At 64.9% G+C, this 54,433-nt stretch carries 61 protein-coding genes, 3 tRNA genes and 1 pseudogene (2 of these 65 cut by a window edge); 27 read left to right on the forward strand and 38 right to left on the reverse strand.

Annotated elements, in window-relative coordinates; translation table 11 throughout:
* Positions 1-845, reverse strand: partial view of a LysR family transcriptional regulator gene (locus BM118_RS33565; RefSeq protein WP_092191340.1) — the 5' portion only. 19 nt of this gene lie to the left of the window's left edge; the window shows 845 of its 864 coding nt (coding positions 1-845); it begins with the start codon at positions 843-845; its stop codon lies off the left edge, out of view.
* 145 nt (positions 846-990) lie between these two features.
* On the opposite strand from BM118_RS33565, the gene BM118_RS33570 reads away from it, so the two are divergent.
* The 3 genes from BM118_RS33570 to BM118_RS33580 are packed head-to-tail and all read left to right on the forward strand — an operon-like array spanning position 991 to position 2,734.
* The gene (locus BM118_RS33570) at positions 991-1,860 is read left to right on the forward strand and encodes an SDR family NAD(P)-dependent oxidoreductase (protein WP_092191344.1); all 870 of its coding nucleotides are present in this window, start codon (positions 991-993) and stop codon (positions 1,858-1,860) included.
* A gap of 40 nt (positions 1,861-1,900) precedes the next feature.
* The gene (locus BM118_RS33575) at positions 1,901-2,359 is read left to right on the forward strand and encodes a nuclear transport factor 2 family protein (RefSeq protein WP_092191346.1); all 459 of its coding nucleotides are present in this window, start codon (positions 1,901-1,903) and stop codon (positions 2,357-2,359) included.
* A 15-nt stretch (positions 2,360-2,374) separates the two neighbouring features.
* Complete coding sequence (locus BM118_RS33580) at positions 2,375-2,734, forward strand: nuclear transport factor 2 family protein (RefSeq protein WP_210189074.1); 360 nt, start codon at positions 2,375-2,377, stop codon at positions 2,732-2,734.
* Between the two features lie 432 nt (positions 2,735-3,166).
* Here BM118_RS33580 and BM118_RS41890 read toward each other — a convergent pair whose 3' ends face one another.
* From BM118_RS41890 to BM118_RS33590, 4 genes are read right to left on the reverse strand one after another with little or no spacing between them, the layout of a single operon-like run.
* Complete coding sequence (locus BM118_RS41890; RefSeq protein WP_177234921.1) at positions 3,167-3,334, reverse strand: hypothetical protein; 168 nt, start codon at positions 3,332-3,334, stop codon at positions 3,167-3,169.
* A gap of 16 nt (positions 3,335-3,350) precedes the next feature.
* Positions 3,351-3,704, reverse strand: coding sequence for a hypothetical protein (locus tag BM118_RS33585; protein WP_177234922.1), 354 nt, complete (start codon positions 3,702-3,704; stop codon positions 3,351-3,353).
* Positions 3,701-4,006 (reverse strand): hypothetical protein, encoded by a 306-nt coding sequence (locus BM118_RS40875; protein WP_143099564.1) that lies wholly within the window; start codon positions 4,004-4,006, stop codon positions 3,701-3,703. Before BM118_RS40875 ends, BM118_RS33585 begins: the two co-directional genes overlap by 4 nt.
* The gene (locus BM118_RS33590; protein WP_143099565.1) at positions 3,993-4,499 is read right to left on the reverse strand and encodes a hypothetical protein; all 507 of its coding nucleotides are present in this window, start codon (positions 4,497-4,499) and stop codon (positions 3,993-3,995) included. Before BM118_RS33590 ends, BM118_RS40875 begins: the two co-directional genes overlap by 14 nt.
* 115 nt (positions 4,500-4,614) lie before the next feature.
* On the opposite strand from BM118_RS33590, the gene BM118_RS33595 reads away from it, so the two are divergent.
* Complete coding sequence (locus BM118_RS33595) at positions 4,615-5,316, forward strand: hypothetical protein (RefSeq protein ID WP_092191350.1); 702 nt, start codon at positions 4,615-4,617, stop codon at positions 5,314-5,316.
* 19 nt (positions 5,317-5,335) lie between these two features.
* A complete protein-coding gene (locus BM118_RS40880; RefSeq protein WP_143099566.1) occupies positions 5,336-5,527 on the forward strand; it encodes a hypothetical protein in 192 nt (63 codons plus the stop codon).
* Positions 5,528-6,264: 737 nt separating this feature from the next.
* Here the strand turns inward: BM118_RS40880 and BM118_RS33600 are convergent.
* Both BM118_RS33600 and BM118_RS33605 read right to left on the reverse strand, forming a co-directional pair.
* Positions 6,265-6,338 (reverse strand) — tRNA-Gly (locus tag BM118_RS33600).
* Between the two features lie 320 nt (positions 6,339-6,658).
* Complete coding sequence (locus BM118_RS33605; protein ID WP_092191352.1) at positions 6,659-9,070, reverse strand: ATP-binding protein; 2,412 nt, start codon at positions 9,068-9,070, stop codon at positions 6,659-6,661.
* 334 nt (positions 9,071-9,404) lie between these two features.
* On the opposite strand from BM118_RS33605, the gene BM118_RS33610 reads away from it, so the two are divergent.
* Complete coding sequence (locus tag BM118_RS33610; RefSeq protein ID WP_177234923.1) at positions 9,405-10,118, forward strand: substrate-binding periplasmic protein; 714 nt, start codon at positions 9,405-9,407, stop codon at positions 10,116-10,118.
* A gap of 9 nt (positions 10,119-10,127) precedes the next feature.
* Here BM118_RS33610 and BM118_RS33615 read toward each other — a convergent pair whose 3' ends face one another.
* Positions 10,128-10,331, reverse strand: a complete 204-nt coding sequence (locus tag BM118_RS33615) for a hypothetical protein (RefSeq protein WP_092191356.1) — start codon at positions 10,329-10,331, stop codon at positions 10,128-10,130.
* Positions 10,332-10,370: 39 nt separating this feature from the next.
* Entirely contained in the window at positions 10,371-10,556 is a 186-nt protein-coding gene (locus BM118_RS33620) for a hypothetical protein (protein WP_092191358.1), read from the reverse strand.
* Positions 10,557-10,756: 200 nt separating this feature from the next.
* Between BM118_RS33620 and BM118_RS33625 the strand changes: the two genes are divergently transcribed.
* Positions 10,757-11,137, forward strand: a complete 381-nt coding sequence (locus tag BM118_RS33625; RefSeq protein ID WP_092191609.1) for a YciI family protein — start codon at positions 10,757-10,759, stop codon at positions 11,135-11,137.
* Between the two features lie 9 nt (positions 11,138-11,146).
* Here the strand turns inward: BM118_RS33625 and BM118_RS33630 are convergent, their stop codons facing one another.
* Entirely contained in the window at positions 11,147-11,737 is a 591-nt protein-coding gene (locus BM118_RS33630; protein WP_092191360.1) for a TMEM175 family protein, read from the reverse strand.
* A gap of 128 nt (positions 11,738-11,865) precedes the next feature.
* Between BM118_RS33630 and BM118_RS33635 the strand changes: the two genes are divergently transcribed.
* Positions 11,866-13,923, forward strand: coding sequence for an ATP-dependent helicase (locus tag BM118_RS33635; RefSeq protein WP_092191362.1), 2,058 nt, complete (start codon positions 11,866-11,868; stop codon positions 13,921-13,923).
* Between the two features lie 62 nt (positions 13,924-13,985).
* Here BM118_RS33635 and BM118_RS33640 read toward each other — a convergent pair whose 3' ends face one another.
* From BM118_RS33640 to BM118_RS33650, 3 genes are read right to left on the reverse strand one after another with little or no spacing between them, the layout of a single operon-like run.
* On the reverse strand, positions 13,986-15,233 hold the full coding sequence (locus tag BM118_RS33640) for a metal-dependent hydrolase family protein (RefSeq protein WP_092191364.1): 1,248 nt from the start codon (positions 15,231-15,233) through the stop codon (positions 13,986-13,988).
* Positions 15,234-15,245: 12 nt separating this feature from the next.
* Positions 15,246-15,749 carry a GAF domain-containing protein gene (locus BM118_RS33645; protein WP_092191365.1) on the reverse strand — a complete coding sequence of 168 codons (504 nt, stop codon included), beginning with the start codon at positions 15,747-15,749 and terminating at the stop codon, positions 15,246-15,248.
* A complete protein-coding gene (locus BM118_RS33650; RefSeq protein ID WP_092191367.1) occupies positions 15,746-17,104 on the reverse strand; it encodes an MFS transporter in 1,359 nt (452 codons plus the stop codon). Before BM118_RS33650 ends, BM118_RS33645 begins: the two co-directional genes overlap by 4 nt.
* Before the next feature lie 174 nt (positions 17,105-17,278).
* On the opposite strand from BM118_RS33650, the gene BM118_RS33655 reads away from it, so the two are divergent.
* Together BM118_RS33655 and BM118_RS33660 are read left to right on the forward strand one after the other, a co-directional pair.
* Positions 17,279-18,145, forward strand: a complete 867-nt coding sequence (locus BM118_RS33655) for a LysR family transcriptional regulator (RefSeq protein WP_349529720.1) — start codon at positions 17,279-17,281, stop codon at positions 18,143-18,145.
* Between the two features lie 141 nt (positions 18,146-18,286).
* A complete protein-coding gene (locus BM118_RS33660) occupies positions 18,287-19,318 on the forward strand; it encodes an LLM class flavin-dependent oxidoreductase (RefSeq protein WP_092191371.1) in 1,032 nt (343 codons plus the stop codon).
* A 13-nt stretch (positions 19,319-19,331) separates the two neighbouring features.
* On the opposite strand, the gene BM118_RS33665 is transcribed toward BM118_RS33660, so the two are convergent.
* Positions 19,332-19,574, reverse strand: coding sequence for a GIY-YIG nuclease family protein (locus BM118_RS33665; RefSeq protein WP_092191611.1), 243 nt, complete (start codon positions 19,572-19,574; stop codon positions 19,332-19,334).
* 94 nt (positions 19,575-19,668) lie between these two features.
* Positions 19,669-19,754: transfer RNA gene (locus tag BM118_RS33670), tRNA-Tyr, on the reverse strand.
* 207 nt (positions 19,755-19,961) lie between these two features.
* Here BM118_RS33670 and rlmB point away from each other — a divergent pair.
* The gene (gene rlmB / locus BM118_RS33675) at positions 19,962-20,792 is read left to right on the forward strand and encodes a 23S rRNA (guanosine(2251)-2'-O)-methyltransferase RlmB (RefSeq protein ID WP_177234924.1); all 831 of its coding nucleotides are present in this window, start codon (positions 19,962-19,964) and stop codon (positions 20,790-20,792) included.
* 63 nt (positions 20,793-20,855) lie between these two features.
* On the opposite strand, the gene BM118_RS33680 is transcribed toward rlmB, so the two are convergent.
* Positions 20,856-21,365 (reverse strand): hypothetical protein, encoded by a 510-nt coding sequence (locus tag BM118_RS33680; RefSeq protein ID WP_092191375.1) that lies wholly within the window; start codon positions 21,363-21,365, stop codon positions 20,856-20,858.
* Between the two features lie 45 nt (positions 21,366-21,410).
* On the reverse strand, positions 21,411-21,896 hold the full coding sequence (locus BM118_RS33685) for a hypothetical protein (RefSeq protein WP_092191377.1): 486 nt from the start codon (positions 21,894-21,896) through the stop codon (positions 21,411-21,413).
* 306 nt (positions 21,897-22,202) lie between these two features.
* Here BM118_RS33685 and BM118_RS33690 point away from each other — a divergent pair, with 306 nt between their 5' ends.
* Both BM118_RS33690 and BM118_RS33695 read left to right on the forward strand, forming a co-directional pair.
* Complete coding sequence (locus tag BM118_RS33690; RefSeq protein WP_092191379.1) at positions 22,203-22,655, forward strand: hypothetical protein; 453 nt, start codon at positions 22,203-22,205, stop codon at positions 22,653-22,655.
* Between the two features lie 172 nt (positions 22,656-22,827).
* Positions 22,828-22,902, forward strand: a tRNA-Thr gene (locus BM118_RS33695).
* A 19-nt stretch (positions 22,903-22,921) separates the two neighbouring features.
* Here the strand turns inward: BM118_RS33695 and BM118_RS33700 are convergent.
* From BM118_RS33700 to BM118_RS33715, 4 genes and pseudogenes are all read right to left on the reverse strand, one after another.
* Positions 22,922-23,335 (reverse strand): GFA family protein, encoded by a 414-nt coding sequence (locus tag BM118_RS33700; protein ID WP_092191380.1) that lies wholly within the window; start codon positions 23,333-23,335, stop codon positions 22,922-22,924.
* Positions 23,336-23,697: 362 nt separating this feature from the next.
* Positions 23,698-25,536: an outer membrane protein assembly factor BamB family protein gene (locus BM118_RS33705; protein WP_177234925.1), complete on the reverse strand. Its 1,839-nt coding sequence runs from the start codon at positions 25,534-25,536 to the stop codon at positions 23,698-23,700.
* Between the two features lie 102 nt (positions 25,537-25,638).
* Positions 25,639-26,352 carry a class I SAM-dependent methyltransferase gene (locus BM118_RS33710; protein WP_092191384.1) on the reverse strand — a complete coding sequence of 238 codons (714 nt, stop codon included), beginning with the start codon at positions 26,350-26,352 and terminating at the stop codon, positions 25,639-25,641.
* Positions 26,353-26,613: 261 nt separating this feature from the next.
* A pseudogene (locus BM118_RS33715) lies at positions 26,614-26,910 on the reverse strand (methyl-accepting chemotaxis protein); the annotation flags it as partial.
* Between the two features lie 304 nt (positions 26,911-27,214).
* Between BM118_RS33715 and BM118_RS33725 the strand changes: the two are divergent.
* Together BM118_RS33725 and BM118_RS33730 are read left to right on the forward strand one after the other, a co-directional pair.
* Positions 27,215-27,604: a hypothetical protein gene (locus tag BM118_RS33725; protein ID WP_092191388.1), complete on the forward strand. Its 390-nt coding sequence runs from the start codon at positions 27,215-27,217 to the stop codon at positions 27,602-27,604.
* Between the two features lie 308 nt (positions 27,605-27,912).
* Positions 27,913-28,167: a hypothetical protein gene (locus BM118_RS33730; RefSeq protein WP_092191390.1), complete on the forward strand. Its 255-nt coding sequence runs from the start codon at positions 27,913-27,915 to the stop codon at positions 28,165-28,167.
* 26 nt (positions 28,168-28,193) lie between these two features.
* On the opposite strand, the gene BM118_RS42695 is transcribed toward BM118_RS33730, so the two are convergent.
* The 4 genes from BM118_RS42695 to BM118_RS41895 form a co-directional block, all read right to left on the reverse strand.
* On the reverse strand, positions 28,194-28,436 hold the full coding sequence (locus BM118_RS42695; RefSeq protein ID WP_092191392.1) for a DUF6719 family protein: 243 nt from the start codon (positions 28,434-28,436) through the stop codon (positions 28,194-28,196).
* Between the two features lie 223 nt (positions 28,437-28,659).
* A complete protein-coding gene (locus BM118_RS33740) occupies positions 28,660-29,367 on the reverse strand; it encodes an outer membrane protein (protein WP_177234926.1) in 708 nt (235 codons plus the stop codon).
* Positions 29,368-29,655: 288 nt separating this feature from the next.
* Positions 29,656-30,090 (reverse strand): hypothetical protein, encoded by a 435-nt coding sequence (locus tag BM118_RS33745; protein WP_177234927.1) that lies wholly within the window; start codon positions 30,088-30,090, stop codon positions 29,656-29,658.
* Positions 30,091-30,287: 197 nt separating this feature from the next.
* Positions 30,288-30,656, reverse strand: a complete 369-nt coding sequence (locus BM118_RS41895; protein ID WP_177234928.1) for a His-rich protein BRANT — start codon at positions 30,654-30,656, stop codon at positions 30,288-30,290.
* A 252-nt stretch (positions 30,657-30,908) separates the two neighbouring features.
* Between BM118_RS41895 and BM118_RS33755 the strand changes: the two genes are divergently transcribed.
* Together BM118_RS33755 and BM118_RS33760 are read left to right on the forward strand one after the other, a co-directional pair.
* Positions 30,909-31,451 (forward strand): tetratricopeptide repeat protein, encoded by a 543-nt coding sequence (locus tag BM118_RS33755; protein WP_092191398.1) that lies wholly within the window; start codon positions 30,909-30,911, stop codon positions 31,449-31,451.
* 106 nt (positions 31,452-31,557) lie between these two features.
* A complete protein-coding gene (locus tag BM118_RS33760; RefSeq protein ID WP_092191400.1) occupies positions 31,558-32,943 on the forward strand; it encodes a serine hydrolase domain-containing protein in 1,386 nt (461 codons plus the stop codon).
* Here the strand turns inward: BM118_RS33760 and BM118_RS33765 are convergent.
* Entirely contained in the window at positions 32,933-34,501 is a 1,569-nt protein-coding gene (locus BM118_RS33765) for a S10 family peptidase (RefSeq protein ID WP_092191402.1), read from the reverse strand. The two genes, BM118_RS33760 and BM118_RS33765, sit on opposite strands and share 11 nt — an antisense overlap.
* A 248-nt stretch (positions 34,502-34,749) precedes the next feature.
* Between BM118_RS33765 and BM118_RS33770 the strand changes: the two genes are divergently transcribed.
* The 3 genes from BM118_RS33770 to BM118_RS33780 all read left to right on the forward strand — a co-directional run bounded on the left by BM118_RS33770 (position 34,750) and on the right by BM118_RS33780 (position 36,790).
* Positions 34,750-35,529: an NAD kinase gene (locus BM118_RS33770; RefSeq protein ID WP_092191404.1), complete on the forward strand. Its 780-nt coding sequence runs from the start codon at positions 34,750-34,752 to the stop codon at positions 35,527-35,529.
* A 109-nt stretch (positions 35,530-35,638) separates the two neighbouring features.
* Positions 35,639-36,184 (forward strand): response regulator, encoded by a 546-nt coding sequence (locus BM118_RS33775; RefSeq protein ID WP_008549760.1) that lies wholly within the window; start codon positions 35,639-35,641, stop codon positions 36,182-36,184.
* Between the two features lie 27 nt (positions 36,185-36,211).
* Complete coding sequence (locus tag BM118_RS33780; protein ID WP_027549070.1) at positions 36,212-36,790, forward strand: Hpt domain-containing protein; 579 nt, start codon at positions 36,212-36,214, stop codon at positions 36,788-36,790.
* A gap of 135 nt (positions 36,791-36,925) precedes the next feature.
* On the opposite strand, the gene BM118_RS33785 is transcribed toward BM118_RS33780, so the two are convergent.
* The 4 genes from BM118_RS33785 to folE all read right to left on the reverse strand — a co-directional run bounded on the left by BM118_RS33785 (position 36,926) and on the right by folE (position 40,761).
* The gene (locus tag BM118_RS33785) at positions 36,926-38,101 is read right to left on the reverse strand and encodes a DUF2336 domain-containing protein (RefSeq protein WP_092191406.1); all 1,176 of its coding nucleotides are present in this window, start codon (positions 38,099-38,101) and stop codon (positions 36,926-36,928) included.
* A 199-nt stretch (positions 38,102-38,300) separates the two neighbouring features.
* Positions 38,301-39,377, reverse strand: coding sequence for a lytic transglycosylase domain-containing protein (locus tag BM118_RS33790; RefSeq protein WP_177234929.1), 1,077 nt, complete (start codon positions 39,375-39,377; stop codon positions 38,301-38,303).
* Positions 39,378-39,561: 184 nt separating this feature from the next.
* Positions 39,562-39,984, reverse strand: a complete 423-nt coding sequence (hisI, locus tag BM118_RS33795) for a phosphoribosyl-AMP cyclohydrolase (RefSeq protein ID WP_092191410.1) — start codon at positions 39,982-39,984, stop codon at positions 39,562-39,564.
* Between the two features lie 84 nt (positions 39,985-40,068).
* Positions 40,069-40,761: a GTP cyclohydrolase I FolE gene (gene folE, locus BM118_RS33800; RefSeq protein ID WP_092191412.1), complete on the reverse strand. Its 693-nt coding sequence runs from the start codon at positions 40,759-40,761 to the stop codon at positions 40,069-40,071.
* A 241-nt stretch (positions 40,762-41,002) separates the two neighbouring features.
* On the opposite strand from folE, the gene BM118_RS33805 reads away from it, so the two are divergent.
* Positions 41,003-41,458, forward strand: coding sequence for an iron-sulfur cluster assembly scaffold protein (locus BM118_RS33805; protein WP_027549065.1), 456 nt, complete (start codon positions 41,003-41,005; stop codon positions 41,456-41,458).
* Positions 41,459-41,575: 117 nt separating this feature from the next.
* Here the strand turns inward: BM118_RS33805 and BM118_RS33810 are convergent, their stop codons facing one another.
* On the reverse strand, positions 41,576-42,469 hold the full coding sequence (locus BM118_RS33810; protein ID WP_177234930.1) for a COG3904 family protein: 894 nt from the start codon (positions 42,467-42,469) through the stop codon (positions 41,576-41,578).
* A 248-nt stretch (positions 42,470-42,717) separates the two neighbouring features.
* Here BM118_RS33810 and yidD point away from each other — a divergent pair, with 248 nt between their 5' ends.
* The gene (yidD, locus tag BM118_RS33815) at positions 42,718-43,056 is read left to right on the forward strand and encodes a membrane protein insertion efficiency factor YidD (RefSeq protein WP_092191414.1); all 339 of its coding nucleotides are present in this window, start codon (positions 42,718-42,720) and stop codon (positions 43,054-43,056) included.
* A 91-nt stretch (positions 43,057-43,147) separates the two neighbouring features.
* Positions 43,148-43,363, forward strand: coding sequence for a hypothetical protein (locus BM118_RS33820; RefSeq protein ID WP_177234931.1), 216 nt, complete (start codon positions 43,148-43,150; stop codon positions 43,361-43,363).
* A gap of 1 nt (position 43,364) precedes the next feature.
* Here the strand turns inward: BM118_RS33820 and BM118_RS33825 are convergent, their stop codons facing one another.
* From BM118_RS33825 to BM118_RS33835, 3 genes are read right to left on the reverse strand one after another with little or no spacing between them, the layout of a single operon-like run.
* Positions 43,365-44,321, reverse strand: a complete 957-nt coding sequence (locus BM118_RS33825) for a PDR/VanB family oxidoreductase (protein ID WP_092191418.1) — start codon at positions 44,319-44,321, stop codon at positions 43,365-43,367.
* Positions 44,318-44,839 (reverse strand): MOSC domain-containing protein, encoded by a 522-nt coding sequence (locus BM118_RS33830; protein ID WP_092191420.1) that lies wholly within the window; start codon positions 44,837-44,839, stop codon positions 44,318-44,320. The genes BM118_RS33825 and BM118_RS33830 overlap by 4 nt, the downstream gene beginning before the upstream one ends.
* Before the next feature lie 55 nt (positions 44,840-44,894).
* Complete coding sequence (locus BM118_RS33835; RefSeq protein WP_092191422.1) at positions 44,895-46,208, reverse strand: MFS transporter; 1,314 nt, start codon at positions 46,206-46,208, stop codon at positions 44,895-44,897.
* A gap of 356 nt (positions 46,209-46,564) precedes the next feature.
* Between BM118_RS33835 and BM118_RS33840 the strand changes: the two genes are divergently transcribed.
* Complete coding sequence (locus BM118_RS33840) at positions 46,565-47,128, forward strand: helix-turn-helix domain-containing protein (protein WP_027549058.1); 564 nt, start codon at positions 46,565-46,567, stop codon at positions 47,126-47,128.
* 21 nt (positions 47,129-47,149) lie between these two features.
* Here BM118_RS33840 and BM118_RS33845 read toward each other — a convergent pair whose 3' ends face one another.
* Both BM118_RS33845 and BM118_RS33850 read right to left on the reverse strand, forming a co-directional pair.
* Positions 47,150-48,358 carry a hypothetical protein gene (locus BM118_RS33845; RefSeq protein ID WP_092191424.1) on the reverse strand — a complete coding sequence of 403 codons (1,209 nt, stop codon included), beginning with the start codon at positions 48,356-48,358 and terminating at the stop codon, positions 47,150-47,152.
* 2 nt (positions 48,359-48,360) lie between these two features.
* Positions 48,361-49,728, reverse strand: a complete 1,368-nt coding sequence (locus BM118_RS33850; protein WP_092191426.1) for an APC family permease — start codon at positions 49,726-49,728, stop codon at positions 48,361-48,363.
* A 318-nt stretch (positions 49,729-50,046) separates the two neighbouring features.
* Here BM118_RS33850 and BM118_RS33855 point away from each other — a divergent pair, with 318 nt between their 5' ends.
* A complete protein-coding gene (locus tag BM118_RS33855) occupies positions 50,047-51,375 on the forward strand; it encodes an alpha/beta hydrolase (protein ID WP_177234932.1) in 1,329 nt (442 codons plus the stop codon).
* A 171-nt stretch (positions 51,376-51,546) separates the two neighbouring features.
* Positions 51,547-51,873 (forward strand): GrlR family regulatory protein, encoded by a 327-nt coding sequence (locus BM118_RS33860; protein WP_177234933.1) that lies wholly within the window; start codon positions 51,547-51,549, stop codon positions 51,871-51,873.
* A gap of 39 nt (positions 51,874-51,912) precedes the next feature.
* On the opposite strand, the gene BM118_RS33865 is transcribed toward BM118_RS33860, so the two are convergent.
* Together BM118_RS33865 and BM118_RS33870 are read right to left on the reverse strand one after the other, a co-directional pair.
* Complete coding sequence (locus BM118_RS33865; RefSeq protein ID WP_092191432.1) at positions 51,913-52,302, reverse strand: hypothetical protein; 390 nt, start codon at positions 52,300-52,302, stop codon at positions 51,913-51,915.
* An 89-nt stretch (positions 52,303-52,391) separates the two neighbouring features.
* Positions 52,392-53,564, reverse strand: a complete 1,173-nt coding sequence (locus BM118_RS33870) for an MFS transporter (protein ID WP_092191434.1) — start codon at positions 53,562-53,564, stop codon at positions 52,392-52,394.
* Between the two features lie 186 nt (positions 53,565-53,750).
* Here BM118_RS33870 and thrS point away from each other — a divergent pair, with 186 nt between their 5' ends.
* Positions 53,751-54,433 carry the start of a threonine--tRNA ligase gene (gene thrS, locus BM118_RS33875; RefSeq protein ID WP_177234934.1) on the forward strand. It continues 1,360 nt past the right edge of the window, so 683 of the gene's 2,043 nt are visible here — the first part of the coding sequence; its start codon is at positions 53,751-53,753; its stop codon lies off the right edge, out of view.

Raw genomic sequence — 54,433 nt, forward strand, 5'->3', positions numbered from 1 at the left:
AACAGTTCGGTGAGGACTCGGACTTTTCGCGCGGGGTGCTGTCCGGGCGGCCGGACGACGAAAAGTCCAGCCGTCGGGGGAGGATAGCGCGTCATCACCGGAGTAAGGGCGCCAGAAGCCAAATAGTCCTCGACGAGGCAATGCGGAAGCCAGGCGATGCCGAGCCCCGCTACGGCGGCGACGGCGAGAGCGGTGCCGTTATCCGCCTTGAACCGTCCCTGCGGATGAACGGAAATTGTTCTCTCACCATCGATGAATTGCCAGGTTTCCGTACCCTGCATGAGCGCCTGATGCGTGAGCAACTCGTCCGGCGTCTCTGGCGTTCCATGCTCCCTGATGTAATCCGGGCTTGCGACGAGGGCACCATGGATTGGCCCAACACGCCGCGCCATCAAGCTTGAATCGCTGAGATAGCCAACGCGTACGGCACAGTCGAAGCCCTCTCCGACAAGGTCCACGAAGCGATCACTGTAGCTCGCATGGACATGGAGCAGCGGATGACGCCGCGCCAGATCCGCGAAGACCGGCGCCAACAGCGTCGGGCCGAAGGTCAGTGGCGCAGCAACACGCAGGCGCCCCCGCAGATCGCCGGCAGGCAGGATCGTCTCTCGCGCGACATCGATTTCGGCGCAGACCCGGGCGGCGTGGTCACGGAACGTGACGCCCGCCTCCGTCAACCCAGCGCCGCGAGTTGTCCGTGCAAGAAGCTGGACGCCCAGTTCAGCTTCCAGCCGGAACAGCCGCCGGCTGATGATCGATTTCGAGACGCCGAGCCGGCGCGCGGCCGGCGATACGCCGCCGGCATCGGCCACTTCGACAAAGGTCCGCAGGTCTTCGATATCCATTGTCGGCGTTCCACTTTCCGCGACACAGCTGGGCAGATCGCAAGGCTAGCGCATCGAAAATCGGAACGACTCCATGAACCCTGTCAGAGCGGCAAACGCCTCTGGCATCCAAAGCACCCACCGCCTACTGGAACGGAGACGTCAAATGCCGAGCCCTTCTGAACACTCGCGTCGCTCCGCCGCAGTCACCGGCGCCGGCGGCGGCCTCGGCCGCGATATCGCGCTCGGACTGGCCGCCAAAGGCTATGTCGTTTTCGGCACGGCCATGTCCGCCGCGGAGGTCCAGGATCTGAAGGACACCTCCGGCCGGCGCGTTAGCCTGACCGTCTGCGACATGACCAGAGAGCAGGCCGTGAAGGCCTGGGCGGGCGGCGTGTCCGACGCGCTCGGCGATTCCGGACTTGATCTGCTGATCAACAATGCGGGCATCCTGACCCCGGGCCCGATTGAAGTTCTGCCGCTCGACGCCATCCGGCGTGAGTTCGACGTCAATGTGTTCGGGGCTCTGACCGTCATGAACGCTTTCCTGCCGTCGCTGAGGAAGGCGCGCGGCCGCATCGTCCAGGTCAGTACCTGGACGGCGAGCGTTCCGCTTCCCTTCAACGGGCCATCAGGCGCGTCGAAGGCGGCCATGGAGGTGTTCGCGGCCGTTTACCGCGCCGAGCTAAAGTCCTTTGGGGTCGACGTCGTCGTGGCGGCTGCGGGCAACATGAGAACCGGCGGCCCCGCCAAAACGGCAGCGGCCCTCGCACGTGTCACCGACCAAATGACGGCCGAACAACGAGGACTGTACGGACAATCCTTCGACACGTTCGCAACCACGCTCAACGTCATGCAAAGCAGCGGGCTCGACTCCGCCTTGGCGGCTGCGCGCGTGATCGAGCTGGCCGAGCAGGTGCCCGCACCAAGCCGCGCGCCGGTCGGCACGGACGCCGATGCGATGCTCCGAGCCGCTCGCGAAAAATCCGACGATGAACTGGATGCGTTCCGCCTCCAGCTTGTCGGCCTCAGCTAGGGCCATCCCACGCATCTGCGTTTCGCAAGAGGAGTTACCGATGATCGAGCTTTTTGATTCCGAGGACAGCCGCGCCTTTCGCAACAAGGCCAACATTCTTGACTTCTATGATCTGGTTATCAACCAGAAGAAGTCGGAGGAGTTCGTCGCCAAGTTCATCAGCCCCGCCTACGTCCAACACAACCCGCTCATTGCGGACGGCCCGGACGCGCTGGGGAAGTTCTTCGGCCAGATCACCCGGGAACGCGCCCAAGCGCGGGTCGTCGTCCACAAGATCGTCGCGGTCGGCGACTATGTGTGGGCTCACGTGAATTTTCTGAATCTGTTCAATGACGATCCGAATGATACGGGGATCGCCGGCGTCGACATCTACAAGATGGATGCCGATGGAAGAGCCGTCGAGCATTGGGACACCTTGCAGCTCGTCGGGGACCCGAAAAACTCTGCTCCGTGGCTCGCGCCGAACGTGCCACGCGCCAACCCTAACGGCATGTTCTGAACAGAGGGATCTGCCATGAGCGACACCCTGATGGAAAGGAACCTGCTCGAAGTATTCGGGCAGCTGGATTCCGCGCGCCGGGCGGACGCGATCGCCGAGATCTACGCTGCGGACTGTACCTTCTTTGAAGCGGGAGAACGGATCGTTGGCCAGGAGGCTCTAAACGCGAGAATCGAGCGCATTCTCCAGGAAGCTCCCGGATTTGTGTTCCGCGCGACGGGACCTGCCGAGATGAATCACGATCTCGGCCGCCTGCAGTGGCGCCTGGGACCGGCCGGCGCTCCTCCCGTCGTCACAGGTATGGACGTCGCGATCGTCGAGCACGGGAGAATTCGGGCGCTGTACACCTTTCTCGACAAGCCTCTGGGCGATTAAGCCGCGTCAGGCGCTAGTGTCTTCACCGCGGCGACATCGCGATTCGCGGGACCGAAACGCCGGCAAGAATGGAAAAGCACTCAGCCCGATTGCCGACATGACTTCAACAGTTGTCGGAACGAGATCGAGAATTCGTGCCAAGTCACTGAAATTGTTTGGAGCGGGTGAAGGGAATCGAACCCTCGTATTCAGCTTGGAAGTCGATTCCAAATCCCTCCCGCGACTTCACTGACATTCACCAACATTCACCAAACACTGTAAAACAAGCACCTTCCCGCATTCCCGACTTCACGCCAAATACCTCGAAATACTCCCAGGTCACGCCCTATTGCGCCCTATGAGCGCCCTGAAAAATGGAACTTTGGGCGGCGCCGGCCAACAAAAAAAGCGCCGTGTCAACCAGCGCCTCTCAATATATCAGCTGTTTCGATTCTACTCAGCCCCAGCCCCAGACTGGAGCTTGGCCAGGTCCCGCTCCGCCCTCGCCCGGTCCTGGTCGTCCTCAGCCTCCTTCACCCGCTCCTTGAAAATCAGGACCAGCTTGTCGTGCAGCGGCATCTTGTTGCCGTCGTCGGTAGTGGATTTGAGGAAGAGGATCATGCCGAGGATTGTCGCATCACGACGGCATGGTCTTTCCGATCTCAGCGGCGGCACGGACGATGGCGCGGCGCGTGGCGGCAAGCGGGTCGGCCTTATCAAGCGCCTCATCGCCGCAATTTGAAAAAACTCCGTGCGGCCGATCCTGCGACTCGGCTACGGCTCGTTCGCCGTAGCGCACGCCAGCCGTCGGCGTGCTCACCCTAAAGCGGAGCGTGACCGCTAGCCTCAGCGCATCACCATCGTCGCTCAACGGGTTCCACACCCTGCCGCCTTCCGTTTCGATACCGGCATCATCAATGTTCCAAAAGTATTGGCCATTCACACCAACCGTCTTCGCCGCCAGTTCTAGCAGTTCGCGGTCGGTGATCATGCTTGCCTCCCGGAAATACAGCAGTAGCCTTCGCCGTTGCGCACCATCCGTGGCGGCTTATCGTACATTACGCAGTCGGAGCGTTCGGGTTCGGTCGGATCGCGCACAACAACCCAGCGCCACATGGCACACTTGTCAGCAATGCAGGTGCAGGACGCCGGAACGCGGTTGCGGCCCAGTGCGTCGGTGTTGCAGCCTCCAACCAAAACGGTATCGCCCAGGCCGTCAGGGTTGAAGGTCTCACGCCGCGCAATGCGCACCATCGGGCACCATAGGTCTTTTGCTTGCTCAGGAGTGTGCATGGGGTGCCTCCGGATTCAGATGTCGGTCGATCATCTGGTAGATGCGGTCCATCTCGCTGCGAAACTGATCACGATGTTGGAGATAGTTCGCACCGGTGCGCTCGCTGGCCGGCTTGCCGATGAGTATGTTGGCGCAGGCGTGGTACCGCTCGCCGTCGCGGCTCGTGACGGCGACCACAATGATGCGGCCGCGGCGGATGGGATGGCCGTAGACGATGTCGCGCATCTCGCGCAGGCTACGCACCTCAGCATCCAGTCGCACCACATCCTGATGGCGGTCGTGCAGCATGGCGATCAGCTCCAGCACCACGGCCGGGTTGGCGGCGGCAATGAAGGCGGCAACCTCCTCACCGCACCCGGAAGCAACTTGGTCCTCGCTGCCTTCCGCGAGACGGACCACTTTGCCGTAGGCCGCCCATTGTCCGTCATTTGGACAGCCATCAAATTTTGCCGCCAGCGCCGCAACTTCTAGAGTGTTAATATCGATTTCCATACACCTCCCTTGTGAGTGTTTCGTTGTTCAGTTGATTTCAGGTTGTATTGTAGCTCATATTTGAGCAAGCGTGCGTCGCGTCGATGCAACTGACTGCCAAGTGGGAGAGTTAGGAATGGCTCGGGGCTTTGGATCGAGCGAAGCTGGCGGCTACAATGAGATCACGAAGGAATATAAGGCAGCCCCCTCGATTGAGAATTACGTGAGGCTTCGACGCGAGGATCCAGAGGCCGAGATCGAAGTCAGTGTGGTCGGCGGCTTCGAGTCGATGTTCTATATGCGCGAGGAGCTTGCGCGGTACGACATCGATCCCGATCTCCTCGGTGGTATCCTCGACGCCGATCAGGTCGCGATCAGCGAAATGGCCCTTAGGCTGATGGAGAAGATCACCGAAGCACGGGAGATTGCCGCCGATGGCGAAACTCATCTAATGCGGCGTGGGCTGGCGATCCCAGAAAAACTAATCGATTGGGTAATCTGCTGCTCGCTCGATGCGCTTAGCTGGAATGACGACCTGATGATCCCACGTGATCTCATCGTGCTTATCCGGGAGCGACTAGGCGGCTCCAACTTGCATTACGAGAAAGAGGGCGCAATCCGGCAGAACAAACAAAACGCTGGCCTAATAGCTGGACAGTTGATGGCGCAAGGAGTGGTACCGACGTTCAAAATTGTTGGTGAAGCTCTCGGTGTGGCGCCAAGTACTGTCAAGCGTTGGTTTGAGCCAGGCGAGTTTGAGAAGGACCGGGATAGGTGGGCCAGCCTTTGTGACAAAGATGGCAAACTGCGTCCGCTACTAGGCAAGCCTAGAGAGTGAGCGTTGCGCGCGATTGTACGTGCGCAACGGCGATGTACCGGGCATCGTCTATGCGAACCCACCATTTCGCAGTCGAGCCATGGCAAACAAACCCAAACTAAAAGTCCGGATACCGTTCCTTTTGGAAGCAGCGGCCGAAGGCCATCTTGCCATTGTTCTGCTGTTTGCACTCGCGCTGACAACCATCACTCTGATCGGGGCTTGGCGCTAGCCCAAACGTCACACACACCGTGCCGCTCGCCCCCAAAGAAAAAGCGCGAGAAGTTTCCCTCTCGCGCCTTCCGTTAAGTCAGAAGCAGAACAAGCAAGACAATCAGACGACTGATTGCATGCAGATCTGCGGTCACCTCGATACGAACCTTAAACATGACGTTTCCATGTTTGGGATCCGTGGCCACAGACGGTTAAGTCGGTAGCATGATCATGCAGTGAGTATTCCTGGGCCTGATGCCTCCGGCCGGAAGACGGCCCGCGCAGTTACCTGATCGCTGAATCTTTGCTGCTGTTTGCTGATGTTCGAGTTTTGCTGCTGTTTGCTGTTCTGCGAATTGATCTGTTTTGCTGTCTGACTGTTTTGCTGATGCTGCTGATTTTGCGTGTTTGCTGATCTGTCTGTGCGCTGTGCGATTTTTGCTAAGTGCCAACTGCGTGCCCCGAAGGGCTACCTCAACCTAAGGATGGCCGCGAATTTTGCAAGGGTGCACGAGCCACGTAGTCTGCATACCTAACGCACCAAAGATCACCGAACTTCACGGAAACGCTTTGAAAATAGGCCGATTCGGAATTTTGCAATCGCAGCTGCAGGCAAAATATTGTTTTTGCAGTCGATTTAGAGTGCGCCCTATCAGCGCCCTGAAAATGTCGTGGGCAGTCTGATTACGGACTCTTGACGACAGATTCACCCAATGCAACACATTGAATCGTAAGTGATTTTTTAGATGGGGAAATTGGAGCGGGTGAAGGGAATCGAACCCTCGTATTCAGCTTGGAAGGCTGCTGCTCTACCATTGAGCTACACCCGCATCTTGCGATCACCTAACACGGCCGAGCGGCGGTCTCAACTGCCCCGGATCGGTCTTTCCCGCCTCGCGAGCGGGCTTGTTCCCGGCCTCCGGCCCCGCCCCCTTAACGGCGAGGGGATTTCGCCCTATATTTGAGTCTCCCGAAACCAACGAAAGGAGGTGATCCAGTGTCTTATCTCAAGCGCTGTCACCTCGCTGGGATCGCCCGCTAAGCTCTGAACAAGGCTTGGCATCGGGGCGCTCTCAGCCCTGGACCAGCGAGCAAGAAATCGGGCGCGACGGGGTCTCCCCGCCGCGCCTTTTTCGTGGGCGGATGCCGCTCAGGCGGCCGACTCGCCCGCAAGCACCTCGCGAATCTTCTGCGACAGCTCCGACTTCCGGTATGGCTTCTGAAGCAGCGCCACGCCGGGATCGAGATGCCCTTCATGGACAATGGTGTCGTCGGTATAGCCGGAGGTGTAGAGCACCCTCGCCCCCGGCCGGCGGAGCCGGACGGCTTCGGCCAGTTCCCGACCGTTCATGCCGCCGGGCATGATGATGTCCGTGAACAGCAGATCGAAACCGGCGCCCTGGTCGACCAGCGCGAGGGCGGCTGCGCCGTCGCCTGCCACGAGCGTGCGATAGCCGAGGCTGCCGAGCTGGGCGATGACATAGCCCTGCACCAGCGGATCGTCCTCGACCACGAGTATCGTCTCGTGCCCGCGCGCCGCCGCGGGCGCCTGAGCCGGTGCCGTCCTGGTTGGCGCCTCGCCCTTCGATCGCGGCAGGAACAGTCGCATCACCGTGCCTTGTCCCTCCTCGCTCTCGATCGCGACGGTGCCGCCGGTCTGGCGGGCAAAGCCGTAGACCATGCTCAGCCCGAGCCCGGTGCCGCGGCCGACCCCCTTGGTGGTGAAGAACGGCTCGAACACGCGCTCGCGGATGTCTGCCGGGATGCCGTGACCGGTATCGGCGACCGCAATCATCACAAAGGCGCCGCGCATGACGTCGCCGTCGCCGGCACTACGCACGCCGTCTAGCTCCCGGTTCGCGGTCTCGAGCGTGAGCCTACCGCCGTCCGGCATCGCATCACGCGCATTGACGGCGAGATTGACGATCGCGGAGGAAAGCTGCGACGGATCCGCCATCGCGGACCAGGCGTCGTCCGCGAGCCGGGTCACGATCTCGATGTGCTCGCCAAGGATCGGCTTCAGCAGCTTCGCCGTCTCGACCACGAGGGCGTTGACGTCGATCTCGCGCGGCTCCAGCGGCTGGCGGCGCGCGAAGGTCAGCAGCTGCGAGGTGATCTCGGCGCCGCGCGCGGCCGCATCGTCGATCAGCTGCGCGATCGCGGCGAACTGGGGCCTGTCCGCAAGCCCTTCGTGGATGATCTCGATGGTGCCGGTGATGACGGTGAGCACGTTGTTGAAGTCGTGCGCGACGCCGCCGGTGAGCTGGCCGATCGCGTCCATCTTCTGGGATTGGCGAAGCCGCTCCTCGGTCTCGTGCTGGTCGGTGAGATCGGTGGCGGAGCCGCGATAACCCATGAAGCGTCCATCGGCCGCGAAGACCGGCTGGCCGTTGACGCTGAAATGGCGCACGCGTCCGGTCATGTCGCGGCCGCGATACTCGAACTTCCGGAACGGCTCGTGGCGGTCCAGCACCGCCATGTGCGCGCGCCATTTCTCCGGCTCGGCGTCGTGGCCGAACGCGGCATCGGTGCGGCGCTTGCCGATCAGCGCCTTATGGTCCATGCCGAAGGCCCCGGCCCGCTCGGATATGTAGGTGAACCGATGATCCGGCCCGGTCTCCCAGAACCAGTCGGACGCGGTCTCGGCATAGTCGCGGAAGCGCTGCTCGCTCGCGCGCGCGTCGTCTTCGGCGCGCTGACGGATCGTCAGGTCGCGCTCGAGATTCGCATTGGCCTCGCGCAACTCGCCATAGGCCCGCTCGAGATTGGCACACATGGCGTTGAAGGCGTCGATCACCTTGTCCAGTTCGTCCGCATTGTAGGGCGGCCGGCGCTCCAGGTGCAAAGGCGGCGGCGGCCGTGTCAGGCTGTACTTGCTGACGAAGTCGGCGATGGCGACCAGGTGCCGCGTCACCAGGAGATGGAACATGTAGATGATGAACAGCGAGACGAGGAACGTCTTCGCCGCCTGGCTTGCCAGGATGATCAGCGCCCGGTTCAGCAATTGCCGATAGACCTCGCTGAGCGTCGCCTCGACATGGAGCACGCCGATCGTGCGCGCGGCCCCCTGCACGGAATAGTTCAGCGGGTAGTCGCGCGTCACGATCGAACGGGTGTTCGGCTCGCCGACCGCGACACGGATCGGATTGGGACGATCGGCGATCTCGCGCACCTCGGCGGCGCGGATGTCGGGCAGCCGCAGGATGCCGTCGAGCTGGAGCTTGATCTGGTTCTGGTCGAGATTCCACAGGCTCTCGCCGAGGCTGCCGGTGATGCTGCGGCCGATCTCGTCGAGCCGCGTCTCGATGACGCCGACTTCGCGGTCGTAGTCGAGATAGAGCTGAAGCGCGGTCAGCATCAGCGTGACGATCGAGGAGAACAGCAGCACGGCGGCCAGCAGGCGCGGCCCGACGCCGCTGCGCGACCAGTTGAAGATCCGCGACAGCAACGCTCCGATCATCGCCGGCGCAAGCGCAGCGCCGATCCCGCTCAAATCCTGCTTCGCGGCCGCCGGGGCAACGGCGCGGCTGCGCTTGGAATCCTCGTCGCCTGCGTTGCCCATGCACCACGTCCCCGGAATGGCGGCATCCTGCTCCGGCCGGTCGCGGCCGCGAGCAATTCGATCGTTGAGACTTTCCCTTCACGCGACCTGCGTGGTGATCCTGTCGGCCCATGGGCGACTTGAGGTCGGCGGGGTCATATCTTGCGCCCAGCGGCAGGATTCCCGCGCAAACTATCACCTCGGGTGCTAGATTGACATCGGTTAAAGTCCGGAGCCGCCTGCATGGCGGGCGAGCGATGGCCGTTGCAGCCGGCGCGCAGGCGCGCGCCACTCCCGGTAGATCGCGCGGGCCTCCGAATGCAGTAGTAGCAATGCACGACCAAAGAGACGCGTGATGTGGCGGATAGCCATCGCCTGCCTGTCGTTGCTCGCAGCCGGTCCAACGCAGGCGCAGGAGCTGATCCGGCTGGCGCGCATCGCCGACATCCCCGATCAATATGTCGGCGGCGAGATGCTGCGGGCCGTCTACGCCAAGCTCAACATCAGGCTCGAATTCGAGGACGTCCCCGGCAAGCGGGCACTCGCGCTGTCGAGTGCAGGCGAGGTCGACGGCGAGATCCAGCGGATCGGAACGCTCGCGCGCGACTACCCCACGCTGATCCAGGTCACGCCGGCGATCAACTACATCGAGCCCGCGGTGTTCACGACGAAACTGCGTTTCGACGTCGCCGGCTGGAATTCGATCAGGGACTACAGCATCGGCATCGTCCGCGGCGTCGGCTCCTCGGAGGCCGGCACCCGCGACATGGCCCGCGTCACGGCGACCACCAGCCTCGAGAACATGGTCAAGATGCTCGACGCCGACCGTTTCGACGTGATGGTCACCGACCTCTTCAGCGGGCTCGTCGCGGTGAGGAAGCTCAATCTGCAGGCCAGGATCTACCCGCTCTCCCCGCCGCTCGAGCGCATCCACATCTACCACTACCTGCACGAACGTCATCGCGATCTGGTGCCGAAGGTCGGCAAGGTGATCGCGCAGATGGAGGCGAGCGGCGAACTGGCGGCGCTGCGGGAGGCCCTCGTCAAGCGGGTCCTCAACGCGCCGTGAGGGTGTCGCTCAGGCCGCGCGAAGCCATTCGCGTAACGCCACCGCGGCGATCAGCACGCCAACGCACCAGGCCATGACCGCGCGGTGGGGCTCTTCGCCGAGCAGCGCTGTGAAGATGCTCGTGAGCAGGCACGGCGCGATCGCCTTGCTGCTCCGGCTCGCCAGCGAGAGCAGGAACGGCAGCGCGGCGATCGATATTTGCAGGACACCCATCAGCGAAGACCGGTCTCGCCCAAGGCTCTAGAAAAGGCTTCAGAAGCCGCAGACATTGAGCGCGCGCGGGCGTTTGCCGCGGCGGCTCTCGACGATGCGTTCGCCACCGTTCTCGGCCGAGCTGCCGTAATAGCGGTGATGACCGCTCTGGTCGTGCAAATCGGCAGGCTCCGATTGTGCCGCCCGCCGTGCGTCGCAGATGATCTTGATGGTGTGACCCGACATTGCCGCCTCCGATGGCCTTCCGTGTTCTTGTGGCCATCAGTCGCCTCGGCTTTGGGCAGCGTTCACCCCGCAAGGCGGCAATCGGGTTTCAGGACGGTTTCGTCGAGCCTGCACGACGCAATATTTTGTGCTCGGGGATTGTCGGGGCGGGCCGCGGTGATACGTCCTTTGGACGCGCGCAGCAAAAAAACGAGGTGACGATGCTCTACGCTATCCTGGCCTATCACGTGGAAGACGAGATTTTGTCCTGGACACCCGAGGAGGACGCCGCGGTCGTGGCCAAGGTCATCGAGGTTCAGGCGCCCTTGAGGGCAAGCGGACATTTCGGGCCGGCCGCCCGTCTGGACGAGACCCGAAAGGCTCGCACCTTGCGTGGCCCCGGCGCGGGTGTGGTGCTGGACGGCCCGTTTGCCGAGACCAAGGAGCAGCTTCTGGGCTTCCACCTCGTGGAATACGACACTGACGATGAGGCCATCGCGGCGGCGCGGAGGCTGCGTCAGGTCAATCCGACTGCGGTCTACGAAATCCGCCCGGTCAAGCTTTACGTGCCGGCCGACGGGTTCGGCGCGACACCAGGGTGAGCCGCAGCCCTACGCGTCCGGCTCGGTTCGCGCGACGTAGAAGCGCTGGATCAGCAGCCCGCCGAAGGCGATGAACCACACGAAGGGCGCGACGTGGGGCGCAAACGCCGCCACGATCGTGCCCGGAACGAACACGAGCAGCGGAAACAGCGAGGCCATGATCTCGTGGCGCCAGCCGCCCAGGATCGTCCACCACAGCCAGGCATTGAGGCCGGCGATCGCGGTCAAATGCAGGCCGTAGAGCACGGCGACCGCGCTGCTCATGCCGTAATTGGTGTAGAGGCCGTTGGTGACCGGCAGCAGCACGATCGAGAGCAGGAACAACAGGTTCAGGATCACACCGCCCCGGCCGCCGATGGGCTGGCGCGCCAACCGGCGGTGATGGCTGATCCAGAACACACCCGCGATGATGAAGCTGAGCGCGAAGCCGGCGAGCTTGCCGGAATAGACATGGGCGAGATCGCTCCAGCCGGGGGCGCTGGTGAACACCGCGGCCTTGGGCAGATCGTAGGCCAGAAGCGTCATGGCAACGCCAAAGATGGTGTTGCTGAGCGACTCCAGCCGCCGCATCTCGAACTGGTCGGGCTTGAGCTCGGTCATGCCGGGCGCGCTCTTCTCGGGCTGGAACCTTGGGCCGTCTTTTCCCTAGGTGTTAAATTCGGTTCCGTCCAGCCGCATTGCGATTCGCGAGGAGATCGCCGAATCTCACGGTTTCACCGGGGCGATTCGTGGCAACATATCTGGACACGCTCAATGCGGAGCAGCGCCGCGCCGTCGAGCATGGCGTGGCCGACGGGTCGACCGTAGGCGCCCCCCTGCTCGTCATCGCCGGTGCCGGCTCCGGCAAGACCAACACGCTGGCCCATCGCGTCGCCCATCTGATCGTTGCGGGGGCCGATCCGCGCCGGATCCTGCTGATGACGTTTTCGCGGCGCGCGGCGGCCGAGATGGCCGGCCGGGTCGAGCGCATCGCCCGAAAGGTGCTCGGGGAGAACAACGCCGCGATCATGCGCGATGCGCTGACCTGGGCCGGCACCTTCCACGGCATCGGCGCGCGGCTGCTGCGCGAATATGCCGAGCGGATCGGCGTCGACCCTGCCTTCACCATCCACGACCGCGAGGATTCCGCCGACCTGATGAATCTGGTCCGGCACGAGCGCGGCCTGTCCAAGACCGAGAGCCGCTTTCCCGCCAAGGGCACCTGCCTGTCGATCTACTCCCGCTGCGTCAACGCCGAGATGGAGATCGAGAAGGTGTTAGGGGCGCACTATCCCTGGTGCGCGGGCTGGGCGGCCGAGCTGAAGGGCCTGTTCGCGGCCTATGTCGAGGCCAAGCAGGCCCAGCACGTGCTCGACTACGACGACCTGCTGCTCTACTGGTCGCAGATGATGAGCGATGCGCTGATCGCCGAAGAGATCGGCGGACGCTTCGATCACGTGCTGGTCGACGAATACCAGGACACCAACCGCCTGCAATCCTCGATCCTGCTGGCGCTGAAGCCCGACGGACGCGGCCTCACCGTCGTCGGCGATGACGCGCAGTCGATCTATTCGTTCCGCGCCGCCACCGTGCGCAACATCCTGGAGTTTCCACAGAGTTTCTCGCCGCGCGCGGAGATGATCACGCTCGACCGCAATTACCGCTCGACGCAGGCCGTGCTGGCGGCGGCCAACGGCGTCATTGGCCTTGCGCGCGAACGCTTCACCAAGAACCTCTGGACTGACCGCACCTCCGCGCAAAAGCCGCAGCTCGTCACCGTGCACGACGAGGCCGACCAGGCCCGCTACATCGTCGAAGAGGTGCTGGCCAACCGCGAGCAAGGCGCGCTTCTGAAGCACCAGGCGGTGCTATTCCGGACGTCCTCGCATTCGGGTCCGCTGGAGATCGAGCTGACCCGCCGCAACATCCCGTTCGTGAAATTCGGCGGCCTGAAATTCCTCGACGCCGCCCACGTCAAGGACGTGCTGGCGCTGCTGCGCTTTGCCGAAAACCCGCGCGACCGCGTTGCGGGCTTCCGCATCCTGCATCTGTTGCCCGGCATCGGCCCCGCAACCGCGCAGCGCGTGCTGGACCAGATGGCGGAGAGCACCGACCCGCTTGCTGCACTCGGCCAGCTCCCGGTGCCGCCGCGCACCGGCGCGGACTGGACCGATTTCGTCCGCACGGTCGCGAACCTGCGCTATTCGGAATGGCCGGCGGATCTGGAGCGCGTGCGGCTCTGGTACGAGCCGCATCTCGACCGCATCCACGAGGAGTCCGAGACGCGCCGCGCCGATCTGATGCAGCTCGAGCAGATCGCGAGCGGCTATTCTTCGCGCGAGAAGTTTTTGACCGAGCTCACGCTCGATCCGCCGGATGCGACCAGCGACAAATCAGGGCCTCCCTTGCGCGACGAGGACTATCTGATCCTCTCCACCATCCATTCCGCCAAGGGCCAGGAGTGGAAATCCGTGTTCGTGCTCAACGTCGTCGACGGCTGCATGCCCTCCGACCTCGGCGCCGGCACCAGCGCCGAGCTCGAGGAGGAACGCCGCCTGCTCTATGTCGCAATGACGCGCGCCAAGGACGATCTCCACCTCGTCGTGCCGCAGCGCTTCTTCACCCACGGCCAGGCCGCCAAGGGCGACCGCCACGTCTACGCCTCGCGCACCCGCTTCATCCCGGAGCAGCTGGTCTACCTGTTCGAGCGCACCGCCTGGCCGAAGGCGGCCGCAGGCGCGACACGCACCGCGGCGCAAGGGCCCAAGATCGACATCGGCGCGCGGATGCGGGGGATGTGGCGGTAGCAGCGTCTTGTCTTGACGCGTTTTCTTTACGCGAACCGGTATCCACTTCGCTCGAAAACGCTTTACGCGTTCAGCCGATCGAACTGAACCTTGCCTGCCTTCATCACCAGCGGAATGTGCTCGCCCTGGCCGAGCAGGCAGGCGACATCGCGCAGTGGGTTGCCGTCGACCACCAGCAGGTCCGCGAGAGCCTCGGGCGCAATCCGGCCGAGCTTGCCCTCCATGCCGAGCACCTCGGCACCGACCACCGTGGCGCTGGCGATAGCCGCGCGCGGGCCGAGAATCTCGGCGCGGATGCGGAATTCGTCGCTCTGGAGGCGCTGGGACGGCCCGAGCAAGTCGCTGCCAAACCCCATCTTCACGCCGGCATCGCGATAGATCGCGAGCGAACGCAGGCCGGCGTCGCGGACATCGGCGATCTTGGCGACGCTCTCCGGCGGCAGCCCATATTGGGCGCCCTCGTTGGCCAGCGCTTCGTAGGTGACCAGCGTCGGCACCACATAGGCGCCCTTCTCGGCCATCAGGCGCGCGGTCGGTTCATCCACGAGATTGCCATGCTCGATGGTGCGCACGCCGCAGCGAACCGCGCGCGCGATGGCGGCGGCGGTGTAGGCGTGGGCGAGCACATAGGTCTGGCGCCCGCGCGCCTCCTCGACGATGGCGCGGATCTCGTCCTCGGAGTAGCCGAAGGCGCCGACCGGATCGGTCGGCGAGGCAACGCCGCCGGACGCCATGATCTTGATCTGGTCGGCGCCCATCTGGAGCTCCTCGCGCGCCGCCCTGCGCACGCCGTCGACGCCGTCGGCGACGCGCGCCAGCGCGCCGACCCGCACGCAGCACGGACACGGCGCATCGCTCGCCAGATAATCCGAGCGCGCCCGCATGTCGCCGTGGCCGCCGGTCTGGCTCAGCGCCCGGCCCGAGACGAACAGCCGCGGGCCGTCGGTGAGGCCGGTCTCGATCGCCTGCTTCAGCGCATGGCCGGCGCCGCCGGCATCGCGGACCGTGGTGAAGCCACGCCGCAGCATGCTGCGCAAGAGCAGCGTCGAGCGCAACGTCACCAGCACATTCGGCATGTGCACCTGCTGCGCCAGATTGAGCTCGACCGCCACCGCATGCACATGCAGGTCGATCAGGCCTGGCATCAGCGTTTTGCCCTTCAGATCGATGGTCCGGTCGGCGGTGGCCTGGAGCGGCCGGTCCGAGACCTCCTTGATCAAATTGTCTTCGACCAGCACGTGATGTCCCTCCAGCAGGTCCGGCTGGAGCGGATCGAGCAGAGCGGCGTTCTTGAAGAGGATGCTGGGCATCGCGGCGTCCTGTCAGAAGTGGGCCGGCGCGAGCAGTGCCGGCAATGTGAGCTGGGCAAAGGGAAGGCACGCGGCGACATCGTCCTCGTCGTACCAGCCTGCCTCATGGAGCAGATTGAGCGAGCCGAGCGTACGCCCGCGCCAGCGCACGGGCATGTTGAGCACGCTCTCGCAGCCGAGCGAGGCGATCAGCTCGTGATCGGAGAACACCAGGCGCAGATCGTCCCGGGTGCGGCCGATATAGCCCTCACCGCGGTCGAGAACGGCCTCGGTCCACGGGCCCGGTGCCAGGCGCTTGCGTCCGCCGGTCGGATATGGGCCGGGGAGATTGGAATAGACTCGCGCCGCTTCACCGCTGTCGCCGTCATAGGTCAGGATCGTGAACAGCTTGTGCCCGATCGCCGACTTCGTGGCTTCGTCCAGTGCCGCGAACAGCGCATCCGGCTGATCGACCCTGCCCTGCGCCGCCGCGACGGCACAGAGCAGCGGATCGGCCTGGCGTTTGGTCCGCGTCATGCGACTTCACCCGCCGCAATCTCCTCCAGCGAACGGCCGCGCGTCGGCACGCCCATCAGCACGACGGTCACCGCCCCGAGCAGCAGCACGGTGGTGGTGACGCCGAACACGCCGGCGAAGCCGAAATTGGGATAGAGATAGCCGACCAGGATCGGCGAGACGATCGCGCCGATGCGGCCGATCGCGGAGGCAAGCCCGGCCCCGGTGGTCCTGACCGGCGTCGGGAACACCTCGGCCGTATAGGCATAGACGCCCGCATAGGTGCCGTTCATGAAGAAGGACAGGAAAATTCCCGCCGCCATGATCTGCTGGTCGCTCTGCGCGAAGGCGAGCCCGAGCGCGCTGGCGCCGCCGAGCACCATGTAGGTCGCAATCGTCGCCTGCCGGCCGATACGCTCGTTGAAATACGCGGCGCTGAAATAGCCCGGGATCTGAGCGCAATAGATCGCGATCGAATAGGCGAAGCTCTTGGTGATGCTCATGCCGTTCTGGACCAGCAGGCCGGGGATCCAGACAAAGAAGGAATAATAGCTGAAGGTGATCGCCAGCCACATGATCCAGGTCATGATGGTGATGCGCGCCTGCCGGCCGGCGAGGAGCGCGGCGAAATTGGCAAGCAGCGTTCCGGTCGCGCCCTGCGGCGCGACGGCTTCGACGACCGGCTGCGGCAGGACACGGCCCTCGCGCGCAAAGCCTGCCTCGATCCTGTCCAGCACGGCTTCGGCTTCCTTCTCCCTGCCCCGGCTTTCGAGCCAGCGCGGCGATTCCGGCAGTGACCTACGCCACCACAACAGCATGACGACCGGCACCGCCGTGATGACCAGCACGATGCGCCAGCCGTTCTCATAGGCGGGCACGATGAAGTAGCCGAGCAGCGCCGCGGCAACGAAGCCGAAGGAGAAGAAGCCGGCCAGCGCGCCGGTGAAGCTGCCGCGGTAGCGCCGCGCGACGAACTCCGCGAGATAGGGTGCGATGATCGCGCTCTCGGCGCCGGTGCCCATGCCGGCCACGACGCGCGCAGCGAAGAAGGACGGCCATGCATCGACCATCGCGCTCACGATGGATGCCGCGCAATAGAGCGCAAGCGCAGACATCATCACCGCGCGGCGGCCGATCAGGTCGCCCAGCGTGCCCGCCAGCAATGCGCCGAACAGGAAGCCGATATAGGTGCTGCTGCCGAGCACGCCGATCTGCACGCTCGACAGATTCCACGCGGTGCGCAGCACCGGCAGGATGAAGGCAAGCACCGCCGCGTCCATCGCGTCGAACGCGTAGCCGAGCCCGCCCATCAGCAGCAGATGCTTGTGGAAGCGCGCGAACGGAAGGCGCTCGATGCGCGCCGATATCATCGACATGAAAGTCCCCTCAGTCTGGCGGCCCGGCGCTCCGCGTGTCCCTCAGGGAACCATAGACAAGGAGACATTATCGTCATAATTTATAATTATGATCTATTATATCACCATTGTGAATATTGCGCCGTGTCGTTCAGATCGCTCGACCTCAATCTCCTGAAGGTCTTCGAGGCGCTGATGACCGAAGGCAGCGTCACGCGCGCGGCGAGCGCGCTGACGATGACGCAGCCCGCGGTCAGCAACGCGCTGGCGCGGCTGCGGGACGCGCTCGGCGACCCCCTGTTCGTGAGATCGGGCACCGGGATCCGCCCGACCCAGCGCGCCGTGGTGCTGTGGGAGCCGATCGGCGAGGCGCTGGAAAGCGTGCGCGGTGCGCTCGACGAGCAGGTGTTCGATCCCGGCCGCGCGCAGACCGAGTTCAGCCTGTCGATGTCGGACTACGTCTCCTCGCTCGTGATGCCGGACCTGCTCGGCCATCTCGGCAAGGTCGCGCCCAAAGCGCGCGTCCACACCGTCCCCAACACCATCCTGGAGATCGCCGACCAGCTCGAGGACAACAGGGTCGACTGCGTCATGAGCGTCTATGTCAACGAGGCGCAACAGCCGGCCGCCATTCGCTCGCGCTCGCTGTGGACCGTCGACTATGCCTGCTTCATGCGGCGCGGCCATCCGCTCGCAGGCATGAAGCGGCTCAGCACGCGCACTTTCCTCAACGCGGGACACGTCGATGTGAGCCTCGCGGGCAAGACCATGCCGTCCTACGACCTCTTCCTTGCCTCGCGCGGGCTGTCGCGCAACCTGGTCGCGACCGTCAATCACTACAGCGCCGCCTACGAGGTCGTGCGCCAGTCCGACCTCATTGCCGTGCTGCCGAGCGACCTGCGTTCGCAATCAAGGCATGCGCCGCTGCTGCACGCCATGCCGCTTCCGCTCAAGGCGCCGCCGCGCATCGTCAGCCTGTTCTGGCACCAGCGCAACGACACCGTGCCGGCGCAGCGCTGGCTGCGCGAGACCCTGGTCGAGATGTTCGCCAGATCCGATTGAGCCAGCCGGCGCGGTGAAAAACCGGAAACCATGCCTTTCCCGCAGCGGCATTGCCGAAGCGACCTCCGCGCCCTAGCTGCACAGCAAACAGTTTCCCTCCCACATGACGGGCGCCGCTCGCGCCCGATAGAGACCTGATAGATGACCGCACCGCTTCAATTCGGACTGGACACCTTTGGCGACGTCACCAGGGACGCTGACGGCGCCATGCTTTCCCATGCGCAGGTGATCCGCAACGTCGTCGACGAGGCGGTGCTGGCCGACGAGCTTGGCCTCGACTTCATCGGGCTTGGCGAGCATCACCGCGCCGACTTCGCGATCTCCTCGCCCGAGACCGTGCTCGCGGCGATCGCATCGCGCACCAGGCGCATCCATCTCGGCTCGGCCGTGACGGTGCTGAGCTCGGACGATCCGATCCGCGTCTTCCAGCGCTTTGCCACGCTCGATGCGCTCTCCAACGGGCGCGCCGAGGTGATCCTCGGCCGCGGCTCGTTCACCGAATCCTTTCCGCTGTTCGGCTTCGACCTGCGCGCCTACGAGGCGCTGTTCGAGGAGAAGCTCGATCTGTTCGCCGCGCTGCTGTCGCAGAAGCCCGTGACCTGGGAAGGCAAGCTGCGTCCGCCGCTCAGGGATCAGCTGGTCTATCCGCCGGTCGAGAACGGCACGCTGAAAACCTGGATCGGCGTCGGCGGCAGTCCGCAATCGGTGGTGCGCGCGGCGCATTACGACCTGCCCTTGATGCTTGCAATCATCGGCGGCGATCCTGCGCGCTTTGCGCCTTACGTCGATCTCTATCACCGCGCCTTCAGGGAATTCGGCCGCCCGGCACAGCCGATCGGCGTGCACTCGCCCGGCTATGTCGCGGAAACGGATGCGCAGGCACGCGAAGAGCTGTGGGGCGACTACAAGGCCATGCGCGACCGCATCGGCAAGGAACGCGGCTGGCCGCCAATGGGCCGCGACGAGTTCGTGAGCGAAGCCGAGCACGGCTCACTCTATGTCGGCTCGCCGGAAACGGTCGCGCGAAAGATCGCCGCGACCGCAAAGGCGCTTCGCATTTCGCGGTTTCAGTTGAAGTATTCGGCGGGCCCGCTGCCGCACGAGAAGCTGATGCGGAGCATCGAGCTTTATGGAAGCAAGGTGGTGCCGATGGTGCGGGAGATGCTGGGGTGAGGCGAAAGGCCGCTCACCAGAGTCTCTTCTTCGCAAAGGCGTGGCCCGAACCGGACTTCAAGTAGCGTTCGAAGGCTCTCGCCTTCTCGATGTCGGAGAAGGCAACATAGGTGACCAGCCTCCAAGGCATGAATTTGGAGGTATGCGGAGATTTGCCAGCGTTATGATCCGTCAGCCGCTTTTTGAGGTCCGTCGTCAAACCGATATAACGCTGACCCGCGAAAACTTCGCTCTCCAGAAGATAGACATAGTGCATGGAGCCGCCCTCCTTCGCCAAGGCTTCGGAGGGCATCCTGCTTCGCGCAGTGAAGGGCTGCAAATCCTGCGAAGCGCGTCAGCGCGAAGCAGGATGGTGGGGGAGGCAGGACTCGAACCTGCGAAGCCATGAGGCGGCTGATTTACAGTCAGCTCCCTTTGCCACTCGGGACACTCCCCCGCTCGACGGCAGCACAATCGGGCCGGACCTTGCCGGCGGACCGAAGACGGCCATGGAACGTGAAGGCCGCGACAGCCCGGATGGGGGCGCGACCGGGCGCGTTTATGGGCGATGCGGTGGGGCAAAGTCAACCGAGGCGAACAGCTAAAATCGTCACCTTGGGCGCCCAAATTGCCATATTCCGGGACCCGTGACACAAGCGAGCCCATGAAGGATCGAAAATTCACCCCGAGGGGGCCCCGCAGCGGGGCTAAGCCCTTCAACAGGCCCGGGAAATCGGCCGGCCGGCCGGCCTGGCGCGACCGTGATTCGGCATCCGACGGGCCGGTCATCCTCTATGGCTGGCACAGCGTCACCATGGCCTTGCAAAACCCGGCGCGGCGGATCCGCAAGCTGACGCTGACCGAGAACGCCGCAAGGCGCCTTGCGGACGAAAACATCGAGACCCGCGTCACGCCCGAGATCGTCCGGCCCCAGGAGATCGACCGGCTGCTGTCGCCCGACGCTGTCCACCAGGGCCTGCTCGCCGAGGCCGACGCCCTGCCCTCGCCCGACATCGAGACCTTGAAGCAGGAAGGCATGGTGCTGGTGCTCGACCAGATCACCGATCCGCACAATGTCGGCGCCATCCTGCGCTCCGCTGCGGCGTTTGCCGTGAAGGCGATCGTCACCACCGCGCGCCACAGCCCGGAAGCGACCGGCGTGCTGGCCAAGGCCGCCTCAGGCGCGCTGGAACTGGTACCGATGGTGACGGTGCAAAACCTCGCCCGCGCCCTCACCGCGCTGAACGAGCGCGGCTTCCAGACGGTTGGCCTCGACAGCGAAGGCAGCGAGGACCTCTCGGACGTCGCACTGCGCGAACCACTCGCACTGGTGCTCGGCGCCGAAGGCAAGGGCCTGCGGCAATTGACGCGCGAAACATGCAGCGTCGTGGCGCGGCTCGACATGCCCGGCGAGATCAAGAGCCTCAACGTGTCGAATGCCGCCGTGCTCTCGCTTTACGTCGGCGCAAGCCGCCTCGGATTGATGAAGCGCTAGCAAAACAAAACGCCCATCCGCATCGCGCGGACGGGCGCTTCTTCAACTCAACCAATCAAACGATCAGTAATAGCGGCGCAGCACGCGGTGGCCGCCGTAATACGGCGCGCGGTGCGCGTAGCCGTAGCGCGGACCGTAGCCGTAGTGCGTGCGCGGCAGATAGCCGTGCCGCGGGCCATAGCCGTAGCGATACGGACGGTAGTACGGGCGCTGATAGGCGGCGGCGGCACGATAGCCATAGCCGTTGCCGTAGCCATAACCACGGCCGTAGCCGTAGTTGGCGGGCGCGACGACCGCGTCCTCACGATAGGTCGGGTACGGCGCGAAGGCGCCGGGGCCGGTGTAGGTCGGGCCCTGGTTGACGTAGTAATACTGCGTGGTCGGCTCGGCGAGGTGCTCAAAGCCCCATCCGCCATAACCCGGGCCATAACCCCAGCTACCGCAACCCGTGTTGCAGCCGCTATAGACCGGCGCAACCGGCTGGCACGGATTGAAGCCGCAGGCCGCGGCCGGCGCGGCCCCGACGAACATCACGGCAGCCGCCGCGACCAGTCCCGAAATCATCTGACGCATTACTCTCTCCTGTTGATTTCCGTATCTCGGATTTTTTGTCGTTTCTTAACCCGGCGGCTTGCCGGGCACCTCGGCACGCGGCCGGGGCCGACGATGCTGCGGATTCACATTGATCTCCGGCGCCAGGATCACCGGCGGCGGATCGGCGGGCACATCCATCTGCGGCGGCAGCGGCGCCGATTGCGCGCCCCAGCTCTGGTGGTAGCTCTCGGCCGGCTTCGGCAATTTGCGGTTCGCTGGCGGCTCGACCTCGAGCCGGCCGTAGCCGGGCCGCAGGCCCAGTGTCGGATAATAATGGCCGACGTCGTCGGGCTGCCGCTCGGCGATATAGCGTCCGCCATAGATCGTCGGCTGCACCTGGACGTTCTTGCCCAGGCCCCAGACACCTTCGACGACGCTATAGGACGCGTCGATGCCATTGATGATGATCGGCACGCCGGGGCGGCCGGGCACGACGATATCGAAGCCGCCGCCGGCAAACGCCGTCGCGGGCAGTCCGATCAGAAAGGCTGCGAGCGCCAGAGCGCGCATGGTGGGGTCCCGGTTGTCTGGAACACAACCTAACCGATCACGGCGCACAGAGGGTTAAGGCCGGCTCCCCAAATGCCGGTAAGCCTAACGCGCAAGGATCGATAGCTGCTCAAATGCCGAAAGGCGCGCTAGCGAAGCGTTAACGCGGCGCAAACTCACCGCACGTGCCGGAGCGAGCAAGGTTGCGTGGCACAAATTTTACATCCTGGGCGGGCTCACGTCGATGTGACCCCGCCTGCGAGAATTCGCGGAACGACTGCCGGAGGTCGCACTTAGCACAGGTCTCAACAACATGGAGAAAATGCCATGACGAGCCTGAAGCTTCTTGGCTTGGCCGCAATCGTCGCGTCCACGCTGGCAACACCGGCCTTCGCGCAAGCCACGGCCGACAATTCGGGCCGCTGCACGGGGCTATTCCAGGATCCCAATTGCCAGAATCTCGGTCCCGGCAATTCCACCACCGACCGCGCCTATCGCCGCCGCCACATGGCCCGCAACCAAGTGAATCCAAATGATGGACGGCAATCCGGCTTCTGGCCACTCGATACGGCGGGCGCAGTGGCTGGCGCTGCCGTCGGAACTGCGGCAACGGTCGCCGCCGCGCCGTTCCAGGGCTGGGATAATTCCTACGCGAGCTACGACCGCAGCGGCCCCGGCTGGTACGGCAATTGGGACGCCTATGCAGCCCGCAACGGCATCGTCTGCAAGCCCGGCACCTGGGTCAAGGGCGAAGACGGCCGGCGGCACCTCTGCCAGTGAGGCTTCTTCCATCGGGCTGAACGGTTTCAGGCGGCCCAACGGGCCGCCTGTTTCATGCCGGCGAGACGCCGCCTTCGGGTTCTGGCACTTTCCACCCAAGTCTGATATTGCGACGCCCGAGCGGGCGGACAGCTCCGGCACATGCCGAGCCCTGCCCCGCATTTCCAGCGTCGCCGGCTTAGCTCAGCGGTAGAGCAGCGGTTTTGTAAACCGAAGGTCGGGGGTTCAATCCCCTCAGCCGGCACCAGCGCTCGACGCGGGCGCACTCAGCCCGAATTCTTCTGCGCGCTGCTCTGCCGGAAATGCTGGGCGCCGGTGATCTCCACCCAGACATGTTTCGATTGCTCGAAAACCGATCTGACCGGGGCGGGAAAATTCGGATCCGCGATAGCGCCGATGGCGACGCCGATCATTGCGGGCAAATTGTCCGCTTTCCAGTAGACCGTTGAACCGCAGTCGGGACAAAAATAGCTGCGGACCTTGCCGCCGCTTGCGGCTGTCCGGACGTATTCCTTCGACGTGCCTGCGATCGTGACGGCTTCTGTCGGATAGAAGGCACCGACACCGAACGGCGCGCCTGTCCGTCGCTGGCAGTCAATGCAATGGCAGGCAACGACGAGGCTTGATGGCCCCGGAAGCGACAGCGCAAGAGCGCCGCAATGACATCGGGCGTCGATCATCGAAATTCCTTCCTCCCTGGTCGGCTGACGGGTCCTGTAGCCCGGATGGGGCGGAGCGCAATCCGGGACGGCGTTTCCGCATACTGTCGTCGCGAAAAGATTCTGGATTGCTTCGCTACGCCCGCAATGACGGCGTTGAAGCAGTTGTACTCCTCTCCAACGTCGTCCTGGCGAAAGCCAGGACCCATTACCCCAGAGAGGGGTTTGGCGAAGATTGGTCGTTCGGGATCGGCACCACCCGCAATCGACAGACCTCGCGGTATGGGTCCTGGCGTTCGCCAGGACGACACCGAGACTGTGGCGCCGTGCTTCACTCTTGCAACGCCACCATTCCCAATCTCATGCAATCGTCGGTGAGTCCCTCACTCCTTCCCCACCTCGAACGCCAGCAGCACGTTGCCGGCGACGCCGCTCCACTGGCCGTAGCCGGAATTGGTATAGAGCATGCCGCCGGCGATGACCGGTCCGGGGCCGTCGATCGCGCCGCCATGGGCGGGGACGCCGTTCACGGCCGTATAGTCTCGGGCGGTATCGAACTCCCACAGCAGCTTGCCGTCGGCTGTGGCGTAGGCGCGCAGGAAGCCGCTGACGCCGCCGGAGAACACGACGCCGGGGATCAGGCTCACCGCCGCCGACAGCGCGGGGCTGCATTGGAGGCGATCGCCGCAGGCGACGGGAGACACTTCCATCGCAATTTTCCCGCTGGCGAGATCGAGGCCGAACAGGCCGCCACCTTGGGTGGAATCGAGCCGCCGCGTGCCATCGTGCAGGAAACGCACGTCGGAGTTCGCGACGTAGATGCGGTCCTGGTCGGCGGCCGAGCCCCATTCGCTGCCGCCGAGCGCACCGCCCTTGCCGACCCGCGTCTGCCACAGAATCTTGCCACCATCATCAGGGTCGAGCGCGTGCACGACGCCGGACTTCTGCGCGATGGCAAGAACACGCCTGCCGTCGCGCAGGGTCACGAGGATCGGCGACTGGCCGAAATCGTGATCGGGGCCGTGCTCGTCAGGACAATTGGTCCTGTCCGCGCCGTAGCACGCCACGATGAAGGCGTCCTTCGGGGTCGCCTGCTGCTTCCAGAGCAGCTTTCCGGTCGCAAGCTCGAACGCGAGGATCGCATCGGCGGTTGCGGCCGGCGGATTCGAGTAGGAATTGCTGGTCGCGACGTAGACGGCGTTGCGCTTCGGATCGATCGTCGGTGCCGACCACACCGCGGCGCCGGACGGGCCGAACAGCTGCGTGCCTCTCGTATTCTTGCTGGTCGGATGCGGCACTTCCGGGATCGTGTAGGCCTGCCACACCGGCTTGCCGGTCACAGCCTCCAGCGCCACCACGCTGCCGCGGAAAGTGCAGCATTCGTAACTGGCTTGTGAGCCGGCGGCCTCCTCGAGCGAGGACACCGGCACGTACAGCACGCCGGAATGCAGCGTCGGCGCGCCGGTGATGCGCGCGGCCGGATGCTCCTCGACCTTCGTTTTCCAGATCAGCGCGCCGGTCAGCGCGTTCACGGCATAGGCATTGGCGCGCAAGTCACCGAAGAAGATCGCGAACTGATCGGTGCCGGGAAGCGGCGCGAAGCTGATCGCGGCGCGCACCGCGGCATCGGTCGGCAACGTCCACAGCGTGCAGCCGCTTCGCGCGTCGAGCGCGTGCACCTTGCGGTCGGTGCCGCCGATGAACAGCATGCCGCCGACGATCGTCGGCGGCGCAAAAGACACCGAGGCGCCGGGAAAGGCGTAAGCCCATTTCAGCCGCAGGCGCGGCACCTCTTCCGCGGTCAGCCCCGCCATGTCGGCCGGCTGGAAGCGGCTGTTGCCAGCGTCAACGCCCCACCCGTTCCAGCGTGGACCGTCGAGCGGTTGTGGAAAGGCACTGACCTGCTGCGTGCAGCGCCCCTGCGCGTCGATCGCAGCGTCGCCCGCCGCAGTCTTGCCGGTGACGAAGGCAGCAATCGCGCGGCGTTCCTCGTCGCTGCGCTCCTTCGCCATCGCCGCCATGCTGCCGGAGGTCAGTGTCCCCAGCACATGATCGAACGACATTCCCTGCATGGCGCTGCGGCCCGGCACACGGCTTTGGGCATCGCCGCCATCGTGACATTGCGCACAGTGGCTTGCGTAGAGCGCAGCGCCCTCCTGCTGCGCCAGCGCCGGCGCGCAGCACCAGATCAGCATGGCGACGACCACTGCACCCGGTCTCATGGCGTGCTCCGGCACCGTCACCGCGACGCGAGACGGCTTCATGCAATCCAAAATGTAACGCGATGGCAATCACGGAGGCAATGGACGTTCCGCCTGCGTCCGTCACATCCCCGTGGCAATGCGGACGCGATCGGGCAATTCATCCAGCCGCCAGAGCCCGAGGCTCTTGTCGCGCCAGCCACCGCCGCCCTCCTCGCAGCGCTCGTTGATCAGTTCGCGCGGCGCCGGCCAGTTGAACGGCGCCGTCTCCATGTTCAGCGCGCGCCAGTCGCCGTCCTCGCAGTCGCGATTTGCATCCCATTCGGGAAACGTCGTGACCATCAGGAAGCGCGCGCCGCTCGCACGAAAGTTCGTGACGGCGCGAACGATGTTGTCGAAGCTCAAATGAACCAGGCAGTCGCGGCACAGGATCAAGTCGGCAGCCGGCAGCGCATCGCGCGTGATGTCCGCAGCGCGGAAGCGGCCGGCCAGTTCACCTCGTGCCGCGCGCTCGCTATTGGCCTCGATCAGCGACGGCACGATATCGATGCCGGTGTAGTCGAGATCGAGCTTCATGCGGCCGATCCAGCCCGCATCGCCGCAGGGCGCATCGAGCAGCGAGCGCGCACCGAGCCGTTGCAGCAGTGCAGGAAGCGCGTCCCGGATCGCGGCCGTGGCGGGATCCTCCGAGCCGAGGCCCGAGACCGAGGTGGCCGCGCCCCACAGGTTGGTCCGCTCGATCCGCTCGAACCGCGCGGCGAGATCGAGGCCCGCGAAATTCTCGCGGTCGGCAACGAAGCGTTCGTGAGCGAGCACGGGCGGACGATTGGGGATCATATGGTGAGCCGCGAGTTGGACTTCCGTCACGGGCACACTGTACAGGCAGAGGGTCTTGGCCGAAACTATCCGCAAGCGAGCCCGCTCGCGTCAACCATCTGGTGTCTGACCGATGCGCTCCACCACGGCCAAAGAGAAGGCCAAAATGGTCGCCGGTGCAGCTACGGCCGTCATCATGACGGCCGTGCTGTTCGTCATCGTGCTTGCATTTCTGCTGCCACAATAGGCGCTATCGGCGCGGCGGACGGCCGCCGCGCGGGCTTAGGCGGCGCGCACCGTCCGGAGGAATTTTCCGACTTCGTCCTTCAGCCGGTTGCTGTCGGTCGCCAGCATCTTTGCGGTCGAGAGCACCTGCGAGGAGGCCGAGCCGGTTTCGGCCGCGCCGCGCTGCACGTCGGTGATGTTCGAGGAGACCTGCTGGGTGCCGTGGGCGGCCTGCTGCACGTTGCGCGAGATCTCCTGGGTCGCGGCGCCCTGCTCCTCGACGGCCGCGGCAATGGTCGACGACACTTCCGAGAGCCGCTCGATCGTCGCGGAGATGTCGCGGATCGCATTCACAACCCGCGCGAGCGATAGCGCTCACCTCGGGGATGTGCCCTTCGGAGATGTGCCCTCGCCCTCCCCGGGGCGGCCATGGGCACGCGCCAATTCCTCGACGAACGCAATCACCTCCGCCCGCTTGTCGGGCGGCAGCGACAGGAACGCGCGAACCAGCCTCAAGCCCTCGGCTTCATCCGACTGTTCTTTCCCGGCATCCATGCGCCCACTGTCGGGCTACCGGGAAAAATATGCAATCCCTTGCAGGATACCTTCTTGATTCGTCCCTCGAGCTTTGGTGGAGTACCCCTAACGGGGGTGGCCCATGAAGTGGATCATTGAGCGCGACGCCCTGATCGCGCAGACACTGGCCTTCGTGCAGTCGGTAACCGGCAGGAAGGATGACCTCCATCCGCCGGAAAGCCAGCCTGCTGCGTTCGCGGTGACCACGGAGATCGTGACCGTGCAGGCTGTTGCGATCGAAACCGACCTGCCACCGGCCGTATCTCCGCCCGCGCCCCAGGCTCGGCCCGTCCAGGTCCCGCCGCCCCGCACGGGTGGCGATTTCCGCACCGAGATGGAGGCCAGAATCGCGAATTTCCGCAAGCATCAGGAGCGGTTCGAGCGCGAGCGCGAGGAATATTGCGCGGCGACCCTGACAAAAGTCCGCGCCGCCATCCGCGACGCCGCCCCTCCTCCACCGGCCGCCAAGTAGGGCAGGCAGGAAGGCCGTCAGGGACCTACAGCCAGGACCAAACCAGCCAGAGATTGGCTGCGCAGGCGCCGAGCAGCGCCACCGTCAGCGGCAGGAGCATGTGCCCGCAGGAGGTTTTCAGGTCGCTCGTCATGGCCGAAAACATCCGCTGATTCCGGCCGGAGAGTCCCAGGGATTCTTTTTTTGGGGATTCAGGACTCGTTTACGACTCAAGCACCCCGGGCGCCCCGATCACGCGCCCGTGATTACCCGTCGGCCGGAACCCCTCGCCGGTGAAGTCGTTAACGCGCTTTCCAGGAGCGGGAAGAATGCCCTACGCCTTGTTCTGCCACGACGCCCAGATCAGCAAGGCCTATCCTGATGAGTCCGACGTCTGGAAATTGGCGCAGCGGAGCGGCCTCGTCGTGGATGTCAGCGCCGACGACGAGCGTGCCGGGCCGCGCCGGGTGCTCGACAACGACTACGAGATCAAGCCCTGCCGGGCAGCGCAGGGCGAGGATCCCGCCACGAACAAGGCCGAGGCCGAGCGCCAGTCCAGGATTGAGCTTCAGCTGAATTCGTGAGGTCGGGCCGGAAGCAGCCGGAGGGTTCAGGGCGTCGCGGTCGCCAGCGAAGCCTGCTCGCCCGCCAGCGCCACGCAGGCCTTGCGGCGGTGCAGCCCGCGGATCGCGCCGGTGACCTTCAACACCTTGCCGGAGGGACAGGAGGCGTCCTTGACGAAGGCCACCTCATAGGGTGCCAGCATCAGAGGCTCGGATTTGAGGATTGTTTGAGCAGAGCACGGCACGGCGACCAAGCACGAGAGCACTGCTGCCGACACCAAGATACGCATGACCGTCGTCCCACCAGCCCGGTAATTCCCATATAACGCGTTCCGGAGCGCGAGTTCCGTAAGCGGCAAAAATTATTTTTGCTTTACGCCGGCCCCATGACACGCGTGAGAAGGCGCGCGCCGGAATGTTTGCTTGCAAATGACGCGCCAGATGGTTCACGCAAAGCAAACGAAAGGCCGGCGCGAGCCGGCCTTTGTCAGATCTGGGATTGCTGCTGGCGGGTCAGTAGCGCGAGGCTGACGGACCGCCCCAGCCGAAGCGGTAGTTCACACCGACCTTGACGGTATGCTCGTCCTCCCGGCCGCGGACGCCGACGATGTCGGCCGGCCCGGAGGTGAACGTGGTGCTGCCGAAATTGTAGTACTGGTACTCGGCCTTGGCCGACCAGCTCGGCGCGAACATGTATTCGAGGCCGGCGCCGACGGTGTAGCCGTCCTTGTTGTTGCCGGTGGCGGTGAAGGTCTGCGGCACGCCGGCGACATTGACGCCAAGGCCGCCATTACGCCAGGCGTAACCACCCTTGGCGTAGAGCAGCGTCGGACCCCAGGTGTAGCCGATCCGGCCAGTCACCGACCCGAGCTGGTCGGTATTGGACGTCACCTGCGTTCCCAGCGGGAACGTGACACCGTTGTTGTTGGTCGGCAGCCAGGAATACTGGGCCTCGACACCCACGACCCAATTGGGCGCGAACTGGTAGTCGAAGCCACCCTGCACGCCGCCCAGGAAGCGGGCGTCGCTCGACTGGAAGCTGCTGTCGCCGGCGAACGCGCCGCCGACATGGCCGCCGATGTAGAAACCGGTCCAGTTGTAGATCACCTGCGGCGGCGTATAGGCCGGTGCCTTGGTGTAGGTGCGCGGCTGCATGTCGGCCGCTGCGGCCGGCGCGGCCAGCGCAAGCAGAGCGACTGCGCCCAGCAAGATCGTTTTCATGTCCATCCCCGTTCTTTCAAGATCGACCCTCAGCAAACAACGTGGCGTGAATTTGGTTGCTTGGCGGCGATGCCGGAACGTTGATCATTCGTCGCTGTGACGGGGTGGCAACATCGCGATTTTGTTCCGTCACGTTGCCTTGCACCGACTGTTTCTGCCGCCTGCGCAAGACTGGCTGTAACGATCTGTCGCAAGGCGAACCTGCCCCGTTCAAAGCTCGCCAAAATGTGATCCAGCGGCTCCCGGCGGCTTCAGTGCTACCACCAGCCGATGAAGGCGGGCTTTGCGCTACCGCGTCATCTTTTCCAGTTCCGGAAAGGGTGCGTAAACCGCGCCAGTACAGAACTCGCTGGCGCGATCGAGGACGCGGTCGGCCCGTCCATTGACGAAAACGACGGCACGCTCGCGCATGACCTTGTAGCTGCCGTCGGTCTCGCGGGGCGTGAAGCGCAGGCAGCTCACGTAGAACTGTCGGCCGCCGACCTCGCGCAGCTCCGGCTCGGCCATGCCGGCCTCGCGCACGCCGACCGGATTGTTCAGATAGGCGCGCATCAGAGCGAGCGTGTCACCGCGGAAATTGTCGGGAAAAGGCTGAGGACCTCCCGCCTGGCTCCCAGCCATCAGGGTCGGACGGTCACCGTCGCTGCCGAAACACGCCGCGAGCGCCAGCGGCAATGCCAGGATCAATAGCAGCCTCACCGCACGTTTCGCCAATCGCCCCACAGGTCACGCTCTCCACTCGCTCAGATCAGGGAGATGTTCTAGCCCCAAGGTTGCGCGAAGGGAATTCGCTTGCAGACGCACCGGCCCGCCGCCGACGCCTCGCACTTTCGCGCAAGGCGCCGGGACGACGGGACGGGCCTGGATTCCGCACGCGGCAGCAGGGCAATGCCAGGGATGCCGCCGCGCGGGATCAGTCGTTAGCTGCGCTTGTCGACCGTCGCCGGCTTGGTCACGTCAGGCTGCGCCTTCAGGGACTTCTTCGCCGACAGATGCTTGTGGTGATGGCGATGCGTGCGCACGGTCTTGTGCTCGTCGGGCGTGACCGCAGCATTCGCATTCATCGCCTTCGACTTGGCGTCGACCTTGGCGTCCGCCTTGACGCCGGCGGCCTTGGTGTCGGCCTTGACGCCGGCGTCCGGTTTCGCGGCGGTGTTCGAGGTCTTGGTCTGGCTCTGGTCCGCCTTGATCACCGGCGCGGTCGTGGTGGTCTTGCCGGCCTCGGCCGCGAAGGCCGGGGCTGCGATCACGGAAGCTGCGAGCAAGGCTGCGGAAATGGTCTTCAACATGGTTGGTCTCCTCTTGGAAGGATCTTGAGGCGGGCGCCCTCTCGCCAACCCTTCGATCGTAGGTGGGAGCCTAGGCCTCGCGCGCTGAACCCAGTCTGAAGCCGGTTGCAGGCTTCCGTTCATCTGGATGACAAGTTTGTCATCTGCGGCAGGGCGAATGGACCGGGGCGGCGGGGAATGTTTTTGCCCGGCGGGTGTTCCGGTCTTCAGGCAATCGTGTAGGATCGCCGCGCTTCATACGGGAGAACTTAGATGCGCAAACTCTCAATGCTTCTGCTGCCGGGACTCGTTTCGATGACGCTCGCAGCCGGGCCGGTGCTGACCAGCGCCTATGCCGCGGGCGGAGACGATCCCTCGTCGCCGCCGAAGTCGGACACGTCGACCAAGAAGGGCAAGAAGAAGAGCTCCTCCGTCAGCGATCCGAAATTCCTTGCTGCCTATCGCACCGCCTACACCACGATCTACGACAACCATAACTACACGGGCGCGATCGATCAGTTGAAGTCGCTCAAGCGCGACGACGTCGCCGACGTCGCCAATCTGATCGGCTATTCCTATCGCAAGCTCGGCGACTACCAGTCGTCCAAGGTCTATTACGAGTTGGCGCTGAAGGACGATCCGAACCACGTCCGCACCTGGCAGTATTACGGCCTCTGGCAGCTCGAGCAGGGCAACCGCGAGCAGGCGCAGTATCATTTGAACAAGATCGCCTCGCTCGCCGGCACCGGCAGCTCCGAATATCGCTCGCTGGCCGCGGCGCTCGACAAGCCGACCGGCGCGACGCTCGTCTACTAAGCCATCTCGTTTCCGAACGACGCGAACCGGCACAACCTCGGGGTTGTGCCGGTTCTGCTTTCTCGGCTAGCCTCGCGCACCAATCCCCCTCGCAAATCGGTGCGCAATGGACAGTTGGCTGCGATCCGCGATCGACTACATCGGCTCCTGGGTCGAATTCCAACAGACGACAGTCCAACAGCCGGGCGTCATCATCGCCTTCGCCCATCGCGGCGAGGTCGTCGCCGAGCACGCATTTGGCCTTGCCAATCTCGACACCGGCGAGAAGCTCACCCCGCGCCACCGCTTCCGCATCGCCTCGCACTCGAAGAGCTTCACCTCCGCCGGCATCATGAAGCTGCGCGAGCAGCGCAAGATCCGGCTCGACGACACGGTCGGCCAATATGTCGCCGGCCTGCATCCGCGCGTCGCCGAGACGACCATTGCGCAGGTGCTCTCGCACAGCGCGGGGCTGACGCGCGACGGCGCCGATTCCGGCCAGTTCATCGACAGCCGCCCCTATCTCAACGCCAGGGAGCTGCTCGCGGAGCTGAAGCTGCCGACCGCGATCGAGCCCGGCACGCGCTTCAAATATTCCAACCATGGCTTTGGCCTGATTGGTCTCGTGATCGAAGCGATAACGAAAGAGCCCTACCCGGTCTGGATCAGGCGCGAGATCATCGAACCCGCGGGCCTGCGCGAGACCGAGCCAAACGTACCGCTTCCCAAGGGGGCGCTGTTCGCGCGCGGCCATACCCGAAAGCTGCCGTTCGGCGAGCGATGCGTGATCCCCGGCGACAATCCCGCCCACGCGATGGCGTCGGCCGCGGGCTTCGTCGCCACCGCCGGCGACACCGCCCGCTTCTTCGCGCAGCTTGCACCCAACGCAAGAAAGAGCGCGCTGTCGGTCGCGAGCCGCCGCGAGATGACGCGGCACCATTGGCGCATCCCGCAGAGTTTCGAGGGCTATTACGGCCTCGGCGTCAACGCCGGCAAGACCGACGGCTGGGACTGGTTCGGCCATGGCGGCGGCTTCCAGGGCTACATTTCCCGGACCTGCTCCATCCCCGCTTGCGAGCTCGCGATCAGCATCCTCAGCAATTCCATCGACGGCGCGGCGCCATTCTGGATGGACGGCGCGATGCAGATCCTGCGCGTCTTCAAGACCCGCGGCGCGCCCGACCGGCGCCTGCGCGACTGGACCGGCCGCTGGTGGACGATGTGGGGCGCAACTGACCTCGTGCCGATGGGCAACCGCGTGCTGATCGCCAATCCGCAGTTCAACAATCCGTTCATGGATGCCGCCGAGATCGAGGTCACCGGCCGCGATGCCGGCAAGCTCTCCTGGGCCGCCGGCTATTCCAGCCACGGCGAGCCGGTACGCCGCGTCCGCGACAAGCGCGGCAAGGTCAGCGACATCTGGATCGCCGGTGCCAACGTCAAGCCTGCGAGCGTCGTGGCGCGCGAGATCGCGCGGAGATATCCCCCGCGCAAACGCCGGCCTACTCCCTGATCAACCGCTCGACCTCGCTGCGAAACGCCTGCCGCGAGCCATCGCGCGAATAGAACATGTGGCCGCCGGGATAGACGGCGAATTTCACCCGCTGCGTCGCGAAGGCCGGCAACTGGTCGAGCACCCGCTTCGTTCCGAAATAGGGCGTGGCGAGATCGAACAGGCCGTGTGCGACCAGGACGTTCAGCTTCGCATCTGTCGCGAGGATCTGGCGCAGCTCGGACACTGACTGCGGCGGGTTGATGCCGCGGCCAAAATCCCAGTGGCCCTCGACGGCGCCGTTGAGGACTTCATAGGAGCCGTCGGGCCGCCAGTTGAGCTTGCGGGTCAACACGTCGACCGCGGCGCTGGTGAGCGGCGCCTGGAGCGCGTCGCCCGAGGGATCGCCGAAACGAGAATTGCCCGAATCCGGATAGGGATCGAAGCCGCGCACGGAGGCATCGTAGCGTCCCGTCACCTTGCCGTTCTTGCGGTCGAGCTCGCGGCGGAATTCGCCGACGTCGAAACGGCCGGCGAGCCTGCGGCTCACCACCTGGTCGATGCCGGTGAGCTCGGCGACCTTGTCGGCCAGGCGATTGGTGGCCTCCTTGTCGGCTTCGCCCTTGACGAGGTCGGCCAGGAATTCGCCGCGCGCGTAAGCCTCGACGTCGGCGAGATCGGCGCGCTTGACCGGCCCTTTGGCCTCGCGCGCCACCGCCACATAGCTCGGCAGCGTCGCGACATATTGCAGGAGGCTGGTGCCGGTGAACTCGCGGAAGTCGAGCAGCGGCGACACCAGGATCAATCCCCTGACGCCGACGCCGTGCTGGATCTGCAACTGGCGCACGACCTTCGGCCCGCGGATGCCGCCATAACTCTCGCCTGCAACGTATTTCGGCGAGACCAGCCGGTCGTGCTTCTCGAGCCAGCGGCGGATCACCAGCGCGATCGCGTTGACGTCACCGTCGACGGAGTAGAAGGATTTTCGCGCGTCCTCGCCGGTCGCAACGAACCGGCTGTAGCCGGTGCTGACGGGATCGACGAAGACGAGATCGGTGAAATCAAGCCAGGTCTCCGCGTTCGGCTTCACCTCGGGCGAGGCCGACGGCGAGAGGGCTTCGCCATCGAGCGGCAGCCGCCACGGGCCCGCAGCGCCGAACTGGAGCCATGCCGAGGACGCGCCGGGTCCGCCGTTGAACAGGAACGTCACGGGGCGCGTGGCCCGGTCGGCACCTTCGAGTTCGTAGGACGAGTAGGCGATGTCGGCCAGCGGCTCGCCCTTGCCATCGAACACGCGGATCGAGCCGGCGGTTGCGGCGAAGTTGAGCGTGCGGCCGGGCAGATCGAGCGTCTGCTTCGTGATCGAATCCGACGGGAGACGGTGCGGCTCGGCGGCTGACGGTGAATTCTGCGGCGCGCTCTGCGCGCCACTGCCACGCCCGCCCTTCTGTCCGGTTGGGGCCGCCGCCTCGGCGCGCGGCTGCGGCGGATCGTCTGCGCGGGCAAATCCCGCGAGCGCGACCGCGGAGACCGCCAGCACCAGCACCGCACGGCGTACCTCCCGCAAACCCGTGATCATGATCGTTCTCCCTATCCGGCCGTGAGAGCCGGTGAGGCCGATAGGCTAGCGCGGAATTGCGACGGTTTGGGGGATCATGGGTCCGACGCCGCCCAAAGAGGCCGATCGGGCTGGAAATACCCCGGATTCGTCCCGGACCCGCCGGCCGCCCGTTTGCCTTGAAGGGCGGTCATCCTCGACAATGCGGGTCCGGGTGTATAGACGAGCCCGGCGGAACTTTCTCGAGCCAGCGGCCCTGCCCGGAAGCCATGACCAAGCCAGCGCGCTACGACCGGATCGCCTTCGTCGCCAGCCTGAGCAGCGAGGCGCAGACCGCCTTCGGCCAGCTCACCAGGGACTATGGCAATAGCGACCCGAACGAGGCCGACGTCGTGGTCGCGCTCGGCGGCGACGGGCTGATGCTCCAGACGCTGCATCAGCACATGCACACGGGAAAGCCGATCTACGGCATGCACCGCGGCACGGTCGGCTTCCTGATGAACGAATACTCGACGCACGATCTGCGCGCGCGGCTCGAGGCGGCACATGAGTCCGAGATCAATCCGCTGCTGATGCGCGCGACCGACGTCAACGACCGCGTCCACCTGCACCACGCCATCAACGAGGTCGCCCTGTTCCGTCAGACCTACCAGGCGGCGCGCCTGCGGATCCTGATCGACGAGCGCGAGCGCATGCCCGAGCTGATCGCCGACGGCATCATGGTGGCGACGCCGGCGGGCTCGACCGCCTACAACCTGTCCGCCCAGGGACCGATCCTGCCGATCAACGCCGCGTTGCTGGCGCTGACCCCGATCAGCGCCTTCCGCCCCCGCCGCTGGCGCGGCGCGCTGCTGCCCAACACGGCCTATGTCGTCATCGAGGTGCTGGAGGGCGACAAGCGCCCCGTCGCCGCGGTCGCCGACCACGACGAGGTGCGCGACGTCCGCCGCGTCGAGGTGCTGTCCGACAAGACCATTTCGATGCGCATGCTGTTCGACCCCGGCCACAGCCTGGAAGAGCGCATCTTGCGCGAGCAGTTCGGGTACTGAGCCCCCTGCCCGGCGCCTTGGCCGGCGCTTTGGGACGCCCGGTCGCAACCCTTCGTTAACCCCCGCCACGATATGGTTAACGAAGGTTGACCGCTCTGGCCCAGGCGTCATGTTCCGCATCGATTTCAACAAGCTGCGCTTCCTCGTCTGCGACGACAATCCGCACATGCGCCGCATCCTGCGGACGCTGCTGCATTCCTTCGGCGCGCGCGAGGTGTACGAGGCCGAGGACGGCGCCACGGCGCTGGAAATGTACAGCCATTACGTGCCCGACATCGTCATCACCGACTGGGCGATGCCGATCTTCGACGGGCTCGAGCTCGCGCAGATGATCCGGCAGCCGGAATCCAAGGGCAATCCTTACGCGCCGATCATCATGCTGACCGGCCATTCCGAGAAGCGCCGCGTCACGGTCGCGCGCGATGCCGGCGTCACCGAATTCCTGGCCAAGCCGATCTCGGCCAAGGGCCTCTATCAGCGCATCCTCAACGTGGTCGCCAATCCCCGGCCCTTCATCAAGACCAAGACCTATTTCGGTCCGGACCGGCGCCGCAACACCAATTCCGCCTATATGGGCCCCGAGCGCCGCGTCGGCGAAAAGCACGAGGTGCTCCAGCAGCCCTCGCTGCTCGACAAGGCCCGCTCCTCCATCTAGCGCAACGTCTCACGCGAGGCAGGTATCATGGCGAAGAACAGCGCAAAGGACATCGAGGTCACGGCCTTCGCCACGCATCAAATCATCACGCAGCCCAATCCGCTGCGCAAGGTTCTGCGCCGTGTCGAAGACAAGGACATGGACGATCCGGTGAGCCGCGCCGAGCAGGCGCTCGCCGGCCTCGCCGGCGAGTTCAAGGACTGGATGACGACCGAGGTCAACCGCCTGTCCGCCGCCTACGTCGCCATCCGCAATGACGGCTTCACCAAGGACAGGCGCGACGAGCTGTTCCGCGCCGCGCACGACATCAAGGGCGACGCTGCGACATTCGGCTATCCGGCCGCGGCGGGAATCGCCGAGAGCCTGTGCCGCGTCATCGAGCACGCGCCCGATCTCGAACGGGTGCCGGCCGAACTGTTCACGCACCACATCAACGCCATCCTGGCCATCGTGCACGAGAACACCAAGCTCGACAGCATCAGCGTCTCCGCCGAGCTCAGCCGGCGCCTGCGCAAGGTCGCCGACGACTACCTCGCCGACGTCAACCGCGACCGCCCCGAGCATCTCGAGGTGATCCTGGCGCCGAGCATCGTGCCGGCGGAGTGAGGGCCTCTCTCCTCCAGTCATTGCGAGCGCAGCGAAGCAATCCAGACTGTTCCCGCGGAGGGATTCTGGATTGCTTCGCTGCGCTCGCAATGACGGAGTTTGTGTCTTCCGGCTCGCCTCATCGCGGGCTTTGAATTACGCCGCGATCAGATCGTCATAAATCGGATCGACCGTGTCGTCCGCGACCAGCTCGTCGCAGAACAGCCTTGCCTCTTCGCGCGCGGACTCGGTGGCGAAGCGGCGGAGCAGGACCATCAGCGGCTCGGTGGCACCACGGTCGGTCTCGCAATGGGTGAGCACGCGCTCGACCATGCGCCGGCGCAGCCGCACCGCCCCGTCGTCGCTATCGACGAAGCCCTGCTCGTGGCAGGCATCGAGCGCCACCTGGAACGCAGCAAACGTCGCCTCGGGAAGGCCGGCGCGGCGCAGCAGCGCGTGCAGGCTGTTGCCGCCGCGGTCGTGCAGCAGCGCGGTGACGCGCGCCAGCGGCAGATCGGCGAGTTCAGCCAGCGCTGCGTCGAACAGATCGAGATTGCTGGACAACAATGCGCGCAGGATCAGGCCCGCGGTCAGCTGGCCGGTGACGCGCAGGTGATGAACGAGCCCCATCATGTCCTCGCCGCGCGAGCGCGCCGCGATGTTCATGGTGGAGCGGTCGCGCGCCTCGATGGTGATCCGGTCGGCGCGATCGGCACTCAGCCAGTTCCGTGCCACGACGAATTGCGCCAGCGTCTCCGAGAGCTTGGCCACCAGCGCCGCACGCGTAGCGGCCGGCAGATCCTCCAGCACCAGCATCGCTTCGCGGATCGCGGCGAGATGGCCGTGACGCTCGACGATACGGTTCCAGGAGAACGGCGCGAGCTCGGCATGGGGATTTTCGATCAGCTCGAGCGCTGCCGCTGCGCAGCCGACTTCGGCGATGGCGGCGCAGACCGACACCGGCAGCGCGATGCGGCGCGCGACCGCGCACTGCACCTCGTCATTGCCGGTCGCGACGATGTCGACGAGATCGGCATCGATCAGCAGCGGAGAATGTTCGAGCACGGGCAGCGCGACGGTCGGCTGGTCCGCCGACAGCGCCCGCACGATCGCCGCCGGGGCATCCGTGCTGCGCGCAAAGGCCTCGGCCATCGCCTGCCGCACCAGCGGCGAGGGATCGTCAAGCAGCATCAGCAGCGCGCCTTCGGCGGCGACGCGGTCGTCTGCAGAAAGGTCTGAGATCAGCCAGGCCCGGGCCAATGCCCGTGTTGCCTCGGCCCGCTCGCCGGCGGACGCCGTCCTGATCCAATTGATGAACTGCCGAACAATCATGGTGCTTCCGGCTTACGCAACGAAGACGAAGCGGTGACGGCTTGTCACCTGCAACACAAAATAAACCACGACGCTTAACAAAGCGTTCACCATAACTGGCTGGTTTTATTGACGTTTTGTTAAGGGAACCCGACCGCCTCTGCATCCGTGCCGCGGCTCTGCGCAGCAACGCTGCGCGTCCGGGACACGAGAGTGAGGGTTAGCTCGAGAACGTGCCGCTGCGATCGCTGAAGAGATCGAGCGGCTGCGGCGGCCGCACATCCGGCGTCGCTGACGCGACCGAAGTCGCTGGCGCGACCGAGGTGAGCGAGGCGTTGTTGCCCCACAATTTCTGCACCGTCGTCGAGACCGGCTGCGTGGCTTCGCCGGGCTGATAGATCGAGCGAAACATCGGCGTGCTCGATGCATTGTCCGCGACCGTCGAGGATGTCGCGCTGACCGGCGTCACGCCGCGCGCATTCGGAAAGGTCTGGAGATAAGCGGCGTTGTCGATCACGGGCGTAGTGGGCAGCACGGCATTTGCACTCGCGACCTGCGTCGTCGACGGCGTGCCGCCATACATCGCCATCGCACTGCGCGTGGTCTTCGAATTTGCCGCGCTCGCATAGCGCGCGTCCAGCACCGAATAGACTTCGGAGACGCTGCGGGCGCGGCCATCCCTGGCGTAGAAGATCGAACGGTTGGCGGACGCCGCATTGGGGAACAGCCGCGCGCCGACCGCTTGCGGATTGTCCTCGGCATTGGCGATCAGTTTTGCGGCTCCGCCGACGCCCATGAAATGCGCCATGTAGAGCTCGCTGTCGGACGGCCTGCGGCCGAGCAGACCGGTGAGCTTGAAACTGTTCGACTGCGTCAGCGCCGCCGCCATGCTGGAGGCAGCCTCCGGGTCGTCGCGCAGCTTCATGATCGACCGCTTCATCGCGGGATCGTCGACGGTGTAGCTGCCCGACGACGTCCTGGTGATGGCGTCGGCGTAGTTGCCATAGCCGAGCTGGGTCCCCGCCTCCTTCACCGTGCCGAGCCAGGTCTGGTCGATGAACTGGTAGAGCCCATGCGCGGACGACGTCGTGGCTCCCGCCGTCGGATCGAAATCCGATTCCATCTTTGCGGTGGTCAGCATGTATTGGAAGCTGACGCCCGTGATGTTCGAGGCCTGCTTGATCGCACCGGCGACACGCGCCCGCGACGGATCGAGAACCGCCGTCTGAGAGGCACTGGAATTGTCGACCGACATGATGGAGTGCCCGCCCCGCGCGGCGTTGAGCGACGCCGGCAATTCGGCGCCCTGTCGTCTCACCGTGGGACAGGTATGGTTAATGCTGGGTTAATTTGGCTCCTTGCCCGTCCCCGAGTCATTCCGGGGCGCACCGAAGGTGCGAACCCGGAATCCATTCGGCCGCGCGCGACGCCGTACGATGGATTCCGGGCTCACGCTACGCGCGCCCCGGAATGACGACAGGCTACTTCTTGTAGACCGCGTCCGGATCGAACAGCCTGTCCGCATCGACAAAGACCAGCTTCGCTCCCCCGCCCTCGGCCTCGACCTTGCGGTAGAAGCAGGACCGGCGGCCGGTGTGGCAGGCTGCGCCGATCTGCTCGACGCGGATCCAGACCGCGTCCTGGTCGCAATCGGTGCGCATCTCGACCACGCGCTGGGTCTGACCTGAAGTCTCACCTTTTCGCCACAAGGCATTGCGCGAGCGGCTGAAGTACCAGGCCTCACCGGTCGCAATCGTCTTGCGCAGCGCCTCGTCGTTCATGTGGGCAACCATGAGCACGTCGCCGGTGGCGACGTCGGTCGCCACGCAAGTCACGAGCCCGGCCGCATCGAACCGGGGCTGGAAGGACAGACCTTCCTCGATCTCATGGGAGTGAGCGGACACAACGAACCTCGCTAGAGCATGATCCGGAAAAGTGCGAAGCGGTTTTCCGAAAAGATCATGCTCAAACAATAAAGCGTCGCGAGGTCAGCGTTGCAGGCCTCGCACCAGGGACAGGAAACGGGCCTGCTCCGCCGGATTGTCGCGGAACATGCCGGTAAAGCGGCTGGTGAACGTGGAGGCGCCATGCTTGGCGACGCCGCGCACCGACATGCAGGTATGCTCGGCCTCGATCAGCACGGCAACGCCGCGGGGCTTCAGGACCTCGTCGATCGCCGCGGCAATCTGCGCCGTCAGATGCTCCTGGGTCTGGAGCCGGCGGGCGAAGATGTCGGTCAGGCGGGCAAGCTTCGACAGGCCGACGACGCGGTCCACCGGCGTATAGGCGATGTGCGCCTTGCCGTAGAACGGCATCATGTGATGCTCGCACTGCGAGGTGAACTCGATGTCGCGCACCAGCACGAAGTCGTCGTAGCCGGCGGTCTCGCCAAAGGTGCGGTCGAGCACCTCGGCCGGGCACTGGTGATAGCCCTGATAGAGCTCGTCGAAGGCCTCGACCACGCGGCGCGGCGTGTCGAGCAAACCCTCGCGCGCGGTATTCTCGCCGATATAGGCCAGCAGCGTCTTCACCGCCGCTTCCGCCTCTGCGCGCGCGGGGCGCGGCTGGTCGGCGCGGACGGCGGCAGCGAGGAATTCGGCAGGGTCAAGCTCGGCCGGGCGGCTCTCGGGCTGCCGGTCGGAGGGCTTGTTGGGGCGAAGGGATTTGATCGTAGCGTCCATATCGACTCCGTTCGACGGCCTTGCGGCCGGAGTGTCACCGGCAGACGGGGCGGCAAGCCGCCGGACGCCTGAAGACTACAGTTTTGGCGAAAAAGGTCCGCAGTCTCTAACGTCGGCCGCGTGGTCCTCGATCACCGCCGCCGGGCCGCTGGACTGTTTTTCCACCCGTTCCGACCCTATATAGGACCCTGGACGGCGCCCGCCAAGGCCGATCCGGTGCGGAAGTGTTGGACTCCATCACATGCTGAACGACATTTATAACAAGCGGATCATCGAGTTGGCCGGGAATATTCCGCGCCTCGGGCGGCTGTCGGCCCCCGATGCCACCGCGACTGCCCACTCCAAGCTGTGCGGTTCGACCGTGAAGGTCGATCTCAAGATGAGTGGAGACACCGTCACCGACTTCGCCCACGACGTGAAGGCCTGTGCACTGGGACAGGCCTCTTCATCCATTATGGCAAGTCACGTCGTCGGCTCGACTGCGAGCGAACTCCGTGAGTTACGCGAAACCGTTCGCAAGATGCTCAAGGAGAACGGCGCGCCTCCTGAAGGCAAATGGGAAGAGATCAAGTTCCTCGAGCCGGTCCGCGACTACAAGGCGCGCCATGCCTCGACGCTCCTGACCTTCGATGCGGTGGTCGATGCCATCGGTCAGATCGAGGCGAAGGCGAAGCAGCCGGCTGCGGCGCAGGGCTGAACCGCCCGCGTCATTCCGGGGCGTCGCAAAGCGACGAACCCGGAATCCCGAGATTACAGCGCGAGATTCCGGGTTCGCGCTACGCGCGCCCCTGAATGACTGCCAAGATTTAAGATCTTACTTCTGCGAGCCCGCGCTCGGCGCCGTCCCGGTCGGCACGACGACTTCCGCCGTCTTGGTCGACTTGGCCGGCTGCTCCGGTTCCACGCCGAACCTGGCCTGCGTCTTCGGTGCCAGCTCCGCCATGGCCGGCGCCGTGACGTCCACATGCGGCAGCACGTCGGCCACCAGGTCGGTCGTCACGAGATTGGTGAGCTTGAGCTCGCCGGTGTCCAGCTCGTGCAGATCTTCCCAGGGCGGGACGCTGAGCGCGAGCGACAAAAGATCGCCGGCGCCGCCCATGTCGAAGGTGTATTTGGCAAGGCGGCCGATGTCGCGTTCCACGATCATCAGATCCTGCGCGCTGTAGGTCGCCGCCTTGGCGTCGTCGGCACGGTCGCCCATCCAGATCTGGTGGACCCGGACATGGGCGGCGTCCGGCACGTAGCGCTTCTTGCCGGCCAGCAGCAGGAACACGCACATGGATTCGCAATAGGCCTCAGGCGCGACCGCCGGACGGGCCGACTGCCCGCCGCGGTTCTGAACGCTGATGCCGACCGTGGTCAAAAGCCCGAGATTGCGGAAGCGCCTGCCGAGCGTGATCGCATCGTTGACGGAACCGCCGCTGGAATCGAGCACGACGGTCGCGCCGCCGAGCTGGCGTCCGCGCGAAAACTCCTCGAAGTCCCTGGGTGTATCGGCGGTGATGATGCCAACCGCGCTGACCCAGCCGCGGCAATTCGGTTCGCAGGCGACCCAGCTGAACTTCATCGGCAGCTTGCGCTCTTCGAGGGCAGCAGCGGCATGAGCCTTGGTGCCGGTCGTAGCGACAGCTCCGGACAGTGCGATGCCGAGTGCGGCAGCCCCGAGCACCAACCGGCCGCGACGATCAAGGGAGTTCAGAAGTCTCAATCTGGTTCCTTCCCCAAGCCCCAAAGGTTCCCCGACAATCCCCGGTAGCGCCCTCTGAGTCCATCATACACGAGTATGCTTCTACACGCGGACGTCATAAAAATGGTATCCGGGGGAATACAGATCGTCCATAGGTACTTGCTGCACTGCTCCCAAAAAGCACGTAAAATATGGCGCGCAAACAACACCTTGCTGTTCCCTGCACCGGAACCGGGCAACACCTCGCCAACGATCGCGGCAAAGCGCACATGAAGCATTCAGCCTGCGAGCATTGTTCCATTCCCGTCGAGAGCGCGCTTCGCCTCCCGCGCAGATTCGGTCGCGCGCTGATCTGGCTCTACCGTCATACGCTCTCGCCGCTGGTCGGCTACAATTGCCGGCATCTTCCGACCTGCTCCGTCTACGGCGACGAGGCGATCGAACGTTTCGGACTCTGGGCCGGTGGCTGGATGACGCTCGCGCGCCTGCTTCGCTGCAATCCGTACGGCACGTCAGGCATCGACAACGTACCGCTCACCGCGCCGTCAGGAGCACGCTGGTACTTGCCTTGGCGTTACGCGCGCTGGCGCGGCGTCAACGCCCCCTAAGTTTGTTGCGGTGCTTTGCGCATCGCTGCCCAGAGTGGAACCGGAACTTTCTCCTCGCGTTGTTTTGATGCTCCCGCGGGAGGAAACAACAATGCGCTGGAAAATCAGCCCTCATTTTCTTCACTTCAGGCGTGGTCCGCATCCCAAGTTCAATCCAAGGGGGCACGATCCAAGAACAATCGATGTGCTCGCCATGATCGCCCTGCTGGCGCTCGTGCTCGGCTCCGGCTGGTATCTGGCGACGAGCTTGGCGACACCGCCCAGCACCACGGCGTTCATCGTGCCGAGCCAGAGCGTGCACTGGTAGCTCAGAGATCGAGCACCAGCCGCTCCGCGTCTGATCCGGCGACGCAAACCATGAGATAGCGCTCGCGCTCATACGGCGACAGGATGCGGTCGCGATGCACCGGCTTGCCCTCGATCCATCCGACCTTGCAGGCGCCGCAGATGCCCCCGCAGCAGGAGGTCGCGATGTCGACGCCTCCTTCCTGCAACGCGGCGAGCATGGTCTGACCGGCACGCACCTGGATCTCGGCGCCCGAGCGCGCAAGTGACAGCGTGAAGGGCTTTGCGTCGGGATCGATGACCGGCGGCGGCGCGATGAAGCGCTCGATGTGGACATTGGCTGCGGGCCAGGCTGCGGTCACCTGCTCGAAATCCTCAGTCATGCCTTCCGGCCCGCAACAGGCGACCAGCGTGTCCGCCCCGCCCTCCCCGATGAGCGCCGCGAGATCAGGACGCCCGGTCAGCGACGTGCAATGCACGACGACACGGCCCGCGTCGATCAGTGGCGCGAGATGCGCGGCCAGCGGCACCTCCTCGCGCACGATCAGATGCAGCACGAAGTCGGCATCGCCAGTTCGCGAAAGATGCCGCGCCATCGACAGGAACGGCGTCACGCCGATGCCACCGGCGATGAACACATGGCGCGCAATGCCTGCACCGGAATCGAGCCCGCCGCGCGGCAGCGAGACGCCGATCACGTCGCCGATTGCAACCTCGTCGTGAAGCGCGCGCGAACCGCCACGCCCGTCAGCCTCTCGCTTGACCGCAACAACATAGCGCGCATTGTCGGCGGGCTCGTTGCACAGCGAATAGGTGCGGACGAGTCCGTTCGGCAGATGCAGGTCGATATGCGCGCCGGGCTTGAAGGGCGGCAGCTCCCACCGGTCGGGATCGGCCAGTGTGAACAGTTTTATGCCTGCCCCCGCCTCCTCGATGCCGGCGACGACCGTCTTGATCGTCGTGATCGGACGCACCTTCATGCCCCGTTCCGCACGGTATCGCCGACCTTGACGATGCCGCCTTGCAGGATCTTGCAGTTCAGGCCGGAGCGATTGATCAGGGGATCGAAGATCGCCTTGCCGGTGATCTCTTCGATATGCCGGCACGGCACCGACAACCGGGTTGCCTCCAGCAGGGTTTCCCCGAGCCAGAAGCGGCGGCCGACCAGATGATTCAGCGGCACGCCTTCGACCGTGACGTTGCGCCGATGCTCCTCCGGGCCGAGCTCGATGCCAGCATCACGCTTGAGCGCAACCAGCGTCTCGAGCTCGAACAGGGTGACCTGCCGGCCCTCTTCCGGCTTGTGCGAATAGAACCCCTCTTCGTTGCCGATCATGTAGCGGTCGCCCTCGATCCCCTTGCCGGCAACGAGGGTGATCGTCTCAGCTGCGCGCATCGGCAGGAACGCACGCGGGGCGAGATGGAGGAAGCGCACCACGCCGGTCCAGCCGAGCTGCGCTGTCTTCTGCGCCGAGCCGGCGCTGACGGTGTCGAGCATGACAAAATCCTTGTGAGAAGCGATGGCGCGCCGCAAGACGCGGCGCGCCGCGGGATCAGGTCAGTTCCTTGTTCGCCATTTCCGGCGCGAACGTGGTCGCAGTTGCCGTGATGGCCGCGCAGGCGATCAGCAGCAGCGAGACCGGCCAGGTTGCGCCGCCGCTCCAGGCCATCAGAGACGCCGCGATCAGCGGCGTCAACCCGCCGCTCAGGGCCGCGCCGACCTGGAATCCGAGCGAGGCGCCGCTATAGCGCAGCCGCGCGGTGAACAGCTCGGAGTACCAGGGCGCGCCGATGCCGAACATCACCATCTGGCCGAAGGTGATCGCGACCACGATGGTGCAGATGACGATGGTGGGATCGCGGGTATTGAGCAGCCAGAACAGCGGGAAGGCAAACAGCGCCGAGAACAGGCAGCTCGCATAGAACATCGTCTTGCGGCCGACGAGGTCGGACAACCAGCCGAACAAGGGAATGGCGAGCAGCGCGACCAGCGATGCGGCGAACGCGCCGTTCAGCACCACCGTGCGCGACAGACCGAGATTGGCCGTGGCGTAGGACATCACGAACACGCCGCCGATGCTGGCATAGGCGATCTCGGAGATCTTCAGCCCGACCGCGGTGAAGAACGGCCTGCGGTGATGCCTGAAGATCTCGACCAGCGGCAGTTTCGCGACGTCCTTCTTGGCCTGGACCTGACGGAAGGCCGCAGTCTCTTCCATGTTGAGGCGGATGTAGAGACCGACGCCGACCAGGAGGATCGAGATCAGGAACGGAATGCGCCAGCCGTAAGCCATGAAGTCGCTTTCCGGCAGGCTCGCCACCAGCGCAAACATGCCGATCGCGGCGAGGTTGCCGATGGGATTGCCGACCTGCACCATGCTGCCGAGCAGGCCGCGGCGGTGCGTCGGACAGTTCTCCACCACCATCAGCACCGCCCCGCCCCATTCGCCGCCGAGGCCGATGCCCTGGAGGAAACGCAGGCCGATCAGGAGCAGCGGTGCGGCGATGCCGATCTGCTGGTAGGTCGGAAGCAGGCCGATCAGGAAGGTGCCGATGCCCATCACCATGATCGTGATCGCGAGCATCGCCTTGCGACCGACGCGGTCGCCGTAATGACCGAAGATCGCAGCGCCCAGCGGCCGCGCCAGGAAACCGACCGCATAGGTGCCGAAGGCGGCGATGGTGGCGAGCGTGGGATTGCCGGCCGCGAAGAACACCTTGTTGAACACCAGCGCGGTCGCCGTGCCGTAGATGAGGAAGTCGTACCATTCGACCGCGGTGCCGATCACGCTCGACCACACGATCCGTCGCAAGCTCGCCGCCTCGTCCGGCGCTACGTTCACGGTTACGTCGTCTGCTACGGTCATCGATCTCTCCAAAAGGTACCGGCGCCTGGGAAAAGCAGTTGGTTCCGTCCGCGGAGCCCATCGGCAGCCGCGGCGGTAAAATCGATCATGTTTACTGCTGGAAATCAACGCCACGGAACGCGGCAAATGCCGCCGATCGCGGCAGAGTGCACTTATTGCACTATTTTTCGGCTTGTTTTCGTGAAATACCAGCTCGTCTGCCCACAATATCCGCGGCGCTGCTCGAAATTTCTGCGCGATAGTTTTCCTTTGGAATACACCTGCGCCTGACCCGGAACAGGCCGGGCGCGCCGCCGGGCTGGCAGTTCGGCGGCATCTGATGCAAAAGAGGCATCAGCAGTTCAGGAGACTCATGCGTGCTTGACGTCAGCAAAGCGACAGCGGTCGGGGCCAATATCCGCCAGGCGCGGATTGCCAAGGGCCTGACGCTGGATCAGCTTGCCAGGCAGAGCGACCTCACGCGCGGCTACATTTCGCTGGTCGAGCGCAACCTCAAGATCCCCTCGCTCGCCGCGCTGCTGCGCATGGCCGCCGCGCTCGAGGTCAATGTCGCGAACTTCTTCGACCCGAACGCCGAGCCCGCGCCGCGCTACACGCTGTTCCGCCGCGAAGGCGGCAATGTCCCGCTGTTTCAGGACACCTTTGGCGTGGTCCCGCTGGCAACCGGCCGCACCCGCAAGATGATGGAGCCGTTCCTCCTCAGCCCGCCGCACAAATCGGCGACGCGCGCCTCGCATGCCGGCGAGGAGTTGCTCTTCGTCGTCAACGGGAAGATTGCGATCAAGCTCGACGGCGAAGAGCTCGTCCTCGGCAAGGGCGACTGCCTGTATTTCTCGGGCGAGACGCCGCACGAGGTCCGGAGCCTCGGCCGGCAGAAGGCCGAAGTGCTCGTCGTCGTCGCCCAGAACGCGACGACGTAACGCCGGACTTCGGCAAATGGCCTAGCGGAACCAGAAGAAACGCCCGGATGGCGGGACGGATTCGGGCGGACGCAGCCGTTTCGGACGCGGCGGTTTTGGCGGCTCGGCGGATGAGGTGGTCTCCGCAGCAGGCGCAGCCTCGGTCCCCGGCACTTTCACCGACAGCAGCAGGTTCGATTCATGCGTGCGCCAGCGATAACCGACGCCGAAATCGATCGGCTGGGCGCGCGTGAACAGTTCGGCATAGCGCTCCTGGTAACGGCCGGGGAATTCTGCGATCGGTCCGAGGTAGCGGCCGAACGGGAAGAACCGCCACTGCCGCGCATTGTAGTTCGCGAGCGGAATGCCGGAATCGTCCTGGATGATGGTGGCGCTGTTGACGAGCAGCCAGTCGCGCACCGTCGTGAAGTTGCCGGAGTGCAAGAGATAGGACGCGCTCTTGATCAGGCTGTTGCCGGGCCCGAGGGTCTCGCAGAACTTCAGGAAGCCGGTCGCACGTGCGCCGGGATTGGAGAGATCGGTCGAGAAATAATACAGCGTGCGCGCTTCGCCTTCGGGGCCGGCGAAGGTGATGCGGACGCCGCGCGTCGCATTCGGCCCCGGATTGTCGTTGCCCGCATGCATCCCGCCCTTGTTGTCGAGCGCGACCATCTCGACGTTGCGGATGGTCTTGCCGGAGCGCGCGAGGAAGACATAGAGGATCGGCAAGGTGCCGTTGACCTGGTTGGCGTGCAGGTCGACCTTCATCTGCTTGGTGATGAAGAAGGAGAAGCTCAGGATCGAGGCGAGCGAGCGCTCGACATTGTAGAGCGCAGCGCTGACCGAACCGCGCGGCAGCCGCGTCAGGTCGGGCACGGCGCCGACCGGCTCCAGCGCACCGAGCACGTAGGTGCTGGCCTTGGAATAGAAGGCGTTGGCGTAGAGGAAGTCCGGGCCGCTGAACATGTAGAACATGGTCGGCCTGGGCGCGGCGAGGTTGACGTCGGACCAGGTGCGGATCTTCGAGAGCTGCCGCTGCTCGAGCTGGGCAAAGGCGCCGTCGAAGAATTTTGCGTGATGCTGCCAGGACGGGTCTTTGGTGAGCGCCACCAGCGGCGAGTCCGCCGATGGCTGCATCCCCGCAAGGAAGCGCGCGGTGTCGTCGAAGGTGACGTCAGCGGCACGCACGGACGAGGCGGCCGCAGCCAGGAGGGCAAGAGCGACGGCCGCAATTCTCAAGGGTCGAAACATGTCTATTCGCGATTGTGTGACGTGCCAGCGGCGACCGGCCGCCTGCGGAAAACAGCGTAGATCAACAGGCCCGAGAGCATGAGGAGCATCCCCGACAGCGACTGCACCGGCCGCTCGGTCAAGAGGTAGTACATCATGAACGCGGTCACGAGCAGGAAAACGAGCGGGGTGAACGGGTATCCCCAGGCGCGATAGGGCCGTGGCAGGTCAGGATCGGTGATGCGCAGCTTGATGACGCCGGCGACCGTGAAGAACGAGCAGAACAGAAGCGCGAACTGGATGAAGTCGAGCACCGCCTCGAAGCTGCGCGTGAACAGCAGCAGGGTCGCGACCGCGAGCTGAAACAGGATGGCATAGGCCGGCGCGCCGCTCACCGATCGTTTCGAGAACACGCGCAGCGCCGGAATGTCCTCCCCCATCGTCATCATCACGCGCGGGCCGATCCACATCATCGCGCTGATCGAGGAGATCAGGCCGACGCAGATCATGGCACCGACGATCCGGCCGCCGAGGCTGCCGAAGATGGCGGTGCCGGCGACGCTGGCGACATCGAGCTGGCCGGCGAGCGCGCCGACCGGCGTCGAGTAGAGAAACACCGCGTTCAGTGCGACATACAGCACGAGCACGATCAGCGTGCCCGCGAGCAGCGCGCGCGGCAGGTTCTGCTGCGGCATGTTCATCTCGCCGATGATATAGGTCGCCGCATTCCAGCCCGAGAACGAGTACATCACGAAGACGAGGCCGATCGCGAAGGGCGCGCTGACGATGTGCGCGAGGTCGCCCGGCTGCGGCGTGAAGGCGATCGGCTGCGGCACGCCGATGATGAAGCCGGCGACCAGGAAGGCGACGATCAGCACGACCTTCAGGATGGTCGAGATCAACTGGAAGGTCGAGGAGTGCCTGACGCCGGTCAGTTGCACGAGCGAAACCAGCCACACCACGCCGATGGCGAGCGGGATCGGCGGCAGGTCTGGGAAGACCGATTTGGCATATTCGCCGAAGGCCATCGCGGCGAGCGCGACCGGCGCGGCAAAGCCCACCGTCGCCGAGACCCAGCCGGCGAGAAAGCCGAAGGCGGGATGATAGGCGCGGCCGAGGAAATTGTATTCGCCGCTCGAGCGCGGGAACATCGCCCCTAACTCGCTGTACGAGAACACCCCGCACAACGCGACGATGCCGCCGACGCTCCACAGCAGCAGGATCGAGAAGCCGGACGGGATGTCCTTGACCTGGAAGCCGAGGCTGGTGAAGACGCCGACCCCGATCATGTCGGCAACGACGATGGCGGTCGCGACCAGAACGGAAACGCCCGCCCCCCTTCCGGTCAGCCGGCCAGTCCATGGCGCAGTTCCCGCATCTGATGCCGTCATCGGGGTCCTTAACCTCAGGCCTCACGCCTCGTGGGAAGCATCGTGCAGTTTGGTCAGTCAATTCAAGCAGGGTTAACAAGGGTTAAATGAGGCAAGGGAAATAGGTATCAAAGCACCATTTAAGCATGGTCCCGGACGATAAACACCGGAGAATCCCGTTTCCGATCCCCACAATCACGACACGATTGCATGGTCCCTTTGAGCGTTCCGGATGTGGGGAAGTTTCTCCGGACACTTAACGTCGCCTAAACGCCAGTCGGCTCAATTGTCTCAAGATTAGCCGCTGGGCTTGTGGTCATGACTTGGGGTCATGGGTGGATGGTCGGGGCCGTTCCGAAGAAAATGAGAGCTGACATTCGTGCCCATCGGACGCCGTCCGATGGGCGCGGTCGTGCGCTCCGGATCGGCCTGATCTCAGCCTTGGTGCCGCTCTCGCTCACACTGGTTCAATGCGGCAACGCGCCGAATACGGCGGCGCTCGCGGCGAACTCGCAGGCCAATGTCCAGGTCGTCGCCAAGACCAATCCGCAGGTTGCGAGCGGCGACACGTTCGAGGATCGCTTCCCCGCCCCGCAGTTCAAGGAGCGCTTCCCCTCGGCGGGCGAGAGCTTCCTGCAACGGCAGATGTCGGATTTCTCGCCCAAGCGCGCCGTGCAGCAGCAGCCACAGCCGGAGCAGGCACCCTATAAGGTCGCCTCGCTCGCACCGCAGGTGCCCTACCAGCGTCCGCCCCGCGAAGACCTGACGACGCTCGTCAGCATGAAGTCGTCGGCCTTCCCCTATTTCGGCAACAACCCTGCCTCCGACGCGCCGTTCCTCAACATCTCCAAGGGCGACCGCCGCGGCCACCGCAGCTATTCGGGGCGCGTCTACTGGCAGGACGAGACCTACAGCGACAGCCGCGTGCTGGTGCACGTGCCCGAGCATTTCGACGTCCGCAAGCCGGGCGTGATCGTGGTGTTCTTCCACGGCAATGGCGCGACGCTGGAGCGAGATGTGCGCGACCGGCAGCTGGTGCCGCACCAGATCACCGATTCCGGCGCCAATGCCATCCTGCTTGCGCCGCAGATGGCCGTCGATGCCGCCGATTCCAGCGCCGGAAAATTCTGGCAGGCGGGCGGCCTCAAGCGCTTCATGGATGAATCGGCGAGCCACCTCGCCCGCCTCACCGGCGATCCCAACAGCGCGCGTGCCTTCGCCAACATGCCGATCGTCATCGTCGGCTATAGCGGCGGCTTCCTGCCGACGGCCTGGAGCCTCGAGGTCGGCGGCATCAGCGAGCGCGTCCGCGGCGTCGTGCTGCTCGACGCCGTCTATGGCGAAATGGACAAGTTCGCCTCCTGGATCGAGAGTCACCGCTCCGGCTTCTTCGTCAGCTCCTACACCCGCTACACCGCACGGCGTGACCGCGAGTTGATGAGCATGCTCAGGCAGAAGGGCATCAGCGTCTCCGAGGACATGGACGGCCCCTTGCGTCCCGGCAGCGTGGTGTTCGTCGAGACCGGCGACGGCATCACCCATCGCGACTACGTGAACCGCGCGTGGACGCAACATCCGCTCAAGGACGTGCTGGTGAAGATGTCGGCAACGCCGGCGCTGGCGCTGACGCGCGTGGCGGCGACCACCCCATCGGCATCGAACCGATAGTCCCGACATTGCGCCAGCCGGTATTTCGGTGCGCTGCCCGCAATTCTCTCAAGCCGTGATCAAAATCTGATGTTGATGGCCGGCATCCCCGGGCGCCACCGGATTGTTTCCGCTGGCAACGATCATAGTTTGCCGGCCAAGTTGGATTTGGAATTTCTGCGGGGACAGGTCGTGCGTCAGGGATTGTACAAGGTCGACTTCCACACGGTTCACGGGACCGGCTGCGGCGTCGTCTATGTGATGGATGGCAAAATGCGCGGCGGCAATTCCGCCTTCGCCTTCATGGGCACCTATACGGGCGAAGGCGACACGATCAAGGTCAAGATCTCGACCCAGCGCTACAACGACGACCCGTCCTTCAAGGGGCTGTTCGGCATCGACCGCGTCACGCTGACGCTCACCGGCCGCGAGGACGGCGACGCGGCGGAATTCGAAGGCAGCGCGCTGCAAGTGCCGGGCGTTGCCTTCAGGGCCGTGCTGAACCGGATCGGCGACTAGCCGTCCGGCTCCAAGGTCGCGAGCTTCAGGTCTTGACGTTCAGCTCTTGGGCAGCTTCGGAATGCTCTCGGCAAAACCGTTGAAGCAGGCCAGCCGCTCGTCCTCTTCCTTGAAGAAACGGCAATCGGCGTAGCCCTTGGCCTTCGCCGGCTTCGGCTTCGGCGCCGGCGGAATCACGGCGTCGTAGCAATTGAGGCGGTCCTTGGTGCCGTCGTCGAGGTCGAGGCAGGCCTGCAGCCGCGCGGCGATCGATTGCGGCTTGCCCTTCGGCGCCGCGGCCGGCTTGGCTGCGGCCTCCTTGGTCCCTGCTTTGGTCGCCTTCGGCTTGACCTGCACCAGCGGCTTGTCCCCGACCATCGGTGGCTTGTCGGCTTGCGCAAACGCGGAGGCTGAATAGAGCACCGCGGCAACCGCCAGAATCATCCTCATCTCAGTCAACTCTCTTTGGTCCCCATGACCGGCGTTCTAGCGCTCCCGCGCGCGGTTTGCCAAGGACCTTGCAGGCACGAAAACGGGGATCAGGCCGCGGCGGCAGCCGGCCGGGGCCGGGTCAGCATCACCAGGACCAGCGCCAGCACGACGAAGCCGACCGCAACGAAGCCGAGCGGATGCAGGAGCTCGCGGGCGAACAGCAATCCGCCGATGGCGGAGCCGACCGCCTGGCCGATATAGAGGACGGAGGTGTTGAGCGCGACGGTGGCGGACGCAAGTGGCGGCGCTGCCGCGACCAGCCGCACCTGCTGCATCGAATTGGTCGAGGCAAAGCCGAGGCCCCAGATCGCGACGGCACCCGCCATCAGGGTGAGCGTGCCGGCGCCGAGCGCCCAGCCCGTGATGCCCGCAAGCAGCAGGCAGGTGAACAGCAGCGAGGTGCGATAGGGCCCCCAGGTATCGACGATGCGGGTCGCGATCACGACGCCGAGGAAACCGCAGAGGCCGTAGATGCCGAACACCATGCCGATTGCGTCCGGCCCCGCCCCGGTCAGCTTCTTGAGCAGCGGGCCCATGAAGGTGAACACCACGAACTGCCCGGACATTTGCAGCATAGTGATCGCGAGCAGCAGCAGAACCGTCCTGCTGCGGCCGACCGCGCTCCAGGTCTTCAGGTCTACCGGCGTGCCCTTCAGTCCGGCAGGCAGGCGCAGCAGCAACAACAGGAAGCTGATGCAGCCGAGCGCGCCGATCCCGCCATAGGCCGCGCGCCAGCCGTAGCGGCTGGCAATGAAGGTGATCAGCGGCAGGCCAACGGCGGCGGCGAGCGACCAGCCGAGAAAGATATAGGCAATGGTGCTGCCGCGCCGCTCCACCGGCACGATCAGCGCCGCCGTGCCGGCCGCCTGCGGCGTATACAGCGCGCCGACCGCGAGCATCACCAGGCGGATGACGAGGAGGCTCGCATAGTCGGGCGCAAACGCCGAGGCGAGATTGCCGAAGGCGAGCACCGCCAGCGTCGTCGCAAGCAGCGTCCGCCGTTCGATGCGGCTCGTGAGCCAGGCCGTCAGCGGCGAGCCGATGCACAGCGTGATCGCGCCGAAGGTGATCAGGAGCCCGGCCGCGTGGATGCTGATGCCGAGCCCGGCGGACAATTCCGGCAGCATTCCCGCCGGCGCCAGCACCGAACAGCCGGTGACGAGATTGCCAAGCATCAGGGCGGTTGGCGCGAAACGGCCGGCGGCGGCAGATTTTTGCATGCAAGTGCATGTAGAGCGGGATTGCCGCCGGTTAAAGGCCGCCGCTCGAAATAGTCGGTGCAAGGTCGCAACTTTTGCGTGCCACTTTCTTGGAAATGCCGGATTGCGCAGGCCGAATCGCCTGATATATCGCTCGTTCCCGCTTACCTGCGCTCGTTCGCAGGAGTGAGCCTCAGGAGAAAAGCAATGACCGACCAGCCCAAATCCGAATCCGGCTTCCAATACAGCCTCAGCAATCTAAAGCCCGTGAACCCCGCGCCCAAAGTCACCCTCACCTTCCCCGACGGCGCCCGGCGCGAATACGACAAGAGCATCACCGGGCTCGAGATCGCCAAGGGCATCTCGCCGTCGCTGGCCAAGCGCACGGTCGCGATGGCGCTCGACGGCGTCGTCGCCGACCTCGACGATCCCATCGAAGCCGATGCCAGGATCGAGCTGATCAACCGCGACGATCCGCGCGCGCTCGAGCTGATCCGCCACGACTGCGCGCACGTGCTCGCCGAAGCCGTGCAGACGCTGTGGCCGGGCACCCAGGTCACCATCGGCCCGGTGATCGAGAACGGCTTCTATTACGACTTCTTCCGCAACGAGCCGTTCACGCCGGAAGACTTTGCCGCGATCGAGAAGAAAATGCGCGAGATCATCGCGCGCGACAAACCCTTTACGAAAGAGGTTTGGGATCGCGAAAAGACCAAGCAGGTGTTCCGCGACAAGGGCGAGGCCTTCAAGGTCGAGCTGGTCGACGCCATTCCCGGCAACGAGCCGATCAAGATCTATTACCAGGGCGACTGGTTCGACCTGTGCCGCGGTCCGCACATGACCTCGACCGGCAAGGTCGGCAATGCCTTCAAGCTGATGAAGGTGGCCGG

The organism is Bradyrhizobium sp. cf659 (assembly GCF_900113725.1).
Classification (GTDB): Bacteria; Pseudomonadota; Alphaproteobacteria; order Rhizobiales; family Xanthobacteraceae; genus Bradyrhizobium.

Coding starts and splice junctions, on each gene's coding strand:
- BM118_RS33570 (WP_092191344.1), top strand. CDS start 991: ATGCCGAGCCCTTCTGAACACTCGCGTCGCTCCGCCGCAGTCACCGGC.
- BM118_RS33575 (WP_092191346.1), top strand. CDS start 1,901: ATGATCGAGCTTTTTGATTCCGAGGACAGCCGCGCCTTTCGCAACAAG.
- BM118_RS33580 (WP_210189074.1), top strand. CDS start 2,375: ATGAGCGACACCCTGATGGAAAGGAACCTGCTCGAAGTATTCGGGCAG.
- BM118_RS41890 (WP_177234921.1), bottom strand. CDS start 3,334: ATGATCCTCTTCCTCAAATCCACTACCGACGACGGCAACAAGATGCCG.
- BM118_RS33585 (WP_177234922.1), bottom strand. CDS start 3,704: ATGATCACCGACCGCGAACTGCTAGAACTGGCGGCGAAGACGGTTGGT.
- BM118_RS40875 (WP_143099564.1), bottom strand. CDS start 4,006: ATGCACACTCCTGAGCAAGCAAAAGACCTATGGTGCCCGATGGTGCGC.
- BM118_RS33590 (WP_143099565.1), bottom strand. CDS start 4,499: ATGGAAATCGATATTAACACTCTAGAAGTTGCGGCGCTGGCGGCAAAA.
- BM118_RS33595 (WP_092191350.1), top strand. CDS start 4,615: ATGGCTCGGGGCTTTGGATCGAGCGAAGCTGGCGGCTACAATGAGATC.
- BM118_RS33605 (WP_092191352.1), bottom strand. CDS start 9,070: ATGGGCAACGCAGGCGACGAGGATTCCAAGCGCAGCCGCGCCGTTGCC.
- BM118_RS33610 (WP_177234923.1), top strand. CDS start 9,405: ATGTGGCGGATAGCCATCGCCTGCCTGTCGTTGCTCGCAGCCGGTCCA.
- BM118_RS33615 (WP_092191356.1), bottom strand. CDS start 10,331: ATGGGTGTCCTGCAAATATCGATCGCCGCGCTGCCGTTCCTGCTCTCG.
- BM118_RS33620 (WP_092191358.1), bottom strand. CDS start 10,556: ATGTCGGGTCACACCATCAAGATCATCTGCGACGCACGGCGGGCGGCA.
- BM118_RS33625 (WP_092191609.1), top strand. CDS start 10,757: ATGCTCTACGCTATCCTGGCCTATCACGTGGAAGACGAGATTTTGTCC.
- BM118_RS33630 (WP_092191360.1), bottom strand. CDS start 11,737: ATGACCGAGCTCAAGCCCGACCAGTTCGAGATGCGGCGGCTGGAGTCG.
- BM118_RS33640 (WP_092191364.1), bottom strand. CDS start 15,233: ATGCCCAGCATCCTCTTCAAGAACGCCGCTCTGCTCGATCCGCTCCAG.
- BM118_RS33645 (WP_092191365.1), bottom strand. CDS start 15,749: ATGACGCGGACCAAACGCCAGGCCGATCCGCTGCTCTGTGCCGTCGCG.
- BM118_RS33650 (WP_092191367.1), bottom strand. CDS start 17,104: ATGTCGATGATATCGGCGCGCATCGAGCGCCTTCCGTTCGCGCGCTTC.
- BM118_RS33655 (WP_349529720.1), top strand. CDS start 17,279: ATGACCGAAGGCAGCGTCACGCGCGCGGCGAGCGCGCTGACGATGACG.
- BM118_RS33660 (WP_092191371.1), top strand. CDS start 18,287: ATGACCGCACCGCTTCAATTCGGACTGGACACCTTTGGCGACGTCACC.
- BM118_RS33665 (WP_092191611.1), bottom strand. CDS start 19,574: ATGCACTATGTCTATCTTCTGGAGAGCGAAGTTTTCGCGGGTCAGCGT.
- rlmB (WP_177234924.1), top strand. CDS start 19,962: ATGAAGGATCGAAAATTCACCCCGAGGGGGCCCCGCAGCGGGGCTAAG.
- BM118_RS33680 (WP_092191375.1), bottom strand. CDS start 21,365: ATGCGTCAGATGATTTCGGGACTGGTCGCGGCGGCTGCCGTGATGTTC.
- BM118_RS33685 (WP_092191377.1), bottom strand. CDS start 21,896: ATGCGCGCTCTGGCGCTCGCAGCCTTTCTGATCGGACTGCCCGCGACG.
- BM118_RS33690 (WP_092191379.1), top strand. CDS start 22,203: ATGACGAGCCTGAAGCTTCTTGGCTTGGCCGCAATCGTCGCGTCCACG.
- BM118_RS33700 (WP_092191380.1), bottom strand. CDS start 23,335: ATGATCGACGCCCGATGTCATTGCGGCGCTCTTGCGCTGTCGCTTCCG.
- BM118_RS33705 (WP_177234925.1), bottom strand. CDS start 25,536: ATGAGACCGGGTGCAGTGGTCGTCGCCATGCTGATCTGGTGCTGCGCG.
- BM118_RS33710 (WP_092191384.1), bottom strand. CDS start 26,352: ATGATCCCCAATCGTCCGCCCGTGCTCGCTCACGAACGCTTCGTTGCC.
- BM118_RS33725 (WP_092191388.1), top strand. CDS start 27,215: ATGAAGTGGATCATTGAGCGCGACGCCCTGATCGCGCAGACACTGGCC.
- BM118_RS33730 (WP_092191390.1), top strand. CDS start 27,913: ATGCCCTACGCCTTGTTCTGCCACGACGCCCAGATCAGCAAGGCCTAT.
- BM118_RS42695 (WP_092191392.1), bottom strand. CDS start 28,436: ATGCGTATCTTGGTGTCGGCAGCAGTGCTCTCGTGCTTGGTCGCCGTG.
- BM118_RS33740 (WP_177234926.1), bottom strand. CDS start 29,367: ATGAAAACGATCTTGCTGGGCGCAGTCGCTCTGCTTGCGCTGGCCGCG.
- BM118_RS41895 (WP_177234928.1), bottom strand. CDS start 30,656: ATGTTGAAGACCATTTCCGCAGCCTTGCTCGCAGCTTCCGTGATCGCA.
- BM118_RS33755 (WP_092191398.1), top strand. CDS start 30,909: ATGCGCAAACTCTCAATGCTTCTGCTGCCGGGACTCGTTTCGATGACG.
- BM118_RS33760 (WP_092191400.1), top strand. CDS start 31,558: ATGGACAGTTGGCTGCGATCCGCGATCGACTACATCGGCTCCTGGGTC.
- BM118_RS33765 (WP_092191402.1), bottom strand. CDS start 34,501: ATGATCACGGGTTTGCGGGAGGTACGCCGTGCGGTGCTGGTGCTGGCG.
- BM118_RS33770 (WP_092191404.1), top strand. CDS start 34,750: ATGACCAAGCCAGCGCGCTACGACCGGATCGCCTTCGTCGCCAGCCTG.
- BM118_RS33775 (WP_008549760.1), top strand. CDS start 35,639: ATGTTCCGCATCGATTTCAACAAGCTGCGCTTCCTCGTCTGCGACGAC.
- BM118_RS33780 (WP_027549070.1), top strand. CDS start 36,212: ATGGCGAAGAACAGCGCAAAGGACATCGAGGTCACGGCCTTCGCCACG.
- BM118_RS33785 (WP_092191406.1), bottom strand. CDS start 38,101: ATGATTGTTCGGCAGTTCATCAATTGGATCAGGACGGCGTCCGCCGGC.
- folE (WP_092191412.1), bottom strand. CDS start 40,761: ATGGACGCTACGATCAAATCCCTTCGCCCCAACAAGCCCTCCGACCGG.
- BM118_RS33805 (WP_027549065.1), top strand. CDS start 41,003: ATGCTGAACGACATTTATAACAAGCGGATCATCGAGTTGGCCGGGAAT.
- yidD (WP_092191414.1), top strand. CDS start 42,718: ATGAAGCATTCAGCCTGCGAGCATTGTTCCATTCCCGTCGAGAGCGCG.
- BM118_RS33820 (WP_177234931.1), top strand. CDS start 43,148: ATGCGCTGGAAAATCAGCCCTCATTTTCTTCACTTCAGGCGTGGTCCG.
- BM118_RS33825 (WP_092191418.1), bottom strand. CDS start 44,321: ATGAAGGTGCGTCCGATCACGACGATCAAGACGGTCGTCGCCGGCATC.
- BM118_RS33830 (WP_092191420.1), bottom strand. CDS start 44,839: ATGCTCGACACCGTCAGCGCCGGCTCGGCGCAGAAGACAGCGCAGCTC.
- BM118_RS33835 (WP_092191422.1), bottom strand. CDS start 46,208: ATGACCGTAGCAGACGACGTAACCGTGAACGTAGCGCCGGACGAGGCG.
- BM118_RS33845 (WP_092191424.1), bottom strand. CDS start 48,358: ATGTTTCGACCCTTGAGAATTGCGGCCGTCGCTCTTGCCCTCCTGGCT.
- BM118_RS33850 (WP_092191426.1), bottom strand. CDS start 49,728: ATGACGGCATCAGATGCGGGAACTGCGCCATGGACTGGCCGGCTGACC.
- BM118_RS33855 (WP_177234932.1), top strand. CDS start 50,047: ATGGTCGGGGCCGTTCCGAAGAAAATGAGAGCTGACATTCGTGCCCAT.
- BM118_RS33865 (WP_092191432.1), bottom strand. CDS start 52,302: ATGAGGATGATTCTGGCGGTTGCCGCGGTGCTCTATTCAGCCTCCGCG.
- BM118_RS33870 (WP_092191434.1), bottom strand. CDS start 53,564: ATGCAAAAATCTGCCGCCGCCGGCCGTTTCGCGCCAACCGCCCTGATG.